Here is a 55,526-nt window from a genome sequence, read left to right as displayed (position 1 = left end):
CGCAGCTCGAACTCGCGCGCCCGGTTCCCGCCATAGACCAGGTGGGTGTGGCAGTCGATCAGCCCCGGGGTGACGACGCCGCCGCCCCAGTCCTGCTCGGCATCCACCGCCAGGCCGGCCGGCAGCGCGGCGGCCGGGCCGACCCAGGCGATGCGTTCGCCTTCGGTGACGAGGGCGCCGTCGGGGATCCAGCCCCAGGGGGCCCCAGGCGCCAGGGTGGCCAGGTGGGCACCGCGCCACAGCGTGCGTGGGGTAGGGGTCATGCGGCGTTCTCCTGCGACAGCCACCAGGCCCGCACCGGCGGGTCGATCTGCCAGTGGCCAGGGGTGTCGTCACTCCAGGCCAGGGTGTGGGGCGCCAGGGTCTGGGTGTGGGCCCCGGCCCGCAGCGTGGTGGCCTGGGTGGTGTAGAGGCCGCGCCAGCCCGGGCTGGCGTGCCAGGGGCTGCGGGCGCGCCACATGCCGCCGGGGCCGGCGCGGACCATCAGGTTCAGGTCCCGTGTCGGGCCATGCACCAGCGTGCAGTGGGGGGCCAGCATGCCCTCGAAGGCGTGGGGCTCGCTGTCCGGGGTCAGGGGCAGGGCATCGCCTTCCAGCACCACGCCGGCACCGCTGAGCACCTGGAACCAGCGCCGCACCCCCGGAAAGGGCGAGAACTGACCTTCGCAGGCGATGTCGGCCACACTGACGCGGACCTGCCAGTCCTCGGGCGTGGGCCAGACCAGCAGCTCGCGGGTGCGGCCGCCGCCATTGCGCCAGGGTTGTTCGGGCGCCTGGGCCCAGCTTTGCACATGCAGGCTCATGGCGTGAACTCCCCTTCAAGCTGGTAGCGCCGGCCCGGGTAGACCAGCCGGCCCAGGGTGATGGCATGTTCGCGGCTGAAGGTGCGGCGCACCACCACCAGACAGGGCTCGTCCTCGGCGATGCCCAGCAGCCGGGCCTCCTGCGCGGTGGGGCGGGCGGCCTCGATGGCGTACTGGGCGCGCCACAGCGCGGTGGCCTCAAACAGGTACTGGGTGGGCGTGCGGCGCGTGAAGTCCTGCGCCAGATAGTCCGGCGCTGCGGCGGGGTTCACGTAGCGGTCCTCGCACTGCAGGGCCACGCCGTTGTCGCGGTGCACGATCAGGGTGTGGAAGACCGCAGTCCTTTCGGCCACACCCAGCTGGGCGGCCAGCGCGGCGCCAGCGGGCTCGGCCTGTTGCAGCACCACCTCGCTGTCGTGGTGGTGGCCGCGGGCGGCGATCTCGTCGTGCACGTCGTGCAGGGTCAGCGTGGCCGAGACCTTGTTGAGCGCCGCGGCGAAGGTGCCCACGCCCTGCACCCGGTCGACGAAACCCTCGGCCTGCAGCTCCTTGAGGGCGCGGTTGACCGTCATGCGGCTGACGCCGAACTGGGCCACCAGCTCGGCCTCGGAGGGCATCTGCGCGCCCGGGGCCCAGTCGCCGGCGGCCAGCCGGTCCTTGAGGTGCTGCTTGACCCGGGCATAGGGCGCCAGGGCGGCGGAGGTGTGCGTGACCATGGTGGGGCCGATGCTACTTGCATGAGCTTGTCTAGACAAGTAGCATCCGCCCCATTCGATGTCTGGCCACCCTGTCTGGAGACCGCCATGTCCACTGCCCACACCCCTGCCGGGCCGCGCCCGGTGAAGGCCCCCACCGGCGCCACGCTGCACTGCAAGAACTGGCTGATCGAGGCCGCCTACCGGATGATCCAGAACAACCTGGACCCGGCCGTGGCCGAAAACCCTGACGCGTTGGTGGTCTATGGCGGCATCGGCAAGGCCGCGCGCAACTGGGACTGCTTCGAGCAGATCCTGGCCAGCCTGCGCACCCTGGGCGAGGACGAGACCCTGCTGGTGCAGAGCGGCAAGCCGGTGGGCGTGTTCCGCACCCATGCCGACGCGCCGCGGGTGCTGATCGCCAACTCCAACCTGGTGCCGCACTGGGCCACCTGGGAGCACTTCAACGAACTCGACCGCCAGGGCCTGATGATGTACGGCCAGATGACGGCCGGCAGCTGGATCTACATCGGCACCCAGGGCATCGTGCAGGGCACCTACGAGACCTTTGCCGAAGCGGGGCGACAACACTACGGCGGCTCGCTGGAAGGACGCTGGGTGCTGACCGCCGGTCTGGGCGGCATGGGCGGTGCGCAGCCGCTGGCCGCCACCTTCGCCGGCGCCTGCTCGCTCAACATCGAGTGCCAGCAGTCGCGCATCGACTTCCGCCTGAAGACCCGCTATGTGGATGAGCAGGCCACCGACCTGGACGATGCGCTGGCCCGCATCGCCCGCTACACCGCCGAGAAGAAAGCCATCTCGATTGCCCTGCTGGGCAACGCCGCCGAGATCCTGCCGGAGCTGGTGCGCCGGGTGAAGGAAGGCCGTGCGCCGCGGCCGGACATCGTGACCGACCAGACCTCGGCCCACGACCTGATCAACGGCTACCTGCCCGCCGGCTGGACGGTGGACCAGTGGAAGGCCGCCGCGGCCGACCCGGCCCAGCACGCCGACCTGAAGGCCGCCGCGGCCCGCGGCTGCGCGGTGCATGTGCAGGCCATGCTGGACTTCCAGGCCCTGGGCATCCCGACCGTGGACTACGGCAACAACATCCGCCAGGTGGCCTTCGACCAGGGCGTGAAGAACGCCTTCGACTTCCCCGGCTTCGTGCCCGCCTATGTGCGGCCGCAGTTCTGCGAAGGCCGCGGCCCCTTCCGCTGGGTGGCCCTGTCGGGCGACCCGGAGGACATCCGCAAGACCGATGCCAAGATCAAGGAACTCTTCCCCGAAGAGACCCGGGTGCACCGCTGGCTGGACATGGCCGGCGAGCGCATCGCCTTCCAGGGCCTGCCCGCACGCATCTGCTGGCTGGGCCTGGGCCAGCGCCACCTCGCCGGCCTGGCCTTCAACGAGATGGTGAAGAACGGCGAACTGAAGGGCCCGATCGTGATCGGCCGCGACCACCTGGACTGCGGCTCGGTGGCCAGCCCCAACCGCGAGACGGAGGCCATGCAGGACGGCTCGGACGCCGTGTCCGACTGGCCGCTGCTCAACGCGCTGCTCAACACCGCGGGCGGCGCCACCTGGGTCAGCCTGCACCACGGCGGCGGCGTGGGCATGGGCTTCTCCCAGCACAGCGGCGTGGTCATCGTGGCCGATGGCACGGACGCGGCGGCCCAGCGCCTGGCGCGCGTGCTGTGGAACGACCCGGCCACCGGCGTGATGCGCCATGCCGACGCGGGCTACGACATCGCCCAACGCTGTGCCCGCGAGCAGGGCCTGAACCTGCCGATGCTGAACAAGGACTGACCCGATGAGCCCCGTGATGACCGACCTGACCCTGACCCCCGGCGCGCTGACGCTGGACCAACTGTTGGCGGTGCACGCCGGCGGCACCCGCCTGGTGCTGGACGAAGCAGCCCGCCCGGCCATCCGCGCCAGTGCCGCGGTGGTGCAGGCCGCTGCGGCCGGCGATGCGCCCGTCTACGGCGTGAACACCGGCTTCGGCAAGCTGGCCAACCAGCGCATCAGCGCGGCCGATCTGGCCACGCTGCAGCTCAACCTGATCCGCTCGCACTCGGTGGGCGTGGGCGAGCCGCTGGCCCCGGCCGTGGTGCGCCTGATGCTGGCCACCAAGGCCGCCAGCCTGGCGCGCGCCCATTCCGGCGTGCGCGAGGTGGTCATCGACACCCTGCTGGCCGTGTTCAATGCCGGTCTGGTGCCGCTGGTGCCCAGCCAGGGCTCGGTGGGCGCCTCGGGTGACCTGGCGCCGCTGTCGCACATGACGCTGGCCCTGCTGGGCGAGGGCGAGTTCCTGGTGGACGGGCAGCGCCGCCCGGCGGCGGCCGTGCTGGCCGAGGCCGGCATCGCCCCGCTGGTGCTGCAGGCCAAGGAAGGCCTGGCCCTGATCAACGGCACCCAGACCTCCACCGCGCTGGCCCTGCACGGCTTCTTCAGCTTCGAGCCGGTGCTGGAATCGGCCCTGGTGATCGGCGCGCTGACGGTGGACGCCGCCCGCGGCAGCGACGGCCCCTTCGACCCGCGCATCCACGCGCTGCGTGGCCAGCCCGGCCAGATCGACGTGGCCCAGTACTACCGCAGCCTGCTGGCCGGCAGCGCGATCCGCCAGTCCCACACCGAGGGCGACGACCGGGTGCAGGATCCGTACTGCCTGCGCTGCCAGCCCCAGGTGGTGGGCGCCTGCCTGGATCAACTGCGCCACGCCGCGCTGGTGCTGGTGCGCGAAGCCAATGCCGTCACCGACAACCCGCTGGTGTTCTTCGAGGACGGCACCATGATCTCCGGCGGCAACTTCCACGCCGAGCCGGTGGCCCTGGCCGCCGACGCGATGGCGGTGGCCATCGCCGAGGTGGGGGCGATCGCCGAGCGCCGCATCGCCATGCTGATCGACGCCAGCGTCTCGCGCCTGCCGCCCTTCCTGACCAGCAACGCCGGCCTGAACAGCGGCTTCATGATTGCCCACGTCACGGCCGCCGCCCTGGCCAGCGAGAACAAGTCCCTGGCCCACCCGGCCAGCGTGGACAGCCTGCCCACCAGCGCCAACCAGGAGGACCATGTCTCGATGGCCACCTTCGCGGCGCGCCGCCTGCAGCCCATGATCGCCAACGTGGCCCACATCCTGGGCGTGGAGTGGCTGGCTGCGGCCCAGGGCATCGAGTTCCTGCGCCCGTTGGCCAGCTCGGCCGCGCTGGAGGAGGCGCATGCGCTGCTGCGCCGCCACTGCGCGCCGATGCCGACCGACCACTACCTGGCGCCGGACATCGAGCGCGCCAGCGCGCTGGTGCGCGAAGGCGCGCTGTCGGGCATCTTCCGGGCGTTGCCGGACCTGCCGCCGCTCTGGACCCCGGCCTGAGCCCGGGGGCCGGCTCAGCCGACGAACTGGCCCACGGTGCCGACCAGCCGAGTCGACTGCTGGCGCAGCGACTCGGCCGCGGCGGCGGCCTGTTCGACCACCGCGGCATTCTGCTGGGTGTTCTGGTCCAGCTCGCCGATGGCGCCGGTCACCTCCGCGATGCGGCCCGACTGGTCGCGCGAGGCCACGCTGATCTCGGCGATGCGGGCATCCACGTCCTGCACCGAGCGGCCCAGTTCGGCCAGCGTCTGCTCGGCCTGGACGATCAGCGCGGAGCCGGCGGCCACACGCTGTTCGGAATCGACGGTCAGGGCCCGGATCTCCTTGGCCGCCTCGGCGCTGCGCTGGGCCAGCGTGCGCACCTCACCGGCCACCACCGCGAAGCCGCGGCCCTGCTCGCCGGCGCGGGCGGCTTCCACCGCCGCGTTCAGCGCCAGGATGTTGGTCTGGAAGGCGATCGAGTCGATCAGGCTGGTGATCTCGGCGATGCGGCGGCTGGCGTCGTTGATCTGGTCCATCGCACCGCGGGTCTGCTGCATCACCTGCTGACCGCGCTGGGCCTGGTCCACCGCACCGCGGGCCAGCGTGGCGGCCTCGCTGGCCGATTCGGCGCTGCGGGTGGCCGAGCTGGCCAGGTCACGCAGCGTGGCGGCGCTCTGTTGCAGATGGGCGGCCTGTTCCTCGGTGCGCACCGACAGGTCGTGGTTGCCGCTGGCGATCTCGTCGGAGGCCAGGGCCACGCTCTGGGACACCTCGCCCACCTCGCCAAAGGCGCCGCGCAGCTTGGCGGCGAAGCGGTTGAAGCCGTCGCTGATCTCGCTGATCTCGTCCTGGCCGGTGACCGGCAGTTCCACATGCAGGTTGGCGTTGCCGCTGGCCAGGCCGTGCACGGTGTGGCCCAGGGTGCGCAGCGGGCGGGTCAGCGTGCGCACCAGCCAGATCATGGCGCCGGCCGCCAGCACGCAGGCCAGCAGCGCGGTGGCGCCCACCAGCCACAGCAGGTGGCGGGCGGATGCGGCGGCCACCTCCTTCGGGTAGGACACACGCACGCTCCACGGCGCCACGCCGTCCAGCACCGTCACCGGGGTCAGCACATGCTCCCAGCCCTGGGCGTCGGTGTAGTGCGCCGGCTGGCCCTTGTCCACCGCGGCCAAGGCGTCGGCCGGCAGGTCGGCGGCCTTCTGGCCCAGCTGGTCGGCGGCAGGGCTGGCCACGTACAGGCCGCCGTGGCTCAGCAACGCCACCTTGGCACCGGGCAGCGGTTCCAGCGCGCTCAGCCGGCGTGACAGATCCGCCAGTGGCAGGTCGGAGCCGGCCGCGCCGACGAACTTGCCGTCCACCAGGATGGGCGCCACCATCGTGGTCATCAGCACGTTCTTGCCGGCCACCTGGTAGAGGTAGGGCTCGATCAGCGCCGCCTGCAGCGTGCGGCGGGGGATGTCGTACCAGTCGTTGGCGCCGGGCTTTTCGTAGTCCAGCAGCGGCTCCACCGCGATCTGGCCGCTGCCGCGGTTCCAGTAGGCGACGTAGCGGCCGGTGGCGTCATAGGGCGAGCCGCTGTTGGCGAACTCCGCATCGCGGCCGTCCAGGGCATTGGGTTCCCAGATCGAGTAGCTGCCGATGAACTCCTTGTGCTCGGCCAGGGTCTGGCGGGCCATCGCGTCCAGCTGCGGGCGGGTGGGGGCCAGGTTGGCGGCTTTGAGCCCGGCCAGGCTGTCGCGCAGGTTCTTCACCGCCGCGAAGCTGCGACCCAGTTCGCCGCCCACCTGGGCGGCCGTTTCCTGGGCCGCCAGTTCGGCCTGACGGGCGGTTTCCTGCCGGGCGGTGATGGCGGCGCGGCTGCCCACCACGGCGCTGGTGGCGCCCACGCACAGCACGCACAGCGCGGTGGCGGCCAGGGACAGCTTGGTGGTCAGGCTCAGTCCGTTCAGGGCCGGGAAGCCGCCCGCGGAGCGGCGCAGCGGCAGGGACACGGAGGACAAAGAGGCAGACGACATGGCGGGTGTGCAACTGAATCAGGGTGTTCCCTGACTATCGGATGAGGCGCCGCAGCCTGAAGACCGAAAAAGCCGGGTCTTTGTGTCAGCGGCCTTGTCAAAGACGGGGCGTTGTGTTGCTGGAAGGAAAATGGGCTTCAGCGATGCCAAAAAGAGACGAATAGCGGAGCGGGGCGGCGTGCTTTGGTGGCAGGCTCTCCCCCGAGGACGACACTCTCGCCCCGGTGGTTCCCGTACCCCGCAGTACCCGACATGACTCTCCCGACGCCCAAGGATGCACTGAACCTGCGCGGAGGCCCGACCCTGATCCGCCGGCTGGCCTGGCTGCTGTTGGCGTCCTCCTTGTTGCTGGAGGCCTTGCAGATCGGTTTCCTGCACCGGATCCGGCCGGCGGCCTTCGTGGCCACGCTGGCCGGCGTGGCCATGCTGGTGCTGCTGCGCCTGGGGCGGGTGCGCTGGGCGGCCTGGGTCTTTCCCTGCACGCTGGTGGTGGCCACGCCGGTGGCGGCCTCCCAGGTGGCGGGGGTGCACAGCGCCGTCTGGGCCCTGCTGCCGCTGGCCACCGTGCTGGCCGGCTGGATGCTGGGGCGCCGCCAAGCCTATGGCTTTGCCCTGGCGGGGCTGACCGGCCTGGGGCTGGTGTGGGTTTTCCGCATCCACGGGGTGGAAGCCGAGCCCGCGGTGCCCGGCGTCTACGCGGTGCTCTACGGCGCCATCTGCGTGATGGGCACCGTGATGGGCACCGCCACCTCGCACAGTTTCGACCAGCAGCTGGACCGGGTGACCGAGCTGAGCCAGGCGCTGCAACGCGCCAACGAAAGCCTGGAGGCCCGGGTGGCCGAACGCACGCAGGCGCTGCAGGCCGCCAATGAGGCCCTGGGGGCCGCCAAGCTGGAAGCCGAGGCCGCCGCACGGGCCAAGGCGGCCTTCCTGGCCAACATGAGCCACGAGATCCGCACGCCGCTCAACGCCATCCACGGGCTGGGCCATCTGCTGCAGCAGACACCGCTGGAGGCCGTGCAGCGCGCCCACGTGGGCCAGTTGCAGCAGGCCGCCGGCCATCTGCTGGGCATCGTCAACGACATCCTGGACCTGAGCAAGGCCGATGCGGGCCGCATGACGCTGGCCATGGAGCCCTTCCGGCTGGAGACGGTGCTGGCCCGGGTGCGCGGCCTGATCGGCGATGCCGCCGCCCGCAAGGGCTTGGCGCTGACCTGCCGGTGCGAGGCCGATGTGCCGGCCCTGCTGATCGGCGATGCGCTGCGCCTGGGTCAGGTGCTGGTCAACCTGGGCCACAACGCGGTCAAGTTCACCGACCGCGGCCACGTGGATCTGCACATCCGGGTGCTGGCCCGCGAGACCCAGACCGTGCGGCTGCACTTTGCCGTGCGGGACACCGGCATCGGCATTCCGCGGGAAGACCAGGGCCGCCTGTTCCAGGAATTCGAGCAGGTCGACAGCTCGCCCACCCGCCGCCACGGCGGCACCGGGCTGGGGCTGGCCATCTCGCGCCAGCTGGTGGGCTTGATGGGCGGCGAGATCGGCGTCGACAGCGTGCCAGGGCAGGGGGCCTGCTTCTGGTTCACGGCCAAGCTGGGGCTGGTGCAGGCCGAGGCGATGATGGGCCCGCATGACACCGCGCCGGCCCGCCCCGTGGGCGACGGGGCCAGGCGTCTGCAGGGGCGGCGCCTGCTGCTGGCCGAGGACAACCCGGTCAACCAGCTGGTGGCGGCCGAGCTGTTGCGCCGGGCCGGCGCCCAGGTGGACGTGGCCGAGAACGGGCGGGAGGCGGTGGCCATGGCCCGCGCCGGCAGCCACGACCTGGTGCTGATGGACATGCAGATGCCCGAGCTGGATGGCGTGCAGGCCACGCAGGCCCTGCGCCAGCATCTGGACGCCTGCCGCCTGCCCATCATCGCGATGAGCGCCAGCGTGCTGGCCGAGGACCGGCAGCGTTGCCTGGAGGCCGGCATGAACGACTTCGTGGCCAAGCCCTTCGACCCCGAGGCGCTGTTCGCGGTGGTGGAACGCTGGTGCAGCCCACGCGCCGTCCGCGCGTCGGCCTCAGACCTCGAAGGCCCGCGGGCCCAGTTGGCGGACCACATGGTCCACGAAGCTGGTGATGCGTGAGGACAGGGCGGTGTTGCGGTAGTAGACGGCGTGGATGGCCTGGCGGATGTCCAGGCTCTGCCGCACGAACAGCGGCACCAACCGGCCACTGCGGCGGTCCTCGCGGGTCATGAAGTCCGACAGGCAGGCGATGCCGGCACCGGCCAGGGCCAGCTGGCGCAGCGTCTCGCCGCTGGAAGACGACAGGGTGGGCTGGATGCGCAGTGCGCTGCCCTCGGCCGTGCGCAGCGGCCAGTCGTTCAGCGCCTCGGGCTGGGTGAAGCCCAGCAGCGTGTGCCGGGCCAGCTCGGCCACCCGGCGGGGCGTGCCGCAACGGGCCAGGTAATCGGGGCTGGCCAGCACCCGCAGCCGGCTGCTGCCGATGGGGCGGGCGTGCAGGGTGGAGTCGCGCAGCGGGCCGATGCGCAAGGCCACATCGGTGCGGTGCTCGATCAGGTCGGTGATGCCCTCGTTGCTGTGCAGTTCCAGCGTGACCTGCGGGTGCGCGGCGCGGTAGCCGTCCACCAGCGGCACGATCACATGCAGCATGAAGGGCGTGGCGGCGTCCACCCGCAGTCGGCCGGCGGGTTGCTCGCGCCGCGCAGCCATTTGCTCCTCGGCCGCGTCCACCGCGGTCAGGATCTGCCGCGCCTGGGCCAGGAAGGTGGCGCCTTCCTCGGTCAGTTCCAGGCGGCGCGTGGTCCGCCGCAGCAGCGTGGTGGCCAGCTTCTGCTCCAGCCGGCCCAGCGTGCGGCTGACGCCGGAGACGGTCTGCCCCAGCCGCTCGGCCGCGGCGGTGATGGAGCCGGTGTCCACCACCGCGGCAAAGGCTTGCAGTTCATCGAGGGTGGTCTTCATTCTTGATTCCGCCGCAAGAGAGTTTCGTCGCCACACGGGTTTTTCTGCAAGTATCCCGCCGGCAGACTGCGCGCATTCCATTTCCCTCCACAGGATGCCGCCATGCCCATTGCCCTGCTGGCGCTGACCCTCAGCGCCTTCGCCATCGGAACCACCGAGTTCGTCATCGTGGGGCTGATCCCCACCATCGCCGCCGACCTGCAGGTCAGCCTGCCCTCGGCCGGGCTGCTGGTCAGCCTCTACGCCCTGGGCGTGGCCGTGGGCGCCCCGGTGCTGACGGCGCTGACCGGCCGCGTGCCCCGCAAGGCCCTGCTGCTGGGACTGATGGCGCTGTTCACTTTGGGCAACCTGGTGGCCTGGCAGGCGCCGGGCTACGGCACGCTGGTGCTGGCGCGGGTGCTCACCGGCCTGGCCCATGGGGTGTTCTTCTCCATCGGCTCCATCATCGCCACCAGCGTGGTGCCCAAGGAGAAGGCCGCCAGCGCGATCGCCATCATGTTCACCGGCCTGACCGTGGCGCTGGTGACGGGCGTGCCGCTGGGCACCTTCATCGGCCAGCACTTCGGTTGGCGCGAGACCTTCCTGGCGGTGTCGGCGCTGGGCGTGCTGGCCTTCGTCGGCAGCCTGTTGTTCGTGCCGCGCGATGTGCACCACAGCGCCCCGGCCACGCTGCGCCAGCAGCTGGCGGTGCTGGGCCAGCCGCGCCTGCTGCTGGTCTACGCGATGACGGCCGTCGGCTACGGCGGCTCCTTTGTCGCCTTCACCTTTCTCGCGCCCATCCTGCAGCAGGTCAGCGGCTACTCGGCCAACGCGGTCAGCGCGGTGATGCTGGTCTATGGCGTCTCGGTGGCGGTGGGCAATCTGTGGGGCGGCCGGCTGGCCGACCGGCGCGGGCCGGTGGCGGCGCTGGTCCTGATCTTCGGCCTGCTGGCGCTGGTGCTGCTCGTGCTGCAGTTCACCGCGTCGCACCCGGTGGCGGTGCTGCTGACCGTGCTGGCCTGGGGGGCCGTGGCCTTCGGCAACGTGCCGGGCCTGCAGGTTTATGTGGTGCAGCAGGCGCAGCGCTGTGCGCCGCAGGCGGTGGACGTGGCCTCGGGCCTGAACATCGCCGCCTTCAACCTGGGCATTGCCGGCGGGGCTTGGCTGGGCGGTCACATCGTGGCCGGCTGGGGGCTGATGCACACGCCGTGGATCGGCGCGGCGGTGGTGCTGGGGGCGGTGGGCCTGACGCTCTGGAGCGGCCGCCTGGACCGTCAGGCCGGCCGGCTGGCTGCCTCGGCGCAGGCCGCCGTGCGCACCGCCCCCTGAGGCACGGGCCTCAGCGTCGCCAGCCGGCCGCGATGCACACCGCCGCGCCGGAGGCGGCCAGCGCGGCACCGCAGGCCCGCTCCAGCCCCGGCAGGGCGCGGGCAAAGCGGCGGCGCACCGTGGCGTGGCCCAGGGCGCTGCCCACCAGCGTGTCCCAGCCCAGCACGGCCAGCACCATCCACAGGCCGGTCAGCCACTTCCAGCCCACGCTGACCTCGGGCCCCAGCAGCGCCGCCAGACTGGCGTAGAACAAGGCGTTCTTCGGGTTCAGCAGGCCGGACCAGAGCCCGGGCCAGAAGCAGGTCCGGGCCTGCCGCGGGGCCGGGCGGGCGTCGGTCGGTGTGGCCGGGGTCTCCAGTGTGGACGCCCCTGCATGCCGCCAGCTCATCCAGCCCAGATACAGCAGGTAGAGCCCACCGGCCGCCTGCAACAGCCGGAACAGCGGGCTGTCCGGCTGCAGCAGCGACAGGCCGCCCAGCGCCAGGGCGATGAACACGCCATTGGCCGCCGCAATGCCCAGGCTGGTCCAGAAGGCCGGACGCCAGCCCCCGGCCAGGCCGGTGCGCACCACCAGAAAAAAGTCAGGCCCCGGCGAGAGCAAGGCCAGGAAGTGGGCCGTGGCCACCCACAGGAACATCTGCAGCACGATCGACACCTTGCCCCGCGGGCTGTTCAGGAAACAGCGGGCAGTCTGCGGGCGTGGGCCGGCGCTGTCTTGAAGGAAATTGCAGTGTGCGACCGCGCCGCACGGTGCCATGCTCAGGCCGAGCGCTGGCGGTAGCCGTGGGGTGTGACCCCCGCATGGGCCTTGAAGACGCGCTGGAAGTGGCTCTGGTCGGCAAAGCCCAGCTGGTCGGCCAGCTCGGCCAGAGGCGCGCCGGCCCGCAGGTGCGCCCGTGCGCGGGTGATCCGCTGGTTGAGCAGCCAGGCGTGCGGGGTCAGGCCTGTGTGGCACCGAAAGTGGCGCACCAGCTGGAAGCGGCTCACCCCCAGCCGGGCCGCCAGCGCGGGCAGGCTGGGCAAGGGGCCTTCACCCTCGGCCAGGGCCTGCAGCAAGTCCGTCAAGCCCGGGACCGCGGCTGGCCAGGGCAGCGCGGCGGGCGCTGGCAAGCGCCAGAGCTGCGTGGCCAGGAAGTCGACCAGGGCAGCTTCCTTGTCGGCCACCGGGGTGGCCGGGGCCACCAACTGGGCGGTCAGCCGACAGAAGGCGCGGTACAGCGCGGGCTGGTGTCGGTGCACGCTGGCCTCGTCCGGTCCTGGGGCCTGGCCGCACTCGGCGCGCAGGGCCGCCCACCAGCCGGCCTCCAGGTGCAGCATCTGGTAGCTCCAGGCCTGGTCCGGCGCGGGGTTGCAGGCGTGCACCACCTGGGCGGGCACCAGCACCACGGCGCCCGGCAGCAGCCCCTGCGGCGCCTGCCGGTGCCCGGTGAACTGGCTGTGCCCCTGATCCACCGCCCCGATGGACACGGTGGGGTGGCTGTGGGGCCGGTAGCAGGCCCGGCTGTCCTGGGCGCGGCGCAGCTCCACCACGGCCGGCCAGGTGGGGTCGTGCCAGAACAGGGCGGTGGGGGGCGTGGACATGGGCTACGTCTTGCCAGCGGGGACTTGCGCGCGCTTCCATTCTCGCGGTGACACGCCGGCTTGCGCCTTGAACGCGCGCGACAACGCCCCCTCGCTGCTGTAGCCAACCTCGTCGGCGATCAGCTTCAAGGGCTGGCCGCGATGCAGGGCCAGTCGAACGAGGCTGATGCGCCAGTTCTGCAGGTATTGGCCGGGCGTGACGCCGACCACCTGGTGGAAGGTGTTGGCGAAGAGGGTGCGCGACATGCCGGCGGCGCCGGCCAGCCCCTCCAGCGTCCATTCCCGTTCCGGTTGTTCGTGCATTGCCACCAGCGCGTGGCGCAAACGCGGATGCGACAGACCGGCCAGCAGCCCCGCCTTGACGTGGCCGTGCTCCATCAGGTGGCGCAGGATCTGAATCAGCACCACCTCGAACAGACGATCCAGCAGGGCCTGCCGCCCGCAGCGCTGGGCGAAGGCTTCGTCGAACAGCAGCGTCAGCACGTCCTGCGCGCCCTCGATCTGGCGCAATGGCAAACACACGAACGCCGGGAGGGCTGCGGCGATCGGATGGGACACCCCGCCTTCGAACCGCAGGTTGGCGCAGGCGAAATCCGCGCCGCGCTTCTCTTCGGTGATGAAGCGGTGAGACAGCGGGCGCGGGTACAGCAGCAGACTGGGCTCCTGCACCTGCGCGGCGACCTTGCCGCCATGGACGACCTGCACGTCGCCCCAGCGCACCAGATGCAGCTGGCCGCTGTCCTCGGCGGTGAGGTCCGTGATGCCGCACAGCGCGCCGGTGTTGAACACCTGTGCGGTGACGCTGAAATGCTTGAACAGGGCTTCCAGGCGGTCGAGCACCTTGTACTTTCAGTTAAGTTATCTGTACTTTCTATCTCATATCGTACAGGCAACCCGGGCAAAGTCACTCCTGTCCATCAACCTCCTTTTACGACCCAGGAGTCACGCCATGTCCATCAACCAAGTCCTCTACACCGCCCACGCCACCGCCACCGGCGGCCGCGAAGGTCAGGCCCGATCCTCTGACGGCGTGCTTGACCTGAAGCTGACCACGCCGAAGGCGCTGGGTGGCAACGGTGCCGTTGGCACCAACCCGGAGCAGCTGTTTGCCGCGGGCTACTCGGCCTGCTTCCTCGGTGCATTGAAGTTCGTCGCCGGCCAGGCGAAGGTCGCACTGCCGGCGGACACCCGCATCGACGGCCACGTGGGCATTGGCCAGATCCCGACCGGCTTTGGCATCGAGGTCGAGCTGGAGATTCACCTGCCGGGCCTGCCCCGTGACCGTGCCGAAGACCTGGTGCAGAAGGCGCACATCGTCTGCCCGTACTCGAACGCGACGCGCGGCAATATCGACGTGACGCTGACCGTGCAGGTCTGACCTCGCGCCGCCAGGGACCGCCGTCCGCACGCGCGGCGACGGTTCTTCCTTTCCCTTCATCCCCCGAGGCGCCGCATGGGCGGCGTCAACGGGCCAGCCATGGCCCGGAGCCATCACCATGAACCGTTTGAACACACTCATCACGACCGCCGCATTGGCGGCCTCCACCACCGCCGCGCTGGCCGCGAACGCCGGCGGCCCCTTGGTCGAAAGCCATGTGCAGGGCTTTCTCGAGGCGCTGGCCCAAGCGGGTGGGCCGCCGATCGAAACACTCGCACCGACCGCTGCACGCCAGGTGCTGACCGGCGCACAGCAGGGTGCCAAGCTGCCGCCGGCCCAGGTGACCGAGAAGACCATCGACTGGAACGGCCAGCCGTTGAAGCTGACCATCGTGCGTCCGGAGGGCGCCAAGGGCGCACTGCCGGGCTTCATGTTCTTCCACGGCGGCGGCTGGATTCTGGGCGACTTCCCGACGCATGAACGTTTTGTCCGTGACCTCGTGGTCGACTCGGGTCAGGAGGCGGTCTTTGTCCACTATGCGCCCTCGCCCGAAGCGCATTACCCGACCGCGATCCACCAGAACTACGCCGCGACGCAGTACGTGGATGCACACCGCCAGGAACTGGGGCTGGACGACAGCCCGCTGGCCGTGGTCGGCAACAGCGTGGGGGGCAATGCCGCCGCGGTGGTCGCTCTGAAGGCCAAGCTGGAACACGGCCCGAAGCTGCGCTCGCAAATCCTGTTCTGGCCCGTCACGAACGCGAGCTTCGAGAACGCGTCCTATGACCAGTACGCCAGCGGCTTCTTCCTCAGCAAGCGCATGATGAAGTGGTTCTGGGACGCCTATACCACCGATGCCAGGCAGCGCGCAGACATCCAGGCCTCGCCGCTGCTGGCCTCACCCGAACAGTTGAAGGGCCTGCCGCGGGCGCTGGTGCAGACCGCCGAGAACGACGTGCTGCGTGACGAGGGCGAAGCCTACGCACGCAAGCTCGACGCGGCGGGTGTCCCTGTGGTGTCCGTGCGCTACAACGGCATGATCCACGACTATGGCCTGCTCAATGCGCTGGCCGACGTGCCGGCCGTGCGCTCGGCCCTGCACCAGGCCAGCGAGGAACTCAAGCAAAGCTTGAATCGCTGAAGCAAACCGAGCTCTGCCAACGAACAAGCGGCCCGTTGGTCGCTTGTTTTTTGTCTTGGGCTGGGTGCCGCCGGCGGCGTTGCCAAGGCAATCGCCATCGACCACGCGCCGGTCCGGCGGCGACTGTCTGGCTGAAGCCGGCTGGTGTCCGCGAAAGCCGGGGCGGTTCAGCCGTTCGCAGCGCGGCTGCGTCGCAGGCTCTTTCATAATCGGGCATGTCCGAGCCGCCCCTCGCCGAATCCCCGCCTGCCGCCGTCCCTGTCTGGATCGTTGGCATCGGCGCTTCCGCAGGGGGGCTGGCGGCGCTGGAGCAGTTCCTGGCCCAGGTGCCACCCGCCAGCGGCCTGGCCTATGTGGTGGTGCAGCACCTGGACCCCACGCACAAGGGCATGCTCAGTGAGTTGCTGCAGCGCAGCACGGTCATGCCGGTGCGGGAAGTGCTGGTCGCGCAAAACATCGAGCCGGATGTCGTCTATGTGATCTCGCCCAACGCCGAGCTGAGGGTCAGCGGCAACCGCCTGTGTCCGACCCTGCCGTCTCAGCCGCGTGGCCGGCGCCTGCCTGTCGATGTGCTGTTCAGCTCCATGGCGCGCGAACGCGGCGCCCGGGCCGTCGGCGTCGTGCTCTCCGGCATGGGAGAAGACGGTACCCTGGGCCTGCAGGCCATCAAGACCCAGGGCGGCCTGACGCTGGCGCAGCAGCCTGAATCGGCGCAGTTCGACGCCATGCCCCGCAGCGCGATTGCCGCCGGCTGTGTCGACATCGTGGCCGCCCCCGGCGACATGCCTGCGCGCATCGTGGCCCTCGTTCGCGCGCAACCTCGTGCCGAACCCGCTGGCGCAGAAGCCGACGAAGAGGGCGTGGCGGCTGCCGACGCGGTGCCGCTGGCCGCCATCCTGGCCCTGGTGCACGAGCACACCCGCCACGACCTCACGTTCTACAAGTCGAACACGCTGCTGCGGCGCATCGCGCGCCGCATGGCGATCCACGGCCTGGCCAGCATGCCGGCCTACGAGGGCTTTCTGCGGCAGAACCCGCAGGAGATCGACCTGCTGTTCAACGAGGTGCTGATCGGCGTCACCGCCTTCTTCCGCGACCCACAGGTGTGGCAGGAACTCAAAGAGGCCGTGCTGCCCCCGCTGCTGGCCCAAAGAGGCGCCGACGACCGGCAGCTGCGCGCCTGGGTGGCCGGCTGTTCCACCGGGGAGGAGGCCTACTCGCTGGCGATGGTCTTCGCCGAAGTGATCGAGTCGCGGCCCGAGTTCAGCGACCTCAAGCTGCAGATCTTCGCCACCGACCTGAGTGCCGATGCGATCGCCTTTGCCCGGGCCGGGCACTACCCGGCCGCCATCGCACACGATGTCCCGCCGCAACGGCTGGCCCGCTTCTTCACCCAGCACGCCGGGGGCTACCTGATCGACCCGCGCATCCGCGAGACCGTGCTGTTCGCCCAGCACGACGTGATCCTGGATCCGCCCTTCACCCGGCTGGACCTGCTGTCCTGCCGCAACCTGATGATCTACTTCAGCGCGCCGCTCCAGCGCCGGCTGGTGGCGCTGTTCCACTACAGCCTGCGCCCCGGTGGCGTGCTGCTGCTGGGCGAGGCCGAGACCGTGGGCCGCTCCCAGGCGCTGTTCAAACCCTTGCTTCCAAAGTCGCGGATCTACGCGCGCAACCCGCGTGGGAGCGCGATCGGGGCGGCCCTGTTCCCCACCCACCGCCGACCCGTGGTCAAGACGGTCAACCAGGAGACGAGTCTGATCCACCCCTACACCCTTCCCGTCAACCTGCAGTCCCTGGCGGACCAGGTCGTGCTGCAGCTCTTCTCGCCCGCGGCCGTGCTGGTCAACGAGTCCGGCGACATCGTCTACATCAACGGCCGCACCGGCCGCTACCTTGAGCCGGCGGCCGGCAAGGCGAACTGGAACATCCATGTGATGGCCCGGCCCGGCATCCGGGCCCAGCTGTCGGTGGCCCTGCGCAGTGCCTTGCAGTCCCGCAGTCCGGTGGAGTTGCGGGGGCTCAAGATCGACGACGAAGACACCGTCATGGTCGACATCACCGTGCGGCCCCTGGCCCACCCCAAGGCGCTCGAAGGCATGGTGATGATCGCCTTCCGCGACGCCATGCCGGCGCCGACGGCACGCAGCCGCCGCGCCCGGGTCGCGCAAGGGGTGGATGCCGCGGTCAATGAAGAGCTGATCCGCTCGCGCGAGGAGATCCGCGCCCTGCGCCAGGAGATGCATGCCTCGCAGGAGGAATTGCAGGCGGCCAACGAGGAACTGCAGTCGACCAACGAAGAGCTGCAGTCGGCCAATGAGGAGCTGACCACCGCCAAGGAGGAGGCGCAGTCCATGAACGAGGAGCTGCAGACCATCAACGGCGAGCTGCAGGCCAAGCTCGACGACCTGGCGCTGGCGCAGAGCGACATGCAGAACCTGCTCAACAGCACGGACATCGCCACGCTGTTCCTGGACAACGGCTTGAACGTGCGCCGCTTCACCGAACAGATCACCCGCGTGATCCACCTGCGCGAGGGCGACATCGGGCGTCCGCTCAGTGAACTGGCCAGCACCCTGATCTACCCCGAGCTGTACGCCGACGTGAAGGAGACGCTGCGCACCCTGGCCTTCACGGAAAAGCAGATCGCGACCACCGATGGTCAGTGGTTTTCGGTGCGCATCATGCCGTACCGCACCCTGTCCAACGTGATCCAGGGCGCGGTGATCACCTTCGTCGACATCACCGCCGCCAAAGCGCTGGAGTCCCGTCTGCGCAAGGAGTAGAGTGGCTTGGAGCCGCCACGCGGCCGGAGCCGTTCCATGACAAAAATCGGATCCGCAACCCTGCCTGCGGCGGACCTTCGCCTGCGCGCCACGCTCCGCCGTGACCACACCGCCAGCCCCAAGGATTCGGCCAACATCGGGCGGGATGCCTTGGCCGTGCTCCACGAACTGGCCTCCACGCCGGAGAAGGCCTCTGACGCACTGGCCCTGCTGCACGAACTGCAGGTGCACCAGATTGAGCTGGACCTGCAGGCCGAGGCCTTGCGTGAGTCGCGTCAGGCCCTGGAACTGGCGCTCGAGCAGCAGGTCCAGCGCTACGACCACCAGCCGGTGGCCTGTTTCACCCTCGACCAGGATCTGCTCGTGCATGAGCTCAACCGGATGGCCGCCCGCGCGCTGGGCTTGGCCCAGGACGATGCCTGTGGCCAGGCGCTGGATGGCTTTCTGTCCCCGCAGGGGGGGCAGACGATGCATGCGCTGATCGCCGCCTGCCGTGATCGCGATCCGCCCGTGGCGGCGGCCACGCTGACGCTGCAACCCCGCAGCGGCGAGGCACGGGCCTTCAGGGTGTCCCTCAGCCCGCTGCCCGACGAGGCCTTGTTCCTGGCGACCTTCTGCGAAGAGCCCTTCGCCGATGTCGCCCGCCAGACGGGGGGGTGATTCCAGGGCCGGGCGTCTCAGCCGCCCGATGCGGCGAAGAACGCATGGCGGCATCGTTCCCGCTTGGCCCGGTACATGGCAGCGTCGGCGCGCTGCAGCAACTCGGCCACGCGGTGGCCGTCCTGCGGGCACAGGGCGATGCCGATGCTCGGGCGCACCGACAGGTTCAGTGCGCCGATCTGCATCGGGGCCGCCACCGCGGCGAACAGCTTGTCGGCCAGGTGGCCGATCTGCTCTCGGCTGGACAGACCATCGCACAGGCAGGCGAATTCATCTCCGCCCAGGCGGCTGACCATGTCGCCGGACCGGAGCAGGCGGCCCAGCCGGGCGCCGACGATCTGCAGCAACTCGTCACCCACATGGTGGCCATGGGCGTCGTTGATGGGCTTGAAGGCATCCAGATCCAGGAACAGCACGGCCAGCGTACCCGGATGGGTGTCACGCTGGGCCAGCACCTGTTCGAGCCGCTCGACGAAGAAGCGCCGGTTGGGCAGCTGGGTCAGGCTGTCATGCAGGGCCAGGTGACGGGCGTGCCGCTCCTCGTCGCGCGTGCCGGTCAGTTCCGCATGGATCCGGTCCAGAGTGGCCTGGGTTTCCAGGACATGCCGCTCCAGCTCCTGCGAGCGTGCCAGCTCCTGCATCAGCATCTGATACAGCTGGCCCATGGTCTGCACGCACGCCACCAACTCGGTGCGATGGCGTGAAGGGCTGGGGGCGATCGCCGTGCCGGTCCTGCGGGGGACCACCAGCCCCTCCAGCCGTGCGGTGACGGTGCCGAACAGGGCATCCAGGTGCTCTGGCGCCGACGGCCCCTTCACGCGGTTGGGGGCGCCCCGGCGAGAACCTCGCAGACCGTTGCGCCCCTGGACCGGATGGCTTTGCCACATGGTGTGCCCCATCGGCCGTCTCCCTCGTCAAAGTCAGCCTTGTGCGACCCTGGCCACAGAGGGCCTCATGACTTCTGTCGCGGAGGCGCCGCAGCCGCCCCTGTCGGGGGGGCAGGTGGTGGCGCCTTCTTGGGCTTCTTGGCTTCCTTGTTGCCGTGCTGCTGTGACTTGCTCATGGGGTCTCTCCGGCTGAACGGCAGGGCGGCTCCGAGAACCTCTGAGATCCGCCGCGCCGACCGATGCAGTATGGGCAGCCGGGGCGAGCGCGTTCTGTGCGCTAGCGAACGCAGGGGGGCAACAGCCGGTCGTATTCGCGCTTGACCACGGCATAGCACTCGCAGCTGCGTGCCTCCAGGCCGGGCCGGTCCAGCACGGTGATGTGTCCCCGCGCGTAGCGGATCAGGCCGGCCGCCTGCAGCTTCAAGGCAGCCTCGGTCACACCTTCGCGCCGCACGCCCAGCATGTTGGCGATCAGCTCCTGCGTCATCACCAGCTCGTTCCCTGGCAGACGGTCCAGGCTCAGCAGCAGCCAGCGGCAGAGCTGCTGGTCCAGCGAGTGGTGGCGGTTGCAGACGGCCGTCTGCGACATCTGCGTGATCAAGGCCTGGGTGTAGCGCAGCATCAGGTGCATCACCGGCCCCGCCCGCTCGAACTCCTCCTTGAGCAGCTGCGCGCCCAGGCGAAGGCCCTGACCCGCGCTCTGCACCACACCACGGCTCGGGGTGGTGTCGCCCCCCATGAACAGCGAGATGCCCACCAGACCTTCGTTGCCGACCATGGCGATCTCGGCCGAGGCCCCGGTCTCTGTCACATAAAGAATGGAGACGATGGCCGTGGTCGGGAAGTACACGTGGCTCAGGCTGCGCCCGGGCTCGTAGAGCACCAGCCCCAGGGGCAGCTCAACCAGCTCCAGGTGCGGCAACCAGCGCGCCCTTTCTTCCGGGGCCAGGCGCGAGAGCAGGTGGTTTTGCTCGCAGGCGAGGACGAGAGCCATGGGCGTTCTCCGGGATACCTACCGTTGTGACGCACCGACGGAGCACTCCGCCCATGAAAGGGGCATGCGCACTCCTGCGGCTCACTATACGCGCCATCTGCGTGCGGCAGCGCACAGATGGCACGGCAGGCAGCGCCTATCGTGACCCGCAGTGGGTGCCGGCCGGGCAGGGCCTTGCGGCTCCCGTTCTCTTTCCTATTTCCGTGTGGCGGCAGCGCCAGGCGGGCGGAGTTGATCATGAACCACCAGGCCACCTCCGGAATGCACTGGCTCACCTCTTCCTTTGGCGACAGCGCCGAGGCATCACCGCGCGAGATCAGCGAGCTCGGCGAGCATCTGGCAGGCTGCCGGCACACAGGCAGGCGCCTGTTCACGCTGCGCCACGGCGCCGGGGTGCTGGGTGGCTTCATGCTGGCGCGCATCGTCACCAGCGCGCTGGTGCTGGTGCTGCTGCTGGCGGCCCTGCTGTCCGTCCTCTGACGCATGCCTGCTGCCGATCTGGTACGCCTGCTCCCCGATGTCCCGCCGATGCTGGCCCAGCTGCTGGACGCCAGCGCCGGGCCCCTGCAACCCCCGATCCGTTCGGAGGTCTTCGGACCGGAGCGCTTTGCACAGCATGGCCGCAGCCTGGGGCTGACGCACCGGGCCGCCCGCGCCAGCTGGCGTCAGGCTGGCTTCTACCCGCGTCTGCGCAGCAACATCGAGATGCTGCGAACAGCCCAGCGCTACCTCGGAGCGCAGGCCGCCAGTGGGCACGATGTCAGCCCGGCCGCCGAGTGGTTGCTCGACAACTTCCACCTGATCGAGGCCCAGCTCCGAGAAGTCCGTGACGGCCTGACCCGGCGCTACTTCCACAGCCTGCCGGTGCTGCTCGACGAGCCGCTGGCCGGACTGCCTCGCATCTATGGGGTGGCTTGGGCTTTTGTGGCCCACACCGATGGCGCCTTCGACGAGGCTCTGCTGGCGCAGTTCCTGGTGGCCTACCAGGAAACCCGCGAGCTCGGGCTCAGCGAGATCTGGGCCCTGCCGACCACCTTGCGCGTGGTGCTGGTGGAGAACCTGCGCCGGCTGGCCGAGCGTGTGGCCACCCAGAAAGCCGCCTGTGAGCTGGCCGACCTGTGCTGCGACCGCCCGGAGCCCTGCACGGTCCCGACGCTGGGCGCGTTGCTGGCCCTGCTGACAGCGCGCGGCGTCGGACACATCTTCCTGGCCCAACTGGGCCTGCGCCTGCGCGACCGCCGTGAGCGCCACCTGGCCACGCTGGCCTGGCTTCAGGCCGTCACGTCCGACCTGCCCGCGGCCCTGGCCCAGTACAGCGCCGACCAGACGGCGGACAACCTCAGTGTCAGCAACGCTGTCACCTCGCTGCGTCTCATCGGCGAGGCCGACTGGCCCAACATCGTGGCGGCCAGCAGTGCTTTGATGGGCCTGATGCTGACCTCGCCGTTGTTCCGGGCCGAGCACACCACCACCCGCGACCAGACCTTGCACGCCATCGAGCGCCTGGCCCGGCGCAGCGGCCTGAGTGAGCTGACCGTGGGACATCGGCTGCGGGGGCTGATGCAGCGCGCGAGCGATCCCGGCAGTGCCGAGGCCGCTGCCAGCCACTGGTTGCAGGGCGCCGGCCATCCGGTCCTGCTGCGCAGTCTGGGTCTGGATGTGCGGCCCTTTCTGGTGTGGCGTGCTGCCCGCCGCCATCTGGCCTTGCCGCTGTACCTGGGGGCTCTGCTGTTGGGGAGCCTGGGGTTGATGGGCGGTCTGCTCTGGCATGCCGGGCTGGGGTTGGCCCACGCCCCCCTGTGGCTGACCCTGGGCGGGTCGGCCCTGCTGCTGCTGCCGGCTTCCGAGGCGGTGGTGGCTCTGGTCAACCGCATGATCAGCGAGTCGGTGCGGCCGCAGCATTTGCCGCGGCTGGCCCTGGTCGAAGGCATTCCCCCCGAGCACCGGGTGATGGTGGTGATCCCGGCCATGCTCAGCGATCCCCCGGCCATTGCCGCCCTGGCGCGGCGCCTGCTGCTGCATCATCTGGCCAATCCGGAGCGCCAGGCCCAGTTTGCCCTGGCCACCGACTGGACCGATGCTGACGGCCCGCAAGCCCCCGGCGACGAGGCCCTGCTGACCCAGGCCCGCGAGGCCGTGCGCGCCTTGAACGCCGAGCATGGCGGCACGCCCGATGGGGTGGCCCCCCGCTTCATCCTGCTGCAGCGCGAGCGGCGCTACTGCCACACCGAGCGGCGTTGGATCGGCTGGGAACGCAAGCGCGGCAAGCTTGAGCAGCTGATCGCCGCCCTGGCCACCGGCCACAGCGGTGCGTTTCTGGACCTGGGTCCGGATTCGCGCCTGGCCACCGGCATCCGCCACCTGCTCACGCTGGATGCCGACACGGCACTGCCCCCGGGCCGGCTGCGGGAACTGGTGGGCGTGGCCGCCCATCCGCACAACCAGCCGCAGCTGGACGCCCACGGCCGTGGCGTGCGGCGTGGCTACGCCATCCTGCAACCCCGGGTCGTCACACCGCTGCCGACCGCGCAGGAGCTGACGCACTTTCACCGCATCTTCTCGGGGCAGTGCGGCATCGACCCCTACAGCGCCGCCAGCTCCGAGGTCTACCAGGATCTGTTTGGCGAAGGCAGTTTCACCGGCAAGGGCCTGCTGAATGTGCAGGCCCTGCATCAGGTCCTGGGGGGGCGCTTGCCCACGGATCTGGTGCTCAGCCACGACCTGCTGGAAGGCGCCCTGACACGCTGCGCGGCGGTGACGGACCTGATGCTGGTCGAGGCCGCTCCCTTCCATGCCGACGTGGCCGCCGCCCGCATCCACCGCTGGACCCGCGGCGACTGGCAGCTGCTGCCCCTGCTGCTGCAGCCCCGGCGCTTCCCGCTGCGCGCCATCAACCGCTGGAAGCTGTTCGACAACCTGCGGCGCTCTCTGGTGGCACCGGCCTCGCTGCTGCTGCTGGGCCTGGCGCTCGGTGGGTGGCTGATCTCGCCCTGGGCGGCGCTGGGCCTGGTGTTTGTGGCCTTCACGGCCGGTCCGCTGGTGGGGGCGCTGGCAGGCTTCCTGCCCGGCCGCGGCGAGCTGGCACTGCGCCGCTTCTACCGCCTGGCCGGGGCCGACCTGGCGCGCGCCGGGCTGGGCGGTCTGTGGCATCTGGCCCAACTGGCCGAACAGGCCGCGATGGGCTGCGATGCCATCGGGCGTGCCCTCTACCGGATGTGCGTCAGCCACCGCCACCTGCTGCAGTGGACCACCGCGGCCAGTGCCCAGGCCGGGGCCCGCACCGACCTGGGCGCGCTGTGGCGCCAACACTGGCGAACACCTCTGCTGGCCCTGACGCTGGGCGCGCTGGCCTGGGCTGGCGCGGCACCCCACCTGGGCCTGGCCCTGGGGCTGTGCCTGCTCTGGGCCGCATCGCCGCTGTGGACCTGGTGGGGCAGCGTGCCCACGGTCGCTCGGCAGGCCGCGGCACTGCCGGCGCCCGCACAGGCTTACCTGCATGGGATGGCGCGCGACACCTGGCGCTTCTTCGAGCGCTGCGTTGGGCCCGAGGACCGGCACCTGCCGCCCGACAACCTGCAGGTGATGCCGGTGGAGCAACTGGCGCACCGCAGCTCGCCGACCAACATCGGCCTGTACCTGCTGAGCACGGCCTGTGCCCGTGAGTTCGGCTGGATCGGCACGCGGGAGTTGATCGACCGGCTGCAAGCCACGCTGGCCACTTTGCAGACCCTGGAGCGCCACCGCGGCCATTTCCTGAACTGGTACGACACCCAGAGCGGCCAGCCGCTGATGCCGCGCTACGTGTCCAGCGTCGACAGCGGCAACCTGTGCGGCCACCTGCTGGCCGTGGCCGAGGCCTGCCGCGCCCTGGCCGAGCACCCGCTGGACCCGCAGGCCCTGCAGGACGCGCTGGCGCGTGGACGGCAGCGGCTGCGCCCCCTGCTGGCACACCGCCATGGGCTGGATGCAGCACAGCGTGCCGCTCTGCAGCTGGGCCTGGCGGACCTGCGCGCCACGCGGCGCGCCATTGCACGGGACGCCGCCGAAGATGCCGCGGCCGCCCGCCTGGCCCTGCTCGCGCTGGCCCGGGACCTGGAGCAACTGGCGCTGCAGGCCGATTTCGGCTTTCTCTACCACCGCAAGCGCCATCTGCTGCATCTGGGGTTCCGGGTGGCCGAGCAGCAACTGGACGCGGGCCTCTATGACCTGCTGGCCTCGGAGGCTCGGCTGAGCAGCCTGCTGGCCATCGCGGGAGGTGGCGCACCTGTGCGTCATTGGACGGCGCTGGGGCGGCCGTTCTTCGTCCTGGGCTCGCAGGCAGGGCTGCGCTCATGGTCGGGATCGATGTTCGAGTACCTGCTGCCCAGCCTGACGCTCGTCGAGCCGCCGGGCAGCGCGCTGTACGAGGCCTGCCGGGTCGCGCTGACCGTGCAGCAGCGTTACACCCAACCCTTGGGCGTGCCGTGGGGTATCTCGGAGTCGGCCCACGCGGGCCGCGACCTCAGCCTGACCTACCAATACGCGCCGCAGGGCGTACCCCGGCTGGCGCTGCGCCGCACGCCGCCCGGCGAGTTGGTGATCGCTCCCTACGCCACGGCCCTGGCCGCCCAGATCGCGCCGGTGGCGGCCTGGCAGAACCTCGTGGCCCTGGAGGACCTGGGGGCGCGCGGCGCGTACGGCTTCTTCGATGCCCTGGACTTCACGCGGGCCCGGCAGAGTCTGGGTGAGGACTCCACGCCGGTGGCCACCTTCATGGCCCATCACCAGGGCATGAGCATCGTCGCCCTGGCGAACGTGCTGCTGGGCGGCGTGGCCCAGCGCTGGGGCATGGCCAATGTGCATGTCGAGGCCGTCAGCTCCCTGCTGCACGAGCGTGCCCCGCGCGAGATCTCGAACCTGCAGATCTCGCCCCCGCCGGCGTCGGCGCTGCTGCTCAGCCATCTCCCCAGCCTGATGCACGAGGTGTCGCCCGGGCTGGCGGCGGTGGAGCCCAGCCATCTGCTGTCCAACGGGCGGTACCGGGTGGCGCTGCGCGCCAATGGCGCTGGCTGGAGCCGCTGGGGCGATCAGGACTTGACCCGCTGGCGCGACGATGTGCTGCGCGATGCCCACGGCAGCTTCTTCTATCTGCGGCGGGGGCGCGACAAGGCGGTGGTCTCGCTGACCCAGCATCCGGCACCAGATGCCGCGGCCGAGTACCACAGCGTCTGGCACGCCGACCGGCTCTGCCTGAGCGCCCGCTGGCCGGATCTGCACAGCGAGATCACGGTCTGGGTCAGCCCCGAGGACGACATCGAGTTTCGCCTGGTCGAGTTGCAGAATCTCAGTGCGCATGCGCTGGAGCTGACGCTGATATCGGCCTTCGAGCCCACCCTCACGTCCGCACGCGCCGACGAGGCCCATCCGGCCTTCAGCCAGATGTTTCTGCGGGCCGAGGGGCTGCCTGCGCAGCAGGCGCTGCTGTTCGAGCGCAGGCCCCGGCTGGCGACCGAGACGGGGCTGCTGGCCGCGCACTTCCTGGCCCACAGCGAGCCCGTGGTGGGCGACCTCCAGGTGCAGACGGATCGGCAGCGATGGCTGGGGCGCAACCGGGCGCCGCATCTGCCGCAAGCCGAGCTGGAACCCCTGCAGGCCGGAGAGCTGGCCACCGGATTGGACCCTGTCTGCGTGCTGGCGGCGCGCTTGCGCATCGAGCCGCACGGCAAGGTCTCGCTGACCTTCGCGACGGCCGCCGCCGACCAAGCCTCGACCTTGCGTGCGGTGATCGACAAGTACCGTCAGCCCAGCCACACGGAGCGTGCCGCGCTGATGTCGGCCACGCTGGCGGGCATCCGTCTGACGGCCCTGGGCATCAGCCCGGACGCTTTCAGCGCTGCGCAGAAGCTCACCACGGCCTTGCTGCTGAGCCTGTCCCGACCCCAGATGGGCGATGTGGCGCGCCGTGCCGACGGTGCGGATGGCTTGTCTGCCACCGCCCTGACCGAGGCGGCCGTCTCAGGCTGGGACCGGCGCCTGCTGTGGCGCTTCGGCCTGTCAGGTGAGCGGCCCATCGTGCTGGTGAACATCGGGACGCCTTCAGGCCTGAACCTGGTGCGCGCGCTGGACCAGGCCTTGCGGTTGTGGGCCTGGGGTGGCGTGGGCTGCGACCTGGTGGTCATCAACGACCAGCCGGTCTCTTACCTGATGGACCTGCACCAAACGCTCTCGGCCCTGCGTGATCTTCATGCGGCCGACCTCGGAGTGTCCAGCAGTCCCGCCTGCACGGGTTTCCACGTGCTGCGTGCTGACACCCTGTTGGCCGCCGAGCTCAGCGCCTTGCAGCACCTCGCGCGTGTCCACTTCCACGCCGATGGCCGGCCCTTGTTGCAGCACGTTCAGGCCTGGACGGCGCGGCATGAGAGGGCCCTCGGGCAGCGACAGGTCATGGCCAGTACCGTGCTGCCCGCGCGTGTCGCGGCGGCCCAGGGTGTGTCCGCGGGGCATTTTGGCGCAGATGGCGTGGAGTTCAGTTTCGAGGTGAGCGCGGGTTGCCGTCCGCCGCGGCCCTGGATCAACGTGTTGGCCAATCCGGGCTTTGGCACGCTGGTCTCCGAGGCGGGGGGCGGCGGCAGCTGGGCGCTCAACAGCCAGTTGAACCAGCTCACGGCCTGGTCGAACGACCCGGTGGCGGACCCGCCCAGCGAGTGGTGGCTGCTGCAGGATCTGCACAGCCGCGACGTCTGGAGCGTGGCGCCCTCGGCCTGGGGCGCACCGGAAGCCGTCTACGCGATCCGCCATGGGCAGGGCTGCACGCACATCGCCCATCACCACGGAGACCTGGATATCACGGCTGATTGGTGCGTGGACGCCACGGTGGCCGTCAAGCAGGTGGTCATCCATGTGCACAACAAGGGCTCGCGCACGCGCCTGCTGCGTCTGGTCGGCATGGTCGAGTGGCTGATGGGGGCCAGCCGCCAGGACCGGGCCAGCGTGGACAGCGCGCTGCACAGCCAGCGCCTGCCGCAGAACGCCCGACTGACGGCGCTGCTGGCCACCCAATGCGAGGAGGCCCCGGGCCTGGGGCGAGGCACCGCCTTCCTCGCGCTCGCTGGCGGGACCCTCGGCGAGCAGCCCGATTGGAGTGCTGACCGCCGCGAGTTCTTCGATGCGCGCGGGCGCCTCGTGTTGCCCGACCACTTTGGCCAGGTGCAAGGCCCCGGCCTGGACCCCTGCGCCGCGCTGGCGGATACGTTGAGCTTGGCGCCCGGCGCGTCCGCGCAGCGTGTCTTTCTGCTTGGCTATGCCGCCAGCCCCGAGGCAGCGCGGCAACTGGCGCTGCGCGCTGCGGTGGTGGATGCCGACACACGCCGGACGCAGGTGCATGCTCACTGGGACACGCTGCTGGGCGCCACCCTGGTGAGCACGCCCGACCCGCTGTTCGACGCGCTGGTGAACCGCTGGCTGCTCTACCAGAGCGTCTCCAGCCGGCTGTGGGCCAAGGCGGGCTTCTACCAGGCCGGCGGCGCCACCGGCTTTCGGGACCAGCTGCAGGACACCCTGGCCCTGGCCTGGGCCGCACCGGCCCTGCTGCGTGAGCAGATCCTGCGCTGCGCGGCGCGCCAGTTCCCCGAGGGCGATGTGCAGCACTGGTGGCACGAGCCGGGCGGCGCCGGCGTGCGCACCCACTTCTCCGACGACCTGCTGTGGTTGCCGTACGCCTGCAGCCACTATCTGAACCGCTGCGGGGATGCCAGCCTGCTCGACGAGCCCGTGACCTTCATCGACGGCCCGCCGATTGCCGAGGGGGCCGATGACGTCTATGGCGTGCCAAGCGTCAGCAGCCTGTCGGCCAGTGTCTACGAACATGCGGCGCGGGCCATCGACCACAGCCTGCGCGTGGGGGGCCACGGCCTGCCGCTGATGGGCGGTGGCGACTGGAACGACGGCATGAACCGGGTCGGTCACCAAGGCCGCGGCGAATCGGTCTGGTTGGGTTGGTTTCTCTGCTGCGTGGTGGCCGACTTCGTACCGCTGGCGCGCTCACGCGGCGAGCTGGAGCGGGTGGAGCGCTGGACGCTGGCAGCGCAGGGCTGGAAGACCGCGCTGCTGGGCCCCGCCTGGGACGGGCAGTGGTTCAGACGGGCCTTTTTCGATGATGGGCAGGCACTGGGCTCAGCCCACAACGGCGAGGCCCGCATCGACCTGATCGCGCAGGCCTGGGCCGTGCTCTCCGGGGTGCCGCCGCTGGCGCAGCAGAAGCAGGCCATGGCTGCGGTGGAGGCGGCGCTGGTGGACCACGAAGCCGGTCTGATCCGCTTGCTGACCCCGCCTCTGGCACAGGCCGAGCCGAGCGCCGGCTACATCCAGGCCTATCCCCCCGGGGTGCGCGAGAACGGTGGCCAGTACACCCATGCCGGGGTCTGGGCCCTGATGGCGCAGGCCCGGCTGGCGCGCCAGACACCGGGGTCTGCCGAGGTCGCTGCACGGGTCTACCGAGACTTCTGCCTGCTGAGCCCGGCCCACCGCAGCCAGCACCCGCAGCAGGGCCAGGTCTACGGGCTGGAGCCCTACGCGGTGGCCGGCGATGTGTGCAGTGCGTCGCCCTACGTGGGCCGGGGGGGCTGGAGCTGGTACACCGGTGCCGCCGCCTGGCTGCACCGTGCCGCCATCGAGTCGATCTTCGGTCTTCAGCTGCAGGCTCAGGTGCTGCGCTTCTCGCCTTGCCTGCCCGCGCACTGGCTCCGTGCCGAGCTGGTGCTGCAACGCGAGGACCGCCGCATGCGCTTCATCTTCCTGCGTGGCACGCCGCAGCAGCTGCAAGCGGCGCGGGACAAGGAAGGGGCGCAGTGGCTGCGCCCCGACCAGTCCCTGGAATGGACCCGGCTGGGTCCAGAGAGCTGCTTCGTGATTCCCTTGCCGGATCAGCGCGGCGGGATCGCCGACGCATCCCTGGAGACCACGATCTCGACGCGACGGTTGAGTTGACGGCCCTGCATGCTGTCGTCCCTGGCCACCGGGTGGCTTTCACCGTAGCCTTGGGCCGTCACATGGTCGGCGCTGATGCCCTGGGCCAGCAGTGCGTTGCGGACAGCATCGGCTCGCAGACGTGAGAGCCGCAGGTTGGCGACCTCGCTGCCGACGTTGTCGGTGAAGCCCTCGACGAGCACCAGGCGCTCTGGATGGCGCTTCATGAAGTCCGCCAGCTTCTCGACGTCTCGCAGGCCCTCGGGCTTGATGATGGCCTGGTTGGTGTCGAACAGCAGGTCGCCGATGGTGATCACCAGCCCGCGCTCGGTCTGCCTGGCGTTCATGTCCCGAAGCTGGGCTTCCAGTTCGGCACTGCGGGCCTGACTGTCGCTGGCCTGCATGCGTGCCGCCTGGGCATCTGCCCGGGAGGCGTCGGCCTCCCGGGTGCGGGCCCCCAGCCGCTGCTGGTCACGCTGGGCGTTGGCCGTGATGACCGCCTGTTCGGCCGCCCGCTGCCGGGCCACCGCCTGGGCCAGGGCCGTCTGTTGCTTGGCCAGATAGGCCAGGTGGGTGACCTGGCCCGGTTCATCCCGGCGGGCGAAGGCCTCGTTGGCCAGGGACAGGGCCGTGTTGGCCTGGCTGAGCTCGGTGGTGGCGTACTGGCGTGTCTGTGGTGAATCCTGCGCGACGCGGTAGTCGCTGCGCGCCTGCTCGAGCAGCGGATTGCCCGGCGGTACGCTGCTGCATGCGGACAGGGTGGCGATGGTGGCCGAGGCAATCAGCCCCAGGGCGGTGAGACGGAAGCGAGGGAAGTGGGTCATGGCAATCCTTGGGAGTTACGGGGTCTTGCGGTTCATCTCGTCGCGCAGTGCGCGGCTGCCCTCGCCCAGCACGGAAACGGCCTTCTCGGCCTTGTCGGCCTCGGTCTTGGCTTCGGCCAGACGTGCGTCGGCCCGGGCTTCCTGCGCCAGTTGGAGGGCCGGTTCGTGATGGCCGCTGCGCATCGCCGCGCGGGCCTGGGCCATCTTGTCGCTCGCCATGGTCATTTCCGTGGGGGCGCCCACCATGGCGCCAGCGCCCATGGCGTGGTTCAGTGCGGCTTCCGACACTGCCATGTCTGCAGTGGGCGCCGGGATTTGGGCACAGGAGGCCATCAGCAGTGAGCTGATGACCATCAGGCCTGCTGCACGTGGCAGCGGGAGCGGAGTGCGTGTCTTCATCGTGGATCTCCTGGTTGGTTCCAGCGCACAGCCTGTGCTGATCGTTTCGGCGGGTCGGTGCGTTGGCGCACCGACGCTGTGCGGCGCTGGGGTCAGCATCCATCCATCAGAAACTCTCAGCACAGGGATCGACATGAACATGACGCTGATGCATGGCCGAGGGAGCGAGGTTGGCGACGACACGAGAGCGTCGCTGGCCCAGCGGATCTGCAACGATTCCTGCTTCGTGCCAGACCGGAGAGCGCGGCTTCGCGCCCGGCCCGTCGCTGCGCTCCTATCAGGATCATTCAACGAGCCTGTGGCAGAGACATCGGAGATCGCGGTCGAGGACTGGGATCTCTTGTTCCGCGCCGCGCTGACGCTGCTGGCGCGCGTGGCAATGGAGAAACCCAAGAGGCCTGTGCCATCCCGCACGGGCCAGCCACTGCAGGCGCCGGGCGCCGTGCTTCGAGAGTGCCTGGCGGCCCTGGACCAGTTGCGCCGCGAGCATCCCTCTGCCCCGCCGCGGCCGAGGCCTGCCGGCGTCCCGCCGGCGTATTGGGATGCCGGCGCCGAGGCATGAGCAGCTGTGACGACGCCGTGGCATCGCTGGCTGCGAATCCCTGGGTCAGGCAGACAGTGCGTTGGCGCACCGACGCCTGAACGGATCGGGAGCAGCATTGAAGGTCTTCATACGGGAGTCGACATGAATTGGCATCAGATTCAGGGGCCATGCAGGCATGTCATCGGTGAGGCCAAGCGATGGTGGCGCCGCGCGCAACACCCTGGCACGCTCCAGGCACAACCAGGTCTCTTCCCGGAAGCGGCCGAGATTCTCTGGCTGCGGAACGAGGCGGCGCAGCCAGAGGGCCGCGGCCTGGATTCCGGCGGATCGCATGCATCCGCCGAACGCCCGCCGACGCCAGTGAGCGCCGACGCCCTGGAGGCCGCCCCATCTCATGTTGGCCTCTGCCCGTCGGTGGAGGGGGCCCCCGTGACGAAGCCAGAGGCCTTCCTCCATCTGCCATCGGGCGCCGTGCGTTTCTGGATTCCGGTCGGGCAGGGGTTCTTGGGCGCCAGCATCCACAGCACGGATCTGCACTATCGCTACTGCAGCCACGAGACGACCGATCAGCCGCTGGCCACCTTTCTGGCCCATGCGAGTGAGATCGAGGCGGCCGTGCGCCGCCGGCTGGATGCGGGGGCGCTTGAGCCGGTGATCCTGAGGGGGCCGGACTTGCAGCCCTTGCCCTCGCCCTGAGCGGCACGGGGCGTGCTCAGACGCCCCAGACCATGGCCTCGCTGGCGGCGTGGACCCGCCGCATCGTCTCCACCAGAGGCCAGATGCGCTGTCGCCGCGAAACGGCTTCACCCCCATCTCCGGCCTGCTGTGCATCGGCGACCGTGCGGTCCGCCGGCTGCAGCCACTCTTCCCGCGCCAGCGCAGCTTGAAAGGCCAGGATGGCGCAGTGCCCATGACCCGCGGGCGTGGCCGCCCGGTCGGGGAACTCCAGCCCGTTGCGGACTTGACCTTGAGCCGCGGCCGGCGGTGAGGCTCAGGAACGGTGTTGGGCGAGGTAGCGTCGCATCAAAGGTCGTGCCGTCAGGCCGTGCACCACGATGGATGTCGCGACCGTCCACAGCGTCAAGGACACGAGCGTGTCCGCCACTCGCCCGTCAAGGCCGTGATGCAGCGCAAAGGCCAGGTAGTAGACGGAACCGATCCCGCGGATGCCAAACCACGAGATCATCGAACGCTGCGAGCGCGTCAGTTGCTCGCCCAAGGTGGCGGGCAGCGCGGACATCGGCCTGAGCACGATCAGCACCAAGGGGACGAACCACCACGCGGCCTTCAGTGATTGTGCATAGGGCAGCATGGCCCCCACCAGCAGCACCAACGTCAACTCGACCAACTTCTCCAGCTGCCCGTTGAACAGCTGCACCGAGTCGCGCATGGTCTCGCTGGCGTGGTGGGAGTGCGTTGCGCGGATTTCGTAGGAATGGCCTGCCGCTGCCGTCGAGCGGCCCAGCGGCTTGCTGCCCACCGCGGGATGCTCGCGCACCCGTTGAAGCGCCAAGCCGCTGGCGAAGACGGCAAGAAATCCGGAGGCGTGGAGGAACTGCGCCAGTCCGTAGGACAGCGCGATCAGCCCGAGTCCGAGGAAGACATCCAGCCCCAGAGCCTCGCCGTGGCGGGCGCGCAGATAGACCACCAGCTGCCCCGTCAACGCGCCGACCGCCAGGCCGATGGCGACGCCGCCGGCCGTCGCCCATCCCAGGGTCAGAAGCCACCAATGTGACGGGCTGAACCCCGGGCCGTCGTGAAGGCCGAGCAGACCCAGGCCCAGCATCGCGAATGGAAACGCTGCGCCATCGTTGAGGCCACCTTCGCCCGCCAGGCTGAAGCCGACCCGATCCGGATGGCTTCCGGGCTCGGCCTGCACGCCAGAGGCCAGCACAGGGTCCGTGGGGGCGAGGATGGCGCCCAGCAGCACGGCGGCGCCCAGCGGCAGCCCAAGGCCCCAGACCCCGATCAGGGTGACCAGGCCCACCATGACCGCCATCGAGATGAAGGCGAGCCGCAGTGGCAGACGCCAGAGCCGGTCCCGAAAGGGAACGCCCAGTTGCAGCCCGACGGCGAACAAGGACACCAGCAGGGCGACCTCGCTGACGGTTTCCAGCAAGGCCGCGTGCCGGGCCGGATCTGGCGTCAGCACACTGAGCCCCCCGGGGCCCAAGACCCACCCGAGCGCGAGATACACCATGGCGCTGCTGAGGGGCAGCCGCCCCAGCCAGGTGCCCAGCAGCACCAGCGAAAGCAGGAGCACCCCGGCAAACAGAGACCAGCCCGCGAACGACATGAGTTCCTTCCGTCAGGGCCATGCCGGGTTCCACAGCTGAATGCGTGGCCAACCGCAAGACGTGTGCTGTTCTTGGACGAGATGAAGCATACGCCTGGGAGGGATCCAGGTGTCGTGGCACGCCGATGACGGCCGGGCAGATCAGCGCCACGACCATGGCGCTCAAGAAGGCGCTGCGCGGCCCGAGGAAACCGCCAACCAGCGCAACGGCAAGTCTGCAAAGACGGTGTTGACCGAGGATGGCCCGCTGCGCATCGAGGCGCAGCGCGACCGTGCCGGCTCGTTCGAGCCCATCCTGATCCCCAAGCACGAGTGTCGCTTCACCGGCTTCGACGACACGATCTTGACCATGCACGCGCGTGGCATGACGGTGCGCGCGACATCCTGGGGCTGTGGATCCAGCACACCGAGGGGGCGAAGTTCTGGATGAAGGTCTTCACCGACCTCAAGACACGTGGGCAATTCCCCAGCGACGAGGCCGCGAGCAAGCTCATCTGGCTGGCGCTGCGCAACATCACGGCCGATTGGGGCCGCCCGGCCAAGGAGTGGAAAGAGGCGATGAGCCAATTCGCCATCGCCTACGGTGAGCGCTTCACCCGACCTGCCGCGTAATATGAGGCGTGGGCCTGTCGGCGCCGGGCTTGCGGTCTTGCAGGGCCTGCTCCAGCGTATCCAGGGCGAACTCCGTGTGCATCGAGCTGCTCTGGCGCCAGCCGACGAGGCGCCGGCTGAACACCTCGACCACGAACGCCACGCAGACCCAGCCCTGCCAGGTCGAGACGCAGGTGAAGTCCGTCACCCACAGCTGGCTCGGCCGCTCGGCGCAGAACTGACGATTGACCCGGTCCGGAGGGCACGCCGACTTCGGGTCGGCGATGGTGGCGCGCTGTGCCTTGCCTCGTCGAACACCCTGCAACCCCTGCTGCCGCATCAGACGCTCGACCGTGCAGCGAGCCACCGGGATGCCGGCATCCACCTCATGCTGCTTGACCCATGTGTGCAGCGTCTGCGAGACACAGCCGATCATGCCGGCGATGGGCTCGATGGTCGCCCACTGCGACGGGGGCTATCCGCGATGCGCCAGCACCATGCGCACGGTACGCGCACGCCCCTCGGGGGAAGACTTCGGGGACTTCTTCATGGCTCCATTCTCCAGAGTTGGAGCTTCCGTCAAACCCCGGGGCGGTTCAGGTGGTCAATCACCCGGGACCTGACACATACGCACAGCCGCATATCCAATTGATCGTCCTTCTACTTGGCAGGCTAAGTTGCGATAGCTGGTGAAGTGAGCGAAGTGCAATCGGATTGCTAGACAATCGGCCATAGAAATAACGGGAGTACAAGCACGATGAGTGAAATACAGGCGGCGCAGCGGATTCAGGCCTACTTAACGCGCGAGCTCGGATACCCGGCGGAATTTATACAACGCGAGTACCAAACCAGTCACAGCGCCCGACTGGATCTGGTCGTGGTGCTGGACGGGCAAGTCAAAGTCGTGTGCGAAGCCAAGCGCCTCGACAAGTTGCCTAGTGACGTCAAGCTGCTTCCCTTCGACGCGCTGATCCGCCAGGTCCAGTTCGCTGCACTCGAAGTTGGAGCCAGGTACTTCCTCATTTCCGATGGCAACCAGATGCTGTGGTTCGAGACCGACGGGTCTGGCCGACCCGTGCCGCTGGCAACGCCGAAAGCCTTTCACGATTTGGCCAATGGCAGGGCAGAAAGTCAGTCGCTGTCGGGCCGAGTAGAGGGGGTCCGGCGCACGTTGCGCAACATCCTCGAGCGCTCTCGCCAGCAGAGGTGGTCTCCCGAAGCTCTTGCACTCGTTATCTATGCGCATTTGCAGCGGCAACGCGGCCGCGAGGTGTTCTGCGATCTGCTGGTCGGTGGTTCCGTGTCTCAGGCAGCCCTCGCTACGCTTCAGTCGAAGCGACCCGAGGAATTGAACACAGGATTCGTTGAGACGCTCGCCTTCGTCGCTAGGCAGGATCTCACCGCGCCGCATGCCTACGCAGAAGCGCTAGACCTTCTCGATGCTTCGGCACTGGACAAACTTGAGCCCGCCGACGTGCTGTCGTTGCTCGACGAAGTCTTGGGCCGCTATCCCACGACCTCTGGCGCCACCCGAATACCTCGATGGACGTCAGATCTACTCGTACATCTCGCAGGCATCGAACGCGGCGACCGAGTGCTCGATCTTCATTGTGGCTTGGGCAATATATCGGCCGCCGTTCGTCTTGCGGGGATCACGCCGCCTTCGCACATGGCCTTGTTCGCACGCCATGCAACCGATGCCATGTGGGCATGCGTTCAGCAGCTCGTATTCGGTGCGGAACTCCCCTCAGTCGAAATCGGTGACCCTCTTGAGTCTCTGCGACTCTCGCATCAGCAGGAGGACTTGGCCGACCGAATCCTTGTCGCAGCGCCTTTTGGGCTGACAGTTCGGCATGCGCGATTCGCCGAAAGGCGAGGCAGCGCGATTTCTAGCGAGGAGGCCTATGTCGAGCTAGCGCTGGAGCATCTGTCGCCCCGCGGCCGCATGGTCGCACTGCTTCCCAACGGATCCCTAGGAAAGCCGGATAGATTGCAACTGCGGGAATTGCTGTTGCGCAATGGACTGCAGGCCGTTCTGGACATCGGCGCATTTCAACCCGGTTCGGGCGTGGCGGCAAGCATTGTAGTTCTCGACAAATCGATGCCTGCAAGGGATACCTTGCTCTTCGCAAAGGCACTGAATCGCCAACCCCAGGATACCTTTGACTGCACATCATTGCCTGGACTCCCACATGTCTTGCAGCGATTCGGATTCTGGATGCAGGGCCACGAAAGTGGGAGTGACGAACTCGGTCTAACCGCGACGTCGGCACCCGTACAAGGGGTTCTGAGCGTAGGACCATACCTGGCGTTGCAAGCGCAGACGCAGCTCTCTCTGGCTTCGTTTGAACATCAGCCGCTGGGAAGCCTCGCACTCGTGACGAAGGGGGGGGCAATCCGTCGATCAAAGGCAACCGGCGATGTCGTCTTCATCGGTCCTGGCGCCGTTCGACCGCTGGAAATTCAACTGGATTTGCTAGATCGGGCAGACGACTCGGAGGTACAGCGTTTCCCGCAGGCTATTGCCAGCGAGGGGGACATTGTGTTGAACGGACTCAGCACGTATGTAGGCGCCGCTGCGTTCATCGAGAGTGGTCGCTTTCCAATCAATCGGCACATCTTCCGAATCCGCGTCCACAACGTAAACGTGCTGCCAGAGTACCTCGCAATTGCGATTAACAGTCGCCACGTGCACGAGCCCTTGGTCGCGTCCGCAGGGGGGAGCGTCATGCCAATGCTAAGGGTAGATACCCTTAGAAAGGTTTTGATCCCTGTGCCCCCGCGGGATGTTCAAGCTGAGATTGTCCGTCGCGTCGCGGTCGCAAAGGCGGAGCGTGACAAAGTAGGAAGGCTGCTTCAGGAAAAGGAGCAAGCACTGTCTGCCATGGTCCGTAATCTCGATTTCGGAGATCTGGCATGATGGAATCCATTCGTGTCAGCGGCAGGGCGCTTGAGCAGAAGCTCGATGAAGTTCTCGAGCTACTGGGTGGTTCTCAGCATTTGCTGTTCAACGCTATGGCGCATATGACTGCCGGAACACCTTCGCAGTTGGTCGCTCCGACCAGTTCCGCTGAGTTCGGTCGGAAGAGAAATGAAATCGCCAGGATTTTTCAGTCGCCTGTGGCGCTGCGAGGCCTGGAAGTTGCGCTGAGGCTCTTCGAGGAGGTTTACCTTGCTGTTGACGCGCAAGGTGGAGTTCCCGGTTCTCGGCCGCAGGAGCTGCTAGACCTGCTGCGCATCAACACTGAAAAGCCTGACGAAACAATCGCGCTTTCCAAGGACATGCATTGGATCGTTGAATGGCCTGTTTGCTTGCCAGCGGCCGGGCCAGAGACGCTGATGAGTTGCGAATGGTTCGCTCGTCCTTGGGGCGCGGTCGTCCCTCCTTACGTCGTCAACTATCTGGCGAGTGCAGCTACAGCGCGGCGCCAAAAGCGCAATGATGCCGCTGTAGCGCTGCTTGCGATTGCCGCTGAGGCCACGCTTCGGGATGTTTTATCGAGCCGGGGCTATTCCTTTGCGCACGGCGCGTCGTCGAAAGACGTTTTCGCATACTGCAGTGCGAGGGTTACTGCGGACGAAGCATCAGGCACCTACATCGTGAAGTTCGACGACGCGATGCCGTTGGCTGTTGGTGATTTCGGCACTTCGTTTGCCGGAGCGCCAGTCGAGATTAAGGTGAAACGGGTGCCTAAGAATGCGAATGGAACACGAATAGACCTAAATATCGTCGCGCCGAGTCCGCTGCACGATCACTGGACAAGTCCGACTGTGGAAACGCCGGGTGTCCCGACGGTTGGTGGACTTGGGGCGGCGCTGGATATCGCCAGAAATCGATTGGCCTGCGTGACAGCCGAAGACTTAGCGCTGGATTTTGACGAGGTCTTGCAGGCAGTCCGGAACAATCTCGTACATCTGTCGGGCGCGGCACTCGACACACCACTGCCACACTTTGATTTCCTTAAGAGGGACTTTGCCTTAAGAGACTTTTTGCTCAATGACCTTCTAGTGCAAGATTTCGTTGCAGCCATCGCTAGGTTCATCACCGTTCAGTATGTCGAACTTCGCCGCTCTGGGACGCTCTACACGTAGGGCGGCCTCACGTCGGCGTCTCGCAGTTGCGAGCGTCGAGGATTGGTGCGGGGCCCAAGCGATCGCGTTGATCCACTGGAGTCCCGCATCCTGTCCGGCCCAGTGGCGTGCTGTGGCCGGATCACGCTACTCAGATCCGAGAGTGACGCGAAGGGCGCCATTGCTTGGTGTGTCTGGCGGAAGCGGTGTCCGCCTCCGTCGAACTTCAAGAAGTGACAATCGACAACAAGACGGGTAAGTCACGCAGGTAAAGGCGGAAGCTGTTGCCACAGATGGCAACATGCAATAGCATCCAATTGCACCCACGTTGGTGGGTACGATGATGGAGAGCGTTGGCGATGCCCAAACTGGCGAAGGAGATGAAGGCGCTGGAAGTGCAGCGGCTCAAAGAGCCAGGGCTGCACTTCGTGGGCACCGTGCCCGGCCTGGCGCTGCAAATCGTCTCCTCCGGCGCTCGCTCCTGGGTGCTGCGGGTCATGGTCGGCGGCAAGCGCCGGGAAATGGGCCTGGGCGGGTTCCCTGCGGTCACTCTCGCCATGGCCCACGAGAAAGCCCGGGAGGCGCGCGACCTGATCCGCCAAGGCCGTGATCCCATCCTGCTGGCCCGGGAGGCGCAGAGCGCGCTGAAGGCCGAGCAGGCGAGGGCGTTGACCTTTGCGCAGTGCGCCGAAGCCTACATTGACGCCCACGAGGTCGGCTGGCGCAACGAGAAGCACACCCAGCAGTGGCGCAGCACCATGAAGACCTATGTCTACCCGGTGATGGGCGACATGCTGGTGCGCGACGTGGCGCTGGCCCACGTGCTGAAGGTGCTGGAGCCGATCTGGCGCACTAAGACTGAGACGGCTAGCCGGGTGCGCGGCCGCATGGAGTCGGTGCTGGACTGGGCGAAGGGTCGGGGATACCGCGCTGGCGACAACCCGGCGGCCTGGAAGGGCAACCTCGACGCCCAGCTCCCGAAACGAGAGAAGGTGGCCAAGGTCGAACACCACCAGGCCCTGGCGGTTGGCGAGGTCGGCGCGTTCATGCGCGATCTGCGCGGCCAGGAAGGCCTCGGCGCCAAGGCGCTGCAGTTCGCCATCCTGACGGCCGCTCGCTCTGGCGAGGTCCGCGGCATGGCCTGGTCCGAGGTGGACCTCGAGGCGGCTGTCTGGACTGTGCCAGCGGATCGCATGAAGGCTGGCCGCGAGCACCGCGTGCCGCTGTCTGCTGCAGTCGTCGAGCTGCTGAAGGCCTTGCCGCAGACGCCTGGCTCACCGCTCGTGTTCACCGCGCCGCGCGGCGGCTCCCTGTCCGACATGACCCTGACAGCTGTGCTTCGCCGCATGCAGGTCGACGCTGTGCCCCATGGCTTCCGCTCCACCTTCCGGGACTGGGCGGCCGAGCGCACGAGCTACCCCAACGAGGTCTGCGAGATGGCGCTGGCCCACGTGGTCAGCGACAAGGTGGAAGCGGCCTACCGGCGCGGGGATCTGTTCGAGAAGCGCCGCCGGCTGATGGAGGACTGGGCCAGTTTCCTGGCCAGGGTCGAGACAAAGGGCGAGGTGGTGCCGTTGAACAGCAGGGCACGGCAGGCCTGAGACATCGCCGCCGGTCGATCTACCGGGCACCGGCGCCGCGCGGTTCAGCGGCAAGGCGGCGAGCTGGGAGCTTGGACCCTCCTAGCCCGCCTGACCACAACGTGCAACCCAAGGAGAAGCACATCATGGCTACCCAAGATTCTGCCGCGGCTCAGTTCGCCGACTTTGGCCTGACCACTGCCGGCCTCGCCGTCGACCCCAAGGCCTCCGTCAGCGACATGCTGTCCGACATCCAGGTGCTGTTCAGCATGGCGCTCGAATCGTTCCACGGCATGACCGAGGCCGTTGTGACCAGCGACGACGCCGGCATGTTCCAGGCCAAGTCGAGCTGGTGGCCGGCGATCTACGCGATGCGACAAGCGGGGCTGTTGATCGACAAGGCCAACGAGGCAGTTGTCGAGAAGAAGGCCACCTGAGGTGTCCAGGATGCGAAGTCGCATCAAGGCGCCGGCAGGGGCGACACTGCTGCCGGTTCTTCCCGACGGGTTTCTGAAGTCACTCCGGGCCCGATGGGGGAATTCGGCGGTTGAGGAATTGCTGGTGCTGCGTTCCCGGAATGAGGCAGCGCTGCAGCAGGCGTTGAAGGCTGGGCACCTTCAGGTGGCCACGCCGGAGAACATCGCCGCCGGGCTGCGACAGCTTGCGGACGATGTCAGGCAGGACTCATTTGCTGCCCTTGGTGATGGCGGGGCGCAACCTGCTGTCGGGATGTATGCCCAGCTGCTCCAGCGGCGAAGAAAGCGGCTGCACGTGCGTGGGTTGAAGCTGCGAGCCAAGCACGAAGCATTTGCTCGACAGCTCGGATCGGTAGCGAATGCCCTCATGGGGACACGCGCCATCCGGCACGCTGGCACCCAGGCCACCAAAGAGCGATCGGCCTTGTTCGAGCTGGAGTTGGCCGTGGTTGCCAAGCGCGAGGGCTACCCGCGCCGTGGGGCCGCCAAGCGCATCGTCTTGCACTTTGCTGACCACCCGAACGCTGCCTTGAGGCGGAAGAAGTCCACCGTGATGAAAGCGCTCAAGGGACTGAAATAGTCCAAAGGCAGAGACGCAAGTTTCTCCATTTGGAGAGCGAGGCAGACGATGCCCCCATGACGAAAAGCATGGGGCCGCAAACAGCGGGACAGGCCACCCCGCAACCTTCTCGCGCGTTGCCTGCCAGCTTGGCGGAAGTCGCGCTGGTCGACTCAAAGACGTGTGCTGCTGCCGGCGGGATGTCGCTGACTTGGTGGCACGCCGAAGTTGCTGCAGGCCGAGCGCCGCAGCCCGTGATCCGCAAACCTCGCTGTACCCGCTGGCGCCTGAGCGAGGTGCGTGCCTTCTGGGCCAAGCTTGCTGAAGACGGCCGCAACGACAAGCAGGGGGTCGAGAAGCTGCTGGCCGCCACACAGAAGGCGTCCCAGGCTGCCCGCGCCAAGCGCGCTGGTCTCTACCTGCCGGCGGGGGCGTGATGGCCAATGTCACCACGCAAGAAGGGGGCGCCTCCCTCAGTCCGGTGCACCTGCGTGCGCTGCAGGTGTTCGACACCCTCCCTGATTCTGCGGAGGTTCCTGTCCAAGTGGTCGCCGCCCGGCACAGCGTGTCCGAGATGACCGTCTGGCGCTGGGCCAAGTCTGGCGTGCTGCCGGCGCCGATTAAGCGCGGCGGTGCTACCCGCTGGGTGGTCGGTGATCTGCGCCGCGCCCGACCGGAGGGTGCCCGATGAGTGGCACCCGCCTGGATCGCAAGGTGATCGACACCCCGCAGCCGCTGCACCTTCGTCCGTGCACCTGCATGACCTCGCATACCAGGCTCTGCCCCACTTGCACTGCATGGGCGCGGATCCTGGCCGAGGTGACGCTGCGCCGTGTCACCAACCGAGCCCGGGATGTTCGCCCGCGGTGGTGGAGGAGGTCAGGGGCATGAGCGTCCGAACCATGGCCCGGGTGTGGGAAGGCAGCAGGCACAGCGGCTCCGAGCTGCTGATGCTCCTGGCCATCGCCGACTTCGCAGATGACGATGGCCGCGCCTACCCCTCCATCACCACCCTGGCAGCGAAGTGCCGGACGAAGCCGCGGTACGCCATGGTCCTCCTGGAGGCCCTCAACCAGAGCGGGGAGCTGGAGATCCGCAAGCAAGCCGGCCCGATGGGGCGCGGCGGCCGGACCAACCTGTACCGCGTGGTGTTCGACAAGCTCACCGGAACTGCCGAAATGGTGAACCAGGGTGCACTAGTGAACCATAGTGCAGTAGTGCACCAGGGTTCCGGAAGTAGTGCACCAGGGTTCCGCGAAGTAGTGAACCAGGGTGCACCCAAACCATCAGGAACCGTCAGAACCACCAAAGAAGCGCGCAAGCGCGCAGTCTCGGGCTTCGACGCCTCGCTGATCGAACTGCCCGAATGGCTCCCTCGCGTGTCCTGGCTGGCCTGGGTCGCTGATCGCAAGGAACGCCGTAAGCCGATCACCCGGCGCGCAGCCGAGGCCCAAATCAAGGCCCTGGACGGCTACCGCGCTGAAGGCCACTCACCGGCCGCAGTGATCGCCAACAGCATCGCCGCGGGCTACCAGGGCCTCTTCCCTCCCAAACAGACCGGTGGTGTTCATCCCCAGGGCCAGCGGAGCGGTGGTGACCTGCTGGACTGCGATCACGTTTTCGGAGGTGCCCATGGGCGCGCGTGAGCAGCTCAACCGGCCGTGGAGCCAGGAATCCGAGCAGGCCGTGCTGGGCGCGCTGATGCTCGACCCGGACGCCTGGTGGCGCGTGGCGGACTGCCACCTTGAGGCCGCCCACTTCTTCGACAGTCGGCATCGCACCATCTGGCGGGCCGTGGCGGACCTCAACGCCCACGGCCAGCCCGTGGACCAGGTGACGGTGTTGGAGCGCCTGCAGGTGGCCGGCCAAGCCGAGGAGTGCGGCGGCCTGCCGTACCTGACCGAGCTGGCCCAGTCCGTGCCCAGCGCGTCGGGCGTGAAGCGCTACGCCCAGGCCGTGATCGACAAGGCCGCCCGCCGTGCACTGGCCCAGGCGGCCGAGCAGATGCTGGCGCTGGTGGGCGAGTCCGAAGACGCCGATCAGCTGCTGGACCGTGCGGCGGGGCTGCTGGGCAGCATCCAGCGCACCAAGGCGGCAGCAGAGCCTCGATCCATCTCCGACCTGGCAGCGGCCCGCATTGACCATTGGCAGGCCCTGGGAGCCGGCGAAACGACCCCGGGAGTACCGACGGGGCTAGAACGCATCGACAGCGCCCTGGGGGGCGGATTCAAGCCCGGCAAGGTGGTGGTGCTGGCGGCCAGGCCCTCGGTGGGCAAGTCCTCCCTGGCCGGGCAGATGGCCCTGAGCGTGGCCGCCCAGGGGCAATCGGTGCTGATGCTGAGCCAGGAGATGCCGGCCGGCGAGCTGGTGGACCGCTGCGCGGCCAACCTGGGCCGGGTGTCCATGGATGCGCTCACCACCGGGCGCTTCCTAGAGGAGGACTGGTCGCGGATGGCTGAGGCGGCCGAGGCCATGGGCCGGCTGCCGCTCTTCATCGATGACCAGCCGGCGCTGACCCTGCTGGACATCCGAACAAAGGCCCGCCAGGTCAAGCGCCGGCATGGGCTGGCGCTGGTGGTGGTGGACTACCTGCAGCTCTGCAGCAGCACCAGCACCACCGACAAGCGGCACCACCAGATCGAGCAGATCAGCCGGGGCCTAAAGCAACTGGCCAAGGAGCTGGACATGTGCGTGCTGGCGCTGAGCCAGCTCAACCGATCCACCGAAGGCGGCGAGCCCCAGCTGCACCACCTCAAGGAGTCCGGCGCGGTGGAGGAGGACGCCGACACGGTGATTCTGCTGCACCCCTGGGCCCGCGAGGCCGACAGGGCGCTGACCGTCTTGGCGAAGGTGGCCAAGAACCGTCAGGGCCAGCGGGGACGCATCGCGCTGAAGCTCTACGGCGAGCACCAGCTGTGGGCCGAGTCCGCCTCGGACGTCTCACCACGAAAGGAACGGGCATGAGCGAGCAATCGGCGGGGCAGCGCTCTTTCGCAGCGATGGCGCGCCATCTGGAGGCCCTCGGCACCGAGGTCGAGGCTCGGACGGCGGCAGCCGGCCCGCAGCCCGAGAACCTGTCAAAACCTGTCATCCAGGAATCAACCACCCGGCGCCGGTACGGCGCCACTCACCCCCACAAGGAACGCACATGACAACCGAACTTCAGGGCGCCCTCGATGCCCTGCGAGAGGCCGACCAGCGGCTGGCCGCGATCAACGAGGAGATGGCCCGACTCAATGCCGAGGCGGCGAACGCGGGCGCTGTGACCGGGCGGGCATCCGCCATCAAGGCCGAGCGCCGTGGCCTGATCGCGCGCTTGATCCGTGCTGGGCAGCGTGTGACCGGAGCCGAGCCCGAGGTGCTGGCGCTGTCCGAGCAGCTGACGGACTTGGCGCCTCGCGAGAGCGGTGCCGCCGTCGTCTCGGAAGCGGTTCAGGAGATGCTGGTCGAGCTGCAGGCTGAAGCCGCAGCCATCCATGCCCAGCGGCCGGGCTTGATCGGTCAGGTCCGGCTTGCACGGTTCGCCGAGGCGGGCGAAGAGATCGAGGCGCTGAAGCCTCAGGTCGAGACCTTGCTGGAGCAGCTCGGCGAGGCCTATGCGCGGCTCTGCGGTGCCGGCATGGCTCACCAGCAGCTGGCGCGGCAGCTCCGGGAGCAGCACGGCGCGTCGGTGCAGCCCTTGGGTGCCGAGTTCCAGACTCGGCAAATCAGTCTGCCGGTGGCGGGGTTCAGCTACACCACGGCCAGTGCCTACAACCTTCTCCTGAGCGACGTCGGTGCGGCCATGGACGCTGCCAAGGCCGAGTTCCTGTTCAAGTGGAGCCAGGCATGAGCGCGAAGGTTGTCGGTGTGGAACGGGTGACCAAGTTCTTTGAAGAACTGCCCCAGAAGGCCAAGGAGGAGGCTGCAAAGGGCATGGGGCGCATGGTTTTGAAGCTGCAGGCGCGCGTGATGCGCGACAAGCTCAGCGGCCAGGTGCTCAACGTGCGCACTGGCACGCTGCGCCGCTCCATCGACCAGGCGGTCTATCAGGAGGGCGCGCAGATCCGCGGCGTGGTCGGCACCAATGTCGAGTACGCCCGGGTGCACGAGTACGGGTTCTCCGGGGCGGTGACGGTGAAGGAACACTTGCGGATGATTCGTGAGCAGGGGCGTTTCTCTCTGAAGGCAGTCAAGGGTCGCGACATGGGTATGTGGGTGAAGAAGCGCGGCAAGGAGACCGGAAGCGAGGTTCTGGTGAAGGCGCACAGCCGCATGGTGAAGTTGCCCCCCCCGCTCGTTTTTGCGCAGCGCGCTGAAGGAGCTGGAACCCGAGTTCCTCGAAGAGATGGACAAGGCGGCCGGGGAACTGGCCAAGGATTGAACAACGGTTGAAAGGAAAGACGATGACGCAACTTCAATGCCCCAGCATCAACCTGGACCTGATCAGGTTCCCGGACAAGGTCATTTCTGGCCAGGCGAGCGGCACCGTGCTGCCTGGTGACACCGTGACCATCGTGTGGCCCGGCGGTGCCACCTACCAGACCAAGATGAAGGAAGGGGGGCGGTTCGCCTTCAACTCGGCCGCGGCCTGGGCGGCCCGTCCTTTGGTCCGTGGTGACTTCCTCGGCATCAAGGTCACCGACGCCGCTGGGAACATTGCTTCCGCCGCCATGCCCTTTGGAGTGGAGGGCGGGACCAACGAGCCTGCCGGGTACTGTGGCTCGTCTGTCAATGCCTCCCACAGCTCCAGCATCGGCCCGGCCAGCGCCTGAATTCCAAGGGTGGCACCCAAGCCCTGCCGAGGAGGATCCCGAATCGGCTTGCCCGCCTCGTGCGGGCTTTTTTTCATGGCGTGCCGAGAACCTTCAGGCACCGAGCTCGCAGCTTGTCCCCCTCGCCCATGCGCACGTGGCGCAGGCAGGCCTGGGCGACACGTGCGGCGTCCTCGGCCCGGCCGGTGCGGCAGTAGATGATCAGGAGACGCTCGTAAGGGTGGCTGCCCATGAACTCGTCGGCCACGTTGGCCTCATAGAGGCGGACAGCGTCCTCCTCGCGCCTCTCGCGTTCGGCCTGCTTGCCGTCGAGGTTCCTGTCCACCAGCACGCCGGCAAGTTCATCGGCTTGCGCGGCAGCGGCCTCAATGTCGTCTGGGTCTGCGTCGTCCCAATACGCAAGCTGCCGCGTGTATTCCTCCCAGGCGTCGACCTGGCGCTGCAGCGGGCCGCTATCGGCCGGCCGCTGGAGTACTGGCGGCGCGGGTTCATTGCGAGGCGCTCGCGCGGCGGCTCCCCAGGCCTGTTGGGCCGGCTTCTCCGCTGTGGGCTTGGTTCTGAGAATCCGTCTGATCCAGTCCATGGCGCCTCGCTCGTGATCTGGCCCTGACTGTAGGATTCCGGGCCTATGCGGAGGCACGCGGTCTGTCTCTCAGGTCCCCAGGCGTGATGAGCTGGGCCACGAAAGCGACGCCGGCACTTGTTGAGAAAAGTTGAGGTCCCGCCGGCCGGGATGCGGTCAGCTTGTTGGCAAATGTTGGCATCCAGGAGGCCGGCGGGGCGGTCTAAAGTAGACCCGAGTGGATCTCCGTCCGACCACAAGCAAGCACCTTGCCGATTGGTGGGTTCTTTGGTGGGTAGGAATAAAAAAAGGGCCGAGAAGGCCCGTATTTCCTGGATTCTTGGCGGAAGCGGTGAGATTCGAACTCACGGAGGGGATGAACCCTCGCCGGTTTTCAAGACCGGTGCCTTAAACCGCTCGGCCACGCTTCCTGGAGAAGGCGCCGATTATGACGCAGGAAGACCGGTCTGCCCTTCCCAGGGCAGACCGGTGTGTCGTGTGGTCAGGCCTTGACCAGGGTGAGGTCCACCAGCCGCGTTTCGCGGGTGGCCAGCAGGGCACCCAGCGTCAGCAGGCCGTTGGCGGCCAGGTACAGGCCCACGCCCCACAGGCCGAAGTTCTTGTTCAGGTCCAGGGCCACCAGGGTGGGGATGGACGCGCCGACGATGGAGGCGAAGTTGTAGGCCAGCGAGGCGCCGGAATAGCGCACCTCGGTCGGGAACATCTCGGGCAGCAGAGCAGCCATCGGGCCGAAGGTGCAGCCCATCAGCGCCAGGCCGATGATGATGAACACCAGCACGGTCATCGGGGTGCCGTTGGTCAGCAGGGCCGACATGCCCAGGCCGAAGGCCATGATGGCCAGCGTCACCAGGATCAGCCACAGGCGCCGGCCCATGGCGTCGGCCAGCACGCCCGACAGGCTGGTGAAGATGCCGAACACGATGGCGCCGATCAGCAGCATGCCGGTGAAGGTGTTGGCCGGGATGCCCAGGCCGGTCGGGTGGCCGGCCGGCGAGATGGCCACCGGGCTCTTCGAGTACACCTGCACGAAGGCCGTCATCAGGTAGAACAGCACGTAGGTGGTGGTCATGATCAGCGTGCCCAACAGGATGGCGCGGCCATGCTGGCGCATCACCGTGGCCACCGGGGCGTGCAGCTTGCGGCCCGCCTTTTCGGCGTGCTCGAAGACGTGGCTCTCATGCAGGTTCAGGCGCACGTACAGGCCCACCAGCACCATCACGAAGGACAGCAGGAAGGGAATGCGCCAGCCCCAGGCCACCATCGCGTCCGGGCCCAGGTAGTAGCTAACCAGGAAGAAGCCGCCATTGGCCAGCAGCAGGCCGATGGGGGCGCCCAGTTGAGGGAAGGTGCCGAACCAGCCGCGGCGGCCTTCGGGCGCGTTCTCGGTGGCCACCAGCGCGGCACCACCCCATTCACCGCCCAGGCCAATGCCCTGGCCGATGCGGAACACGCACAGCAGGATGGGGGCCCAGACGCCGATGGTGTCGTAGTTGGGCAGCAGGCCGATGGCCACGGTGGACAGGCCCATGGTCAGCAGCGAGGCCACCAGCGTGCGCTTGCGACCGATGCGGTCACCGAAGTGGCCGAACAGGGCCGAGCCGATGGGGCGGGCAATGAAGGCCAGTGCCAGGGTGGACAGCGACAGCAGTGTGGCGATGGAGGCATCGCCCTTGGGGAAGAACTGCGTGTTGAACACCAGCACCGCGGCGGCGGCGTAGATGTAGTAGTCGTAGAACTCGATGGCGGTGCCCACCAGCGAGGCGATGGCCACCTGGCTGGCGGAATTTCGCGGGCCGGAGGCCGCGGTCGGGGACGGAGACATGGAGACCTTTCAAGCAAAAGCGCTGCCTCGCGCAGGCCGTTTGGGGAACGGGCTTGCGTCGGGCAGCGTCAGGAGCGCGGCCGCCTCGGGGTGTCGAGGCTTCTTCCCCCGAATCAGCAGGACGGCTTGCGGTTCAAGACGTCTTGCACGGGCGGAACCAGGAGACCGGTCGTGACCGATCCTTCAGGCCTGGGAAATACGGTGTGGCAGCAAGGGATATCGCTACCGATACGGTGATTTTACGGATTGTGTCCACCGGTTGCAGCGGCAGGGCCATTGAACCTGGCCGATCCCGCCACTTTTCAACCCTTGCCCGGCACCTGGGCCTGCGCGCAGCGCACCTGCACCACGTCGCGTCGGCCGCCGTCCACCCGCACGGCGGTCAGGGCGCCACCCCAGACGCAGCCGGTGTCGATGGCCAGCAGGTCCGGGCGGTTGATCAGACCCAGCGTGGACCAATGGCCGAAGGCGATCGGCTGGCCGGCGGTGGCCCGGTGCGGCTGGTCGAACCAGGGCCGCATGCCGGGGGGCGCGGCCTGCGCGCTGTCCTTGGATTCGAAATCCAGCGTGCCGTCGGCCGCGCAAAAGCGGATGCGCGTCAGCACGTTGACGATGCCACGCCAGCGTTCGATGCCTTGCAGCTCGTCCTGCCAGCGGGCGGGGTGGTTGCCGTACATCTGCTGCAGGAAGCGGGGCAGCTCGGGGCTTTGCAGCATGGCTTCCACCTCGGCGGCCAGCGCCAGGGTCTGCGGGGTGCTCCACTGCGGCAGCACGCCGGCATGCACCATCAGCCAGCCCTGGTCCAGGTCGGCCAGCTTGCGCTGGCGCAGCCAGGCCAGCCAGCCTTCGCGGTCCTCGTCGGCCAGGATGGCGTCCAGCGTGTCCTTGCGGTTGGCGCGCTTGACGCCGGCGGCCACGGCCAGCAGGTGCAGGTCGTGGTTGCCCAGCAGGCAGGTGGCGCTGCCTTCCAGGGCGCGCAGGCGGCGCAGCACGCCCAGCGAATCGGGGCCGCGGTTGACCAGGTCGCCCAGCAGGTGCAGGTGGTCGCGGGAAGGGGAGAAATCCAGTTCGGCCAGCAGCCGTTCGAAGGCGTCGCAGCAGCCTTGCAGGTCGCCGATGAGATAGTGCATGGCGCGATTCTGCTACGCTCCCTCCCCATTGCCTTCAGCCTCGCGGCGTGGAATTTGCTCCGCCGCCTCCCATGGACTTTGCGTTACTTGCCTTCCTGATCGTTCTCAACGGCGTCTTCGCCATGTCGGAAATGGCCCTGGCCGCCAGCCGCAAGGCCCGGTTGCAGGTCATGGTGGAGGCCGGGGAACGCGGCGCCGCCACCGCCCTGGAGTTGCAGGACCACCCCACCCATTTCCTTTCGACGGTGCAGATCGGCATCACGTCGATCGGCGTGCTCAACGGCATCGTCGGTGAGTCGGCCTTCTCGGACGGTCTGTCGCAGTGGCTGCAGTCCGTCACGCCGCTGGTGGGCCGCACGGCCGACATCACCGCCACCGCCCTGGTGGTGATCATCATCACCATCCTCAGCATCATCTTTGGCGAGCTGGTGCCCAAGCGCCTGGGTCAGATGTACCCCGAGACCGTGGCCCGGTTGGTGGCCCGGCCGATGAAGTGGCTGTCGATGGCGGCCAGCCCGCTGGTGACCCTGCTGGCGGCCTGCACGGAGGCGGTGCTGCACCTGCTGGGCATCCGCAACGACCAGATCCGCAGCGTGACCGAAGAGGAGATCGCCGCCAGCCTGGAAGAGGGCCTGGACGCCGGCGTGATCGAGGCGCAGGAACACCAGATGGTGCGCAACGTGTTCCGCCTGGACGACCGGCAGGTCGGCTCGATGATGGTGCCCCGTGCGGAAATCCGCTGGCTGGACCTGAACGCCTCGATCGACGAGGTGCTGGCCACCGTGGCCGAGGAGCAGCATTCGCGCTACCCGGTGTGCCGCGGCAGCCTGGACGAGGTGGTGGGCGTGGTCGCGGCGCATGACCTGCTCTCGCCGATGTCCAAGGGGCACATCGAGTCGCTGGAGGCCTTCATCACCCCGCCCGTCTTCGTGCCGGAGACGCTCTCAGGCATGGAGTTGGCCGAGCATTTCCGCAGCACCGGCGCCGAGCTGGTGTTTGTGGTGGACGAGTACGGGGTGGTGCAGGGCGTGATCACGGTGCGCGATGTGCTGGAGGCCATCACCGGCGAGTTTGGTGCCCCCACCGACGAAGATGCCTGGATGATCCAGCGCGAGGACGGCAGCTGGCTGGTGGACGGCATGATCCCGGTCCACGAGCTGAAGGACCGTCTGGAACTGAAAGAGCTGCCCGAGGAAGACCGCGGGCGCTACAACACCCTGGCCGGCATGATCATGCTGCTGCTGGGCCGGCTGCCGCACACCGCCGACGCGGTGGAATGGGGGGGCTGGCGCTTCGAGGTGGTGGACCTTGATGGCAAGCGCGTCGACAAGGTGCTTGCCAGCCCTTTGCCGAACACGGAGAACCCGAGTGATCAACCCTGAACTGCACAAAAAACCGGTCGGACTGGACCGCGAGAAGCACCGCGAACTCAAGCTGCGCGCTGACGTCAGCAACCTGGGCGTGGCGCAAGGCCTCAACTCGCTCTTCCTGACCGTGGCCGAATTCGGCGACGCCTGCAAGGAATACCCGATCCTGTTTCTGAATGCCGGCCAGGACGAGCAGGGCAAGCCGCAGGTGGCCCCGGTGGCCGTGTTCGGCGTGACCCCGGGCGAGAACCTGTTCCTGCAGCCCGATGGCCGCTGGGACGGCTACTACGTGCCGGCCATGTTGCGCGCCTACCCGTTCACGATGGCCCGGGTCGAGGCCGACCGCTATGTGGTCTGCTTCGATGAATCGTTCGCGGGCTTCTCCAGCACCGAAGGCCGCCCGCTGTTCGACGACCAAGGCGAACCCACCGAGCTGCTGACCAACCTGCGCCAGTTCATCGAGAACGTGGAAGTGGAAGTGGAACGCACCCGTCGCGTCGGCCAGCGCCTGATGGAGCTGCAGCTGCTGCAACCCAAGCGCTTCGACGCCACGCTGCCGGATGGCAAGCCGATGACCGTGGACGGCTTCCTGGGCGTGGACGAGGAACGCCTGGCCAAGCTGAGCGACGCCGAGATGCTGGAGCTGGCCCGCAGCGGCCTGCTGGGGCTGCTCAGCGCGCACCAGATCTCGCTGACCAACATGCGCCGTCTGCTGGACCGCCATCTGGCGCTGCAGGCCGCGGCCGGTCAGGTCCTCAACTGAGACCGGGGACGGTCTCCTTCGCCGCCCGGCCGGTCATCCAGGCCGCCTGGGCGGCCACAAAGTCGTCAAAGGCCTGCAGCAGCGGGTCGTAGCGTTCCGGGCGGGCGTCGAGCTCGCCCAGGGCCTGGCAGCAGGCCTCCAGCGTGGAGCGCTGGTCCTCGCGCCGGGCCTGCCGGATGCGGTAGCGCGAGGGCGGCACGGCCTGCAGGGCCAGCCGCGGCAGGGCCTGCAGCTGCGGCTCGGCCAGCAGCATCTTCAGGCTCTTGCGCCAGGTGGCGTCAATGAGCACCAGCCGTTCGACACGGGCTGGCGCCGCCGGTGGCGTGGGGCCCAGCTGCGTGGCCGGGTAGAGCAGGGCGGTGCCGCCGTCCGTGCCGATCCAGGCGGCCAGCCGATCCGGGTCGAAGGTCTCGCCCACCCAGCATTCGCAGCGGGTCAGGCTCAGCGTCAGCAGCCGTGCGCTGCCCTTGGGGTGCTGCACTTCCAGCGGGTGCTGCAGCACCAGCACCGGCACCGGGTTGTCGATGGGCCGCGTCCAGCCGCACAGGCAGGTGCGGGCCGGTCGTTCGCAACGGGGGCAGCGGGGGCGGCGCGCGGCAGAGGACTCCATGGCGGCATCTTGGCATGGCCGGCGGCACAATGCGGGCGCCGCCTTTCCGGCCCTTTGCCCCCGCTGCCATGCCTGCCACGCCCGAGTCTTCCTCCTTTGCCGCTGTTTCGCTGAGCGTGTCCGATGCGCGGGAGCGGATGTTGGCGGCGGTGCGGGGCCATGCCCCGGCTGAGACCCAGTGGCAGCCGCTGATGGCCTGCCTGGGCCGCGTGTTGGCCGAGGACGTGCTGGCGCCGCAGGACGTGCCGCCGCACGACAACGCCGCGATGGATGGCTACGCCCTGGCGGGCTTCGCGCTGCGAGCCGGCCAGCCGACCCGGCTGCGGGTGGTCGGCCGGGCCCTGGCCGGGCACCCTTACGACGGCCCGCTGGCGGCGGGCGACTGCGTGCGCATCATGACCGGCGCGGTGATGCCGGCCGGCACCGACACCGTGGTGCCGCAGGAGCTCTGCACGCGCGAGGGCGAGGCCATCGTGATCGCGCCGGACACGCTGCGGGCCGGCGACCACCGCCGCCACCGTGGCGAGGACCTGGCCCAGGGCCAGCCGGCGCTGCGGGCCGGGCGGCGCCTGGCGCCGGCGGACCTGGGGCTGGCGGCCTCGCTGGGCTTGACCGAGCTGCGGGTGTTCCGCCGCCTGGTGGTGGCGCTGTTCTCCAGCGGCGACGAGTTGCGCTCGCCCGGCGAAGCGCTGCCGGCGGGCTGCCTCTACGACAGCAACCGCTTCAGCCTGGGCGCGGCGCTCAGCCAGCTGGGCCTTGAGGTGCTGGACCTTGGGCGCGTGCCGGACGACCCGGCGGCGCTGGAAGCGACGCTGGACCGGGCCCTGGCACAGGCCGATGCGGTGGTGACCAGCGGCGGGGTCAGTGTGGGGGACGCGGACCACACGCGGGCGCTGCTGGCCCGTCGCGGAGCGGTCGATTTCTGGTCGGTGGCGATGCGGCCGGGCCGGCCGTTCGCCTTTGGCGCCTTGCAGCCGGCGCCGGGCCGCACCCGGCCCTGCTGGCTGTTCGCGCTGCCGGGCAACCCGGTGGCAGCCCTGGTCAGCCTGGAGGTGCTGGCCCGCGATGCCTTGCTGGCCCTGGCGGGCGTGGCGGTGACGCCGCTGCCGCGGCTGCAGCTGCGCAGCGCCGGCCCCGTGCGCAAGCGGCCCGGTCGCACCGAGTTCCCGCGCGTGCTGCTGCAGCCGGGGGAGGATGGGGCTTGGCAGGCCCGGCTGGCCGCCGCCCAGGGCTCGGGCGTGCTCAGCGGCCTGGCGCAGGCCCAGGGGCTGGCCGTGCTGTCGGCGGAGCAGGGCGATGTGGCCGCCGGCGACTGGATCGAGATCCTGCCCTTCAACGGCCTGTTCTGAGCGGCCGAGGCTGGTGCGTCAGCCGGTCTGCCCGCCGCGCAGGGCGCGGTAGACGGTGTTGCGGCTCACGCCCAGTTGGCGGGCGGCCAGGCTGACATTGCCGCCGGCCTGTTCCAGCGCCTGCCGGATGGCCTGTTGCGCCAGGGTTTGCAGCGGCACGGCCGCGCGGGCCTCGGTTGGGGCGGTGCCCGCGGTGGTGTCTGCGGGCTCGGCCCAGAGGGCGGGACGGCGGATCGCCTCGCGCAGGCTGCGCCCGGCCTCTTCCAGAAAGTCGTCGGGCAGGTGTTCCGGCAGCACTTCCAGCGCCGGGCTGGTCATCACGCAGGCGGTGCGCAGCACGTTGTGCAGCTGGCGCACGTTGCCTGGCCAGGGGTAATGCTGGAACAGGCGCCGGACCTCGCTGGACAGGCGCAGCTCCCGCTCGGGGGAGAGCTCGGCCAGCAGCCGCTGCACCAGCGCGGGCAGGTCGCTGCGCTCGCGCAGCGGCGGCAGCTTCAGGGCCAGGCCATTGAGCCGGTAGTAGAGGTCCTCGCGGAAGCTCTTGGCCTCGATCATCTCGCGCAGGTGGCGGTGGGTGGCGCACAGCACGGTCACGTCCACCGGGATCGGCCGGCTGCCGCCCAGCGGCGTGACCTGCCGTTCCTGCAGCACCCGCAGCAGGTGGGCCTGCAGTGACAGCGGCATGTCGCCAATCTCGTCGAGAAACAGCACGCCGCCATGGGCCTGCACGATCTTGCCGACCGCGCCGCGCCGCCGCGCGCCGGTGAAGGCGCCTTCCTCGTAGCCGAACAGCTCGGCCTCGATCAGGGTTTCCGGGATGGAGGCGCAGTTGACCGCCACGAAGGGTTTGGCGGCGCGCTGCGAGGCGCGGTGGATGGCGCGGGCGAACACCTCCTTGCCGGTGCCGGTCTCGCCCAGCAGCAGGATCGGGATGTCCCGGTCCAGCACGCGCTGGATCTTGTCCACCACCGCGGCCACCTGTGGGTCGCCGCTGCGCAGCGCGTCCAGCGCCCCGGGCTGGCGGGCGCTGGGGGCCGTGGCCGGGCGCCGGCGGTCTTCCGCCGGCAGGGCGGTGGCCTCCTCGATCGCCAGGGTCGCCTCGCCTTGGGGCGGCAGGTGTGCCGCGCTGGCGGTCCAGAGCGGGCCGTTGAAGCGGGCCTGCATGTACAGGCGCCGGCCATCGGCCAGCGTGACCGGCAGCGGCTGGCCCAGCGGGTGGCGGAAGCGGTCCACCAGCACGCCCATCGGCAGGTCGAACAGCGAGGCCACGGTGTGCGCCCGCAGCGCCGCCCCGCCCAGGCCCAGCAGCTCCTGGGCGCCCCGGTTGGCGCCAATGATGCGGCCGTCTGGCTCCACGGCCAGGATGCCTTCCATCAGCGTGCCGATCACGTCGGGCCGGCGGTGGAAGTGCAGCCGCATGGCCAGCCGGTGGTCGTCGGTCAGCCAGTGGTTCTCGATCATGCGGGCCGACATCTTCACCAGCGCCATCGTGTGCGGGTGGTAGCCCTGACGGTCGCCCGAGACATCCAGCACGCCCAGGATGTTGCCGCGCGGGTCCAGGATGGGCGCGGCCGAGCAGGTCAGGAAATGGTTGGCCCGGATGAAATGCTCGTCCGCATGGACCCGGGTGGGCACCTCGTCGACCAGCGCGGTGCCGACCGCGTTGGTGCCCTGGGCCGCCTCGGACCAGTTGGCGCCCGGCTGCAGGGCCACGCGCGCGGCACGGGAGAGGAAGTCGTTGTCGCCGATAGCGTGCAGCACGGTGCCGGCCGCATCGGTCAGCAGCACCATGTTCTTGCTGCTGACGATCTGCTCCAGCAGCATCTCCATCACCGGGGCGGCGTGCAGGCACAGCCGCTCGTTGCGCTGCAGGGCCAGGTTGAGTTCGCCACCGCTCACCAGCGCGTCGCTGGCGCGGGTGGCACGGCCCAGGCCCAGGGCCTCACAGCGCTGGTGCGAGTTGGCGATGACGCTGGCCTGGGCGCCGGGCGAGGCCGCGGGCACGGTGGCGAAAGTGGGCTGGCCGGGCATGGCGCGGTCCTCCGGAAGTCCGCCGCAGCGGGTGGCAAGGCCGCCAGTGTGCCTCAGCCGGCCGGGTTCAGCGCGTGTTGCTGGTGGCGCGCACTTCTTCCAGTGAGGTGATGCCCGCCAGCACCTTTTCGATGCCGTCCTGGCGCAGCGTGCGCATGCCCTGGCTCAGCGCCAGTTGTTCGATGTCTTCGGCATGGCCGGCGCTGTGGATCAGCTGGCGCATCTCGCGCGAGGTGCTGAGCAGCTCGTGGATCGCGGCCCGGCC

The 55,526-nt window shown here is 68.9% G+C and carries 50 protein-coding genes, 1 tRNA gene and 1 pseudogene (2 of these 52 only partly in view); 30 read left to right on the top strand and 22 right to left on the bottom strand.

The window, feature by feature from the left end; genetic code table 11:
- The 3 genes in view from hutI to hutC are tightly spaced (each overlapping or abutting the next) and all read right to left on the bottom strand, a layout consistent with a single transcriptional unit that may run on beyond the window.
- Positions 1 to 263 carry the 5' portion of an imidazolonepropionase gene (hutI, locus tag KGA65_RS09370; RefSeq protein ID WP_225862880.1) on the bottom strand. The gene continues 967 nt to the left of window position 1, outside the view, so the window shows 263 of its 1,230 coding nt (coding positions 1-263); its start codon is at positions 261 to 263; the stop codon falls past the left edge of the window.
- Positions 260 to 802 carry a HutD/Ves family protein gene (locus tag KGA65_RS09365; protein ID WP_225862879.1) on the bottom strand — a complete coding sequence of 181 codons (543 nt, stop codon included), beginning with the start codon at positions 800 to 802 and terminating at the stop codon, positions 260 to 262. Before KGA65_RS09365 ends, hutI begins: the two co-directional genes overlap by 4 nt.
- Positions 799 to 1,518: a histidine utilization transcriptional repressor HutC gene (hutC, locus tag KGA65_RS09360; protein WP_225862878.1), complete on the bottom strand. Its 720-nt coding sequence runs from the start codon at positions 1,516 to 1,518 to the stop codon at positions 799 to 801. The genes KGA65_RS09365 and hutC overlap by 4 nt, the downstream gene beginning before the upstream one ends.
- 87 nt (positions 1,519 to 1,605) lie before the next feature.
- On the opposite strand from hutC, the gene hutU reads away from it, so the two are divergent.
- Together hutU and hutH are read left to right on the top strand one after the other, a co-directional pair.
- The gene (gene hutU / locus KGA65_RS09355) at positions 1,606 to 3,306 is read left to right on the top strand and encodes a urocanate hydratase (protein ID WP_225862877.1); all 1,701 of its coding nucleotides are present in this window, start codon (positions 1,606 to 1,608) and stop codon (positions 3,304 to 3,306) included.
- A 4-nt stretch (positions 3,307 to 3,310) separates the two neighbouring features.
- Positions 3,311 to 4,870, top strand: coding sequence for a histidine ammonia-lyase (gene hutH / locus KGA65_RS09350; protein ID WP_225862876.1), 1,560 nt, complete (start codon positions 3,311 to 3,313; stop codon positions 4,868 to 4,870).
- Positions 4,871 to 4,884: 14 nt separating this feature from the next.
- Here hutH and KGA65_RS09345 read toward each other — a convergent pair whose 3' ends face one another.
- Positions 4,885 to 6,867: a methyl-accepting chemotaxis protein gene (locus tag KGA65_RS09345; RefSeq protein ID WP_225862875.1), complete on the bottom strand. Its 1,983-nt coding sequence runs from the start codon at positions 6,865 to 6,867 to the stop codon at positions 4,885 to 4,887.
- Between the two features lie 252 nt (positions 6,868 to 7,119).
- Between KGA65_RS09345 and KGA65_RS09340 the strand changes: the two genes are divergently transcribed.
- The gene (locus tag KGA65_RS09340; protein WP_225862874.1) at positions 7,120 to 8,997 is read left to right on the top strand and encodes an ATP-binding protein; all 1,878 of its coding nucleotides are present in this window, start codon (positions 7,120 to 7,122) and stop codon (positions 8,995 to 8,997) included.
- Here the strand turns inward: KGA65_RS09340 and KGA65_RS09335 are convergent.
- A complete protein-coding gene (locus KGA65_RS09335; protein WP_225862873.1) occupies positions 8,932 to 9,834 on the bottom strand; it encodes a LysR substrate-binding domain-containing protein in 903 nt (300 codons plus the stop codon). The genes KGA65_RS09340 and KGA65_RS09335 overlap by 66 nt on opposite strands.
- 102 nt (positions 9,835 to 9,936) lie before the next feature.
- Here KGA65_RS09335 and KGA65_RS09330 point away from each other — a divergent pair, with 102 nt between their 5' ends.
- On the top strand, positions 9,937 to 11,142 hold the full coding sequence (locus tag KGA65_RS09330; protein ID WP_225862872.1) for an MFS transporter: 1,206 nt from the start codon (positions 9,937 to 9,939) through the stop codon (positions 11,140 to 11,142).
- Positions 11,143 to 11,152: 10 nt separating this feature from the next.
- Here the strand turns inward: KGA65_RS09330 and KGA65_RS09325 are convergent, their stop codons facing one another.
- From KGA65_RS09325 to KGA65_RS09315, 3 genes are all read right to left on the bottom strand, one after another.
- On the bottom strand, positions 11,153 to 11,779 hold the full coding sequence (locus tag KGA65_RS09325) for a LysE family translocator (RefSeq protein WP_225863446.1): 627 nt from the start codon (positions 11,777 to 11,779) through the stop codon (positions 11,153 to 11,155).
- Positions 11,780 to 11,901: 122 nt separating this feature from the next.
- Positions 11,902 to 12,723 carry a helix-turn-helix transcriptional regulator gene (locus tag KGA65_RS09320; RefSeq protein ID WP_225862871.1) on the bottom strand — a complete coding sequence of 274 codons (822 nt, stop codon included), beginning with the start codon at positions 12,721 to 12,723 and terminating at the stop codon, positions 11,902 to 11,904.
- A 3-nt stretch (positions 12,724 to 12,726) separates the two neighbouring features.
- Entirely contained in the window at positions 12,727 to 13,563 is an 837-nt protein-coding gene (locus KGA65_RS09315; protein ID WP_225862870.1) for an AraC family transcriptional regulator, read from the bottom strand.
- A 109-nt stretch (positions 13,564 to 13,672) separates the two neighbouring features.
- Between KGA65_RS09315 and KGA65_RS09310 the strand changes: the two genes are divergently transcribed.
- The 4 genes from KGA65_RS09310 (at position 13,673) to KGA65_RS09295 (ending at position 18,688) form a co-directional block, all read left to right on the top strand.
- Positions 13,673 to 14,101 (top strand): organic hydroperoxide resistance protein, encoded by a 429-nt coding sequence (locus KGA65_RS09310; protein WP_225862869.1) that lies wholly within the window; start codon positions 13,673 to 13,675, stop codon positions 14,099 to 14,101.
- Positions 14,102 to 14,219: 118 nt separating this feature from the next.
- The gene (locus tag KGA65_RS09305) at positions 14,220 to 15,242 is read left to right on the top strand and encodes an alpha/beta hydrolase (RefSeq protein ID WP_225862868.1); all 1,023 of its coding nucleotides are present in this window, start codon (positions 14,220 to 14,222) and stop codon (positions 15,240 to 15,242) included.
- Between the two features lie 215 nt (positions 15,243 to 15,457).
- Positions 15,458 to 18,028: a chemotaxis protein CheB gene (locus tag KGA65_RS09300; protein ID WP_225862867.1), complete on the top strand. Its 2,571-nt coding sequence runs from the start codon at positions 15,458 to 15,460 to the stop codon at positions 18,026 to 18,028.
- 36 nt (positions 18,029 to 18,064) lie between these two features.
- On the top strand, positions 18,065 to 18,688 hold the full coding sequence (locus KGA65_RS09295) for a PAS domain-containing protein (protein ID WP_225862866.1): 624 nt from the start codon (positions 18,065 to 18,067) through the stop codon (positions 18,686 to 18,688).
- A 17-nt stretch (positions 18,689 to 18,705) separates the two neighbouring features.
- Here the strand turns inward: KGA65_RS09295 and KGA65_RS09290 are convergent, their stop codons facing one another.
- Complete coding sequence (locus KGA65_RS09290) at positions 18,706 to 19,506, bottom strand: GGDEF domain-containing protein (protein ID WP_225862865.1); 801 nt, start codon at positions 19,504 to 19,506, stop codon at positions 18,706 to 18,708.
- Positions 19,507 to 19,852: 346 nt separating this feature from the next.
- Complete coding sequence (locus KGA65_RS09285) at positions 19,853 to 20,569, bottom strand: Crp/Fnr family transcriptional regulator (protein WP_225862864.1); 717 nt, start codon at positions 20,567 to 20,569, stop codon at positions 19,853 to 19,855.
- A 237-nt stretch (positions 20,570 to 20,806) separates the two neighbouring features.
- Here KGA65_RS09285 and KGA65_RS09280 point away from each other — a divergent pair, with 237 nt between their 5' ends.
- Both KGA65_RS09280 and KGA65_RS09275 read left to right on the top strand, forming a co-directional pair.
- Positions 20,807 to 21,049, top strand: a complete 243-nt coding sequence (locus KGA65_RS09280) for a hypothetical protein (RefSeq protein ID WP_225862863.1) — start codon at positions 20,807 to 20,809, stop codon at positions 21,047 to 21,049.
- Positions 21,050 to 21,052: 3 nt separating this feature from the next.
- Positions 21,053 to 29,533: a glycoside hydrolase family 94 protein gene (locus KGA65_RS09275; protein ID WP_225862862.1), complete on the top strand. Its 8,481-nt coding sequence runs from the start codon at positions 21,053 to 21,055 to the stop codon at positions 29,531 to 29,533.
- Here KGA65_RS09275 and KGA65_RS09270 read toward each other — a convergent pair.
- Complete coding sequence (locus KGA65_RS09270; RefSeq protein WP_225862861.1) at positions 29,470 to 30,336, bottom strand: OmpA family protein; 867 nt, start codon at positions 30,334 to 30,336, stop codon at positions 29,470 to 29,472. The genes KGA65_RS09275 and KGA65_RS09270 overlap by 64 nt on opposite strands.
- 15 nt (positions 30,337 to 30,351) lie before the next feature.
- A complete protein-coding gene (locus tag KGA65_RS09265) occupies positions 30,352 to 30,735 on the bottom strand; it encodes a DUF4398 domain-containing protein (RefSeq protein WP_225862860.1) in 384 nt (127 codons plus the stop codon).
- 133 nt (positions 30,736 to 30,868) lie between these two features.
- On the opposite strand from KGA65_RS09265, the gene KGA65_RS09260 reads away from it, so the two are divergent.
- Positions 30,869 to 31,297, top strand: a complete 429-nt coding sequence (locus tag KGA65_RS09260; protein ID WP_225862859.1) for a hypothetical protein — start codon at positions 30,869 to 30,871, stop codon at positions 31,295 to 31,297.
- Between the two features lie 123 nt (positions 31,298 to 31,420).
- Positions 31,421 to 31,975 carry a hypothetical protein gene (locus tag KGA65_RS09255; RefSeq protein WP_225862858.1) on the top strand — a complete coding sequence of 185 codons (555 nt, stop codon included), beginning with the start codon at positions 31,421 to 31,423 and terminating at the stop codon, positions 31,973 to 31,975.
- 16 nt (positions 31,976 to 31,991) lie between these two features.
- On the opposite strand, the gene KGA65_RS09250 is transcribed toward KGA65_RS09255, so the two are convergent.
- A complete protein-coding gene (locus KGA65_RS09250) occupies positions 31,992 to 32,174 on the bottom strand; it encodes a DUF1840 domain-containing protein (protein WP_225863445.1) in 183 nt (60 codons plus the stop codon).
- Positions 32,175 to 32,270: 96 nt separating this feature from the next.
- Positions 32,271 to 33,575, bottom strand: a complete 1,305-nt coding sequence (locus KGA65_RS09245) for a cation:proton antiporter (protein WP_225862857.1) — start codon at positions 33,573 to 33,575, stop codon at positions 32,271 to 32,273.
- A gap of 109 nt (positions 33,576 to 33,684) precedes the next feature.
- On the opposite strand from KGA65_RS09245, the gene KGA65_RS21230 reads away from it, so the two are divergent.
- Both KGA65_RS21230 and KGA65_RS21225 read left to right on the top strand, forming a co-directional pair.
- On the top strand, positions 33,685 to 34,005 hold the full coding sequence (locus tag KGA65_RS21230; protein ID WP_310740951.1) for a transposase: 321 nt from the start codon (positions 33,685 to 33,687) through the stop codon (positions 34,003 to 34,005).
- Positions 33,888 to 34,187: a transposase gene (locus KGA65_RS21225; protein ID WP_510594497.1), complete on the top strand. Its 300-nt coding sequence runs from the start codon at positions 33,888 to 33,890 to the stop codon at positions 34,185 to 34,187. Before KGA65_RS21230 ends, KGA65_RS21225 begins: the two co-directional genes overlap by 118 nt.
- A gap of 19 nt (positions 34,188 to 34,206) precedes the next feature.
- Here KGA65_RS21225 and KGA65_RS09235 read toward each other — a convergent pair.
- Positions 34,207 to 34,542, bottom strand: a pseudogene (locus KGA65_RS09235) (DDE-type integrase/transposase/recombinase); the annotation flags it as partial.
- Between the two features lie 381 nt (positions 34,543 to 34,923).
- Between KGA65_RS09235 and KGA65_RS09230 the strand changes: the two are divergent.
- The 13 genes from KGA65_RS09230 (at position 34,924) to KGA65_RS09170 (ending at position 45,606) form a co-directional block, all read left to right on the top strand.
- The gene (locus tag KGA65_RS09230) at positions 34,924 to 37,086 is read left to right on the top strand and encodes a restriction endonuclease subunit S (RefSeq protein ID WP_225862856.1); all 2,163 of its coding nucleotides are present in this window, start codon (positions 34,924 to 34,926) and stop codon (positions 37,084 to 37,086) included.
- Positions 37,083 to 38,258 (top strand): hypothetical protein, encoded by a 1,176-nt coding sequence (locus tag KGA65_RS09225; protein ID WP_225862855.1) that lies wholly within the window; start codon positions 37,083 to 37,085, stop codon positions 38,256 to 38,258. Before KGA65_RS09230 ends, KGA65_RS09225 begins: the two co-directional genes overlap by 4 nt.
- Positions 38,259 to 38,596: 338 nt before the next feature.
- The gene (locus KGA65_RS09220) at positions 38,597 to 39,838 is read left to right on the top strand and encodes a tyrosine-type recombinase/integrase (protein WP_225862854.1); all 1,242 of its coding nucleotides are present in this window, start codon (positions 38,597 to 38,599) and stop codon (positions 39,836 to 39,838) included.
- A 125-nt stretch (positions 39,839 to 39,963) separates the two neighbouring features.
- On the top strand, positions 39,964 to 40,254 hold the full coding sequence (locus tag KGA65_RS09215; protein ID WP_225862853.1) for a hypothetical protein: 291 nt from the start codon (positions 39,964 to 39,966) through the stop codon (positions 40,252 to 40,254).
- Positions 40,255 to 40,264: 10 nt separating this feature from the next.
- Positions 40,265 to 40,873 carry a hypothetical protein gene (locus tag KGA65_RS09210; protein ID WP_225862852.1) on the top strand — a complete coding sequence of 203 codons (609 nt, stop codon included), beginning with the start codon at positions 40,265 to 40,267 and terminating at the stop codon, positions 40,871 to 40,873.
- A 233-nt stretch (positions 40,874 to 41,106) separates the two neighbouring features.
- Positions 41,107 to 41,289 (top strand): hypothetical protein, encoded by a 183-nt coding sequence (locus KGA65_RS09205; protein ID WP_225862851.1) that lies wholly within the window; start codon positions 41,107 to 41,109, stop codon positions 41,287 to 41,289.
- Positions 41,289 to 41,543, top strand: coding sequence for a helix-turn-helix transcriptional regulator (locus KGA65_RS09200; protein ID WP_225862850.1), 255 nt, complete (start codon positions 41,289 to 41,291; stop codon positions 41,541 to 41,543). The genes KGA65_RS09205 and KGA65_RS09200 overlap by 1 nt, the downstream gene beginning before the upstream one ends.
- A 196-nt stretch (positions 41,544 to 41,739) precedes the next feature.
- A complete protein-coding gene (locus tag KGA65_RS09195; RefSeq protein ID WP_225862849.1) occupies positions 41,740 to 42,498 on the top strand; it encodes a phage replication initiator YdaU family protein in 759 nt (252 codons plus the stop codon).
- A complete protein-coding gene (locus tag KGA65_RS09190; protein WP_225862848.1) occupies positions 42,485 to 43,816 on the top strand; it encodes a replicative DNA helicase in 1,332 nt (443 codons plus the stop codon). Before KGA65_RS09195 ends, KGA65_RS09190 begins: the two co-directional genes overlap by 14 nt.
- On the top strand, positions 43,813 to 44,004 hold the full coding sequence (locus KGA65_RS09185; protein ID WP_225862847.1) for a hypothetical protein: 192 nt from the start codon (positions 43,813 to 43,815) through the stop codon (positions 44,002 to 44,004). The genes KGA65_RS09190 and KGA65_RS09185 overlap by 4 nt, the downstream gene beginning before the upstream one ends.
- Entirely contained in the window at positions 44,001 to 44,684 is a 684-nt protein-coding gene (locus KGA65_RS09180) for a hypothetical protein (protein ID WP_225862846.1), read from the top strand. The genes KGA65_RS09185 and KGA65_RS09180 overlap by 4 nt, the downstream gene beginning before the upstream one ends.
- Positions 44,681 to 45,226, top strand: a complete 546-nt coding sequence (locus KGA65_RS09175; RefSeq protein WP_225862845.1) for an HK97 gp10 family phage protein — start codon at positions 44,681 to 44,683, stop codon at positions 45,224 to 45,226. The genes KGA65_RS09180 and KGA65_RS09175 overlap by 4 nt, the downstream gene beginning before the upstream one ends.
- Positions 45,227 to 45,237: 11 nt before the next feature.
- Complete coding sequence (locus tag KGA65_RS09170) at positions 45,238 to 45,606, top strand: Ig-like domain-containing protein (protein ID WP_225862844.1); 369 nt, start codon at positions 45,238 to 45,240, stop codon at positions 45,604 to 45,606.
- Positions 45,607 to 45,679: 73 nt separating this feature from the next.
- Here the strand turns inward: KGA65_RS09170 and KGA65_RS09165 are convergent, their stop codons facing one another.
- The 4 genes from KGA65_RS09165 to KGA65_RS09150 form a co-directional block, all read right to left on the bottom strand.
- On the bottom strand, positions 45,680 to 46,189 hold the full coding sequence (locus KGA65_RS09165) for a hypothetical protein (protein ID WP_225862843.1): 510 nt from the start codon (positions 46,187 to 46,189) through the stop codon (positions 45,680 to 45,682).
- 320 nt (positions 46,190 to 46,509) lie between these two features.
- Positions 46,510 to 46,599 (bottom strand) — tRNA-Ser (locus KGA65_RS09160).
- A 71-nt stretch (positions 46,600 to 46,670) separates the two neighbouring features.
- The gene (locus tag KGA65_RS09155; protein ID WP_225862842.1) at positions 46,671 to 48,011 is read right to left on the bottom strand and encodes an MFS transporter; all 1,341 of its coding nucleotides are present in this window, start codon (positions 48,009 to 48,011) and stop codon (positions 46,671 to 46,673) included.
- Positions 48,012 to 48,313: 302 nt separating this feature from the next.
- Positions 48,314 to 49,141 carry a symmetrical bis(5'-nucleosyl)-tetraphosphatase gene (locus KGA65_RS09150; protein ID WP_225862841.1) on the bottom strand — a complete coding sequence of 276 codons (828 nt, stop codon included), beginning with the start codon at positions 49,139 to 49,141 and terminating at the stop codon, positions 48,314 to 48,316.
- Positions 49,142 to 49,212: 71 nt separating this feature from the next.
- Between KGA65_RS09150 and KGA65_RS09145 the strand changes: the two genes are divergently transcribed.
- Both KGA65_RS09145 and KGA65_RS09140 read left to right on the top strand, forming a co-directional pair.
- Positions 49,213 to 50,523 (top strand): hemolysin family protein, encoded by a 1,311-nt coding sequence (locus KGA65_RS09145; RefSeq protein WP_225862840.1) that lies wholly within the window; start codon positions 49,213 to 49,215, stop codon positions 50,521 to 50,523.
- Positions 50,510 to 51,271: a SapC family protein gene (locus KGA65_RS09140; protein ID WP_225862839.1), complete on the top strand. Its 762-nt coding sequence runs from the start codon at positions 50,510 to 50,512 to the stop codon at positions 51,269 to 51,271. Before KGA65_RS09145 ends, KGA65_RS09140 begins: the two co-directional genes overlap by 14 nt.
- Here the strand turns inward: KGA65_RS09140 and KGA65_RS09135 are convergent.
- Positions 51,264 to 51,881, bottom strand: coding sequence for a tRNA-uridine aminocarboxypropyltransferase (locus KGA65_RS09135; RefSeq protein WP_225862838.1), 618 nt, complete (start codon positions 51,879 to 51,881; stop codon positions 51,264 to 51,266). The two genes, KGA65_RS09140 and KGA65_RS09135, sit on opposite strands and share 8 nt — an antisense overlap.
- Positions 51,882 to 51,949: 68 nt before the next feature.
- Here KGA65_RS09135 and moeA point away from each other — a divergent pair, with 68 nt between their 5' ends.
- Positions 51,950 to 53,230, top strand: coding sequence for a molybdopterin molybdotransferase MoeA (moeA, locus tag KGA65_RS09130; RefSeq protein WP_225862837.1), 1,281 nt, complete (start codon positions 51,950 to 51,952; stop codon positions 53,228 to 53,230).
- Positions 53,231 to 53,248: 18 nt separating this feature from the next.
- Here moeA and KGA65_RS09125 read toward each other — a convergent pair whose 3' ends face one another.
- On the bottom strand, positions 53,249 to 55,261 hold the full coding sequence (locus KGA65_RS09125) for a sigma-54-dependent Fis family transcriptional regulator (protein WP_225862836.1): 2,013 nt from the start codon (positions 55,259 to 55,261) through the stop codon (positions 53,249 to 53,251).
- Positions 55,262 to 55,328: 67 nt separating this feature from the next.
- A protein-coding gene (locus tag KGA65_RS09120) for a GspE/PulE family protein (RefSeq protein WP_225862835.1) crosses the window boundary here: on the bottom strand, positions 55,329 to 55,526 show its end. 2,334 nt of this gene lie beyond the right edge of the window; only the last 198 of its 2,532 coding nucleotides appear in the window; its start codon lies off the right edge, out of view; it ends in the stop codon at positions 55,329 to 55,331.

Source organism: Ideonella benzenivorans (assembly GCF_020387415.1).
Classification (GTDB): Bacteria; Pseudomonadota; Gammaproteobacteria; order Burkholderiales; family Burkholderiaceae_C; genus Ideonella; species Ideonella benzenivorans.
Note: the sequence above shows the minus strand (reverse complement) of the source record. Positions and strands in the feature narration are given on the sequence as shown.

What these genes read in the sequence shown, in the direction of transcription:
- KGA65_RS09365 (WP_225862879.1), bottom strand. Translation starts at nt 802, where the DNA reads ATGAGCCTGCATGTGCAAAGCTGGGCCCAGGCGCCCGAACAACCCTGG.
- hutC (WP_225862878.1), bottom strand. Translation starts at nt 1,518, where the DNA reads ATGGTCACGCACACCTCCGCCGCCCTGGCGCCCTATGCCCGGGTCAAG.
- hutU (WP_225862877.1), top strand. Translation starts at nt 1,606, where the DNA reads ATGTCCACTGCCCACACCCCTGCCGGGCCGCGCCCGGTGAAGGCCCCC.
- hutH (WP_225862876.1), top strand. Translation starts at nt 3,311, where the DNA reads ATGAGCCCCGTGATGACCGACCTGACCCTGACCCCCGGCGCGCTGACG.
- KGA65_RS09345 (WP_225862875.1), bottom strand. Translation starts at nt 6,867, where the DNA reads ATGTCGTCTGCCTCTTTGTCCTCCGTGTCCCTGCCGCTGCGCCGCTCC.
- KGA65_RS09340 (WP_225862874.1), top strand. Translation starts at nt 7,120, where the DNA reads ATGACTCTCCCGACGCCCAAGGATGCACTGAACCTGCGCGGAGGCCCG.
- KGA65_RS09335 (WP_225862873.1), bottom strand. Translation starts at nt 9,834, where the DNA reads ATGAAGACCACCCTCGATGAACTGCAAGCCTTTGCCGCGGTGGTGGAC.
- KGA65_RS09330 (WP_225862872.1), top strand. Translation starts at nt 9,937, where the DNA reads ATGCCCATTGCCCTGCTGGCGCTGACCCTCAGCGCCTTCGCCATCGGA.
- KGA65_RS09325 (WP_225863446.1), bottom strand. Translation starts at nt 11,779, where the DNA reads ATGTTCCTGTGGGTGGCCACGGCCCACTTCCTGGCCTTGCTCTCGCCG.
- KGA65_RS09320 (WP_225862871.1), bottom strand. Translation starts at nt 12,723, where the DNA reads ATGTCCACGCCCCCCACCGCCCTGTTCTGGCACGACCCCACCTGGCCG.
- KGA65_RS09310 (WP_225862869.1), top strand. Translation starts at nt 13,673, where the DNA reads ATGTCCATCAACCAAGTCCTCTACACCGCCCACGCCACCGCCACCGGC.
- KGA65_RS09305 (WP_225862868.1), top strand. Translation starts at nt 14,220, where the DNA reads ATGAACCGTTTGAACACACTCATCACGACCGCCGCATTGGCGGCCTCC.
- KGA65_RS09300 (WP_225862867.1), top strand. Translation starts at nt 15,458, where the DNA reads ATGTCCGAGCCGCCCCTCGCCGAATCCCCGCCTGCCGCCGTCCCTGTC.
- KGA65_RS09295 (WP_225862866.1), top strand. Translation starts at nt 18,065, where the DNA reads ATGACAAAAATCGGATCCGCAACCCTGCCTGCGGCGGACCTTCGCCTG.
- KGA65_RS09285 (WP_225862864.1), bottom strand. Translation starts at nt 20,569, where the DNA reads ATGGCTCTCGTCCTCGCCTGCGAGCAAAACCACCTGCTCTCGCGCCTG.
- KGA65_RS09280 (WP_225862863.1), top strand. Translation starts at nt 20,807, where the DNA reads ATGAACCACCAGGCCACCTCCGGAATGCACTGGCTCACCTCTTCCTTT.
- KGA65_RS09275 (WP_225862862.1), top strand. Translation starts at nt 21,053, where the DNA reads ATGCCTGCTGCCGATCTGGTACGCCTGCTCCCCGATGTCCCGCCGATG.
- KGA65_RS09270 (WP_225862861.1), bottom strand. Translation starts at nt 30,336, where the DNA reads ATGACCCACTTCCCTCGCTTCCGTCTCACCGCCCTGGGGCTGATTGCC.
- KGA65_RS09265 (WP_225862860.1), bottom strand. Translation starts at nt 30,735, where the DNA reads ATGAAGACACGCACTCCGCTCCCGCTGCCACGTGCAGCAGGCCTGATG.
- KGA65_RS09260 (WP_225862859.1), top strand. Translation starts at nt 30,869, where the DNA reads ATGAACATGACGCTGATGCATGGCCGAGGGAGCGAGGTTGGCGACGAC.
- KGA65_RS09255 (WP_225862858.1), top strand. Translation starts at nt 31,421, where the DNA reads ATGAATTGGCATCAGATTCAGGGGCCATGCAGGCATGTCATCGGTGAG.
- KGA65_RS09245 (WP_225862857.1), bottom strand. Translation starts at nt 33,575, where the DNA reads ATGTCGTTCGCGGGCTGGTCTCTGTTTGCCGGGGTGCTCCTGCTTTCG.
- KGA65_RS09230 (WP_225862856.1), top strand. Translation starts at nt 34,924, where the DNA reads ATGAGTGAAATACAGGCGGCGCAGCGGATTCAGGCCTACTTAACGCGC.
- KGA65_RS09225 (WP_225862855.1), top strand. Translation starts at nt 37,083, where the DNA reads ATGATGGAATCCATTCGTGTCAGCGGCAGGGCGCTTGAGCAGAAGCTC.
- KGA65_RS09220 (WP_225862854.1), top strand. Translation starts at nt 38,597, where the DNA reads ATGCCCAAACTGGCGAAGGAGATGAAGGCGCTGGAAGTGCAGCGGCTC.
- KGA65_RS09215 (WP_225862853.1), top strand. Translation starts at nt 39,964, where the DNA reads ATGGCTACCCAAGATTCTGCCGCGGCTCAGTTCGCCGACTTTGGCCTG.
- KGA65_RS09210 (WP_225862852.1), top strand. Translation starts at nt 40,265, where the DNA reads ATGCGAAGTCGCATCAAGGCGCCGGCAGGGGCGACACTGCTGCCGGTT.
- KGA65_RS09200 (WP_225862850.1), top strand. Translation starts at nt 41,289, where the DNA reads ATGGCCAATGTCACCACGCAAGAAGGGGGCGCCTCCCTCAGTCCGGTG.
- KGA65_RS09195 (WP_225862849.1), top strand. Translation starts at nt 41,740, where the DNA reads ATGAGCGTCCGAACCATGGCCCGGGTGTGGGAAGGCAGCAGGCACAGC.
- KGA65_RS09190 (WP_225862848.1), top strand. Translation starts at nt 42,485, where the DNA reads ATGGGCGCGCGTGAGCAGCTCAACCGGCCGTGGAGCCAGGAATCCGAG.
- KGA65_RS09185 (WP_225862847.1), top strand. Translation starts at nt 43,813, where the DNA reads ATGAGCGAGCAATCGGCGGGGCAGCGCTCTTTCGCAGCGATGGCGCGC.
- KGA65_RS09180 (WP_225862846.1), top strand. Translation starts at nt 44,001, where the DNA reads ATGACAACCGAACTTCAGGGCGCCCTCGATGCCCTGCGAGAGGCCGAC.
- KGA65_RS09175 (WP_225862845.1), top strand. Translation starts at nt 44,681, where the DNA reads ATGAGCGCGAAGGTTGTCGGTGTGGAACGGGTGACCAAGTTCTTTGAA.
- KGA65_RS09170 (WP_225862844.1), top strand. Translation starts at nt 45,238, where the DNA reads ATGACGCAACTTCAATGCCCCAGCATCAACCTGGACCTGATCAGGTTC.
- KGA65_RS09165 (WP_225862843.1), bottom strand. Translation starts at nt 46,189, where the DNA reads ATGGACTGGATCAGACGGATTCTCAGAACCAAGCCCACAGCGGAGAAG.
- KGA65_RS09155 (WP_225862842.1), bottom strand. Translation starts at nt 48,011, where the DNA reads ATGTCTCCGTCCCCGACCGCGGCCTCCGGCCCGCGAAATTCCGCCAGC.
- KGA65_RS09150 (WP_225862841.1), bottom strand. Translation starts at nt 49,141, where the DNA reads ATGCACTATCTCATCGGCGACCTGCAAGGCTGCTGCGACGCCTTCGAA.
- KGA65_RS09145 (WP_225862840.1), top strand. Translation starts at nt 49,213, where the DNA reads ATGGACTTTGCGTTACTTGCCTTCCTGATCGTTCTCAACGGCGTCTTC.
- KGA65_RS09135 (WP_225862838.1), bottom strand. Translation starts at nt 51,881, where the DNA reads ATGGAGTCCTCTGCCGCGCGCCGCCCCCGCTGCCCCCGTTGCGAACGA.
- moeA (WP_225862837.1), top strand. Translation starts at nt 51,950, where the DNA reads ATGCCTGCCACGCCCGAGTCTTCCTCCTTTGCCGCTGTTTCGCTGAGC.
- KGA65_RS09125 (WP_225862836.1), bottom strand. Translation starts at nt 55,261, where the DNA reads ATGCCCGGCCAGCCCACTTTCGCCACCGTGCCCGCGGCCTCGCCCGGC.